Source organism: Burkholderia sp. LAS2 (assembly GCF_018417615.1).
In the GTDB taxonomy this organism is placed as follows: Bacteria; Pseudomonadota; Gammaproteobacteria; order Burkholderiales; family Burkholderiaceae; genus Burkholderia; species Burkholderia sola.
Map to the genome: position 1 here is coordinate 282522 of NZ_CP071052.1, position 56722 is coordinate 339243.

The 56722-nt window shown below is 66.5% G+C and carries 53 protein-coding genes and 2 pseudogenes (2 of these 55 only partly in view); 18 read left to right on the top strand and 37 right to left on the bottom strand.

Annotated elements, in window-relative coordinates:
- The 21 genes and pseudogenes from tssF to flgB all read right to left on the bottom strand — a co-directional run.
- A protein-coding gene (tssF, locus tag JYG37_RS01310) for a type VI secretion system baseplate subunit TssF (RefSeq protein ID WP_213345816.1) crosses the window boundary here: on the bottom strand, positions 1-511 show its beginning. The gene continues 1367 nt to the left of window position 1, outside the view; 511 of the gene's 1878 nt are visible here — the first part of the coding sequence; it begins with the start codon at positions 509-511; its stop codon lies off the left edge, out of view.
- A 4-nt stretch (positions 512-515) separates the two neighbouring features.
- Positions 516-797, bottom strand: a pseudogene (locus JYG37_RS01315) (hypothetical protein); the annotation flags it as partial.
- A 69-nt stretch (positions 798-866) separates the two neighbouring features.
- The gene (locus JYG37_RS01320) at positions 867-1127 is read right to left on the bottom strand and encodes a PAAR domain-containing protein (RefSeq protein ID WP_050014342.1); all 261 of its coding nucleotides are present in this window, start codon (positions 1125-1127) and stop codon (positions 867-869) included.
- 69 nt (positions 1128-1196) lie between these two features.
- Entirely contained in the window at positions 1197-1670 is a 474-nt protein-coding gene (locus JYG37_RS01325) for a hypothetical protein (protein WP_124631170.1), read from the bottom strand.
- 27 nt (positions 1671-1697) lie between these two features.
- Positions 1698-2786, bottom strand: coding sequence for a DUF6708 domain-containing protein (locus tag JYG37_RS01330; protein WP_124631169.1), 1089 nt, complete (start codon positions 2784-2786; stop codon positions 1698-1700).
- Between the two features lie 3 nt (positions 2787-2789).
- The gene (locus JYG37_RS01335; protein WP_124631168.1) at positions 2790-5354 is read right to left on the bottom strand and encodes a T6SS effector BTH_I2691 family protein; all 2565 of its coding nucleotides are present in this window, start codon (positions 5352-5354) and stop codon (positions 2790-2792) included.
- A complete protein-coding gene (locus tag JYG37_RS01340; protein ID WP_080334283.1) occupies positions 5351-6121 on the bottom strand; it encodes a DUF4123 domain-containing protein in 771 nt (256 codons plus the stop codon). The genes JYG37_RS01335 and JYG37_RS01340 overlap by 4 nt, the downstream gene beginning before the upstream one ends.
- Positions 6122-6131: 10 nt before the next feature.
- Entirely contained in the window at positions 6132-8603 is a 2472-nt protein-coding gene (locus JYG37_RS01345) for a type VI secretion system Vgr family protein (protein WP_213345817.1), read from the bottom strand.
- 430 nt (positions 8604-9033) lie between these two features.
- Positions 9034-10341 carry a solute carrier family 23 protein gene (locus tag JYG37_RS01350; RefSeq protein WP_050014271.1) on the bottom strand — a complete coding sequence of 436 codons (1308 nt, stop codon included), beginning with the start codon at positions 10339-10341 and terminating at the stop codon, positions 9034-9036.
- Positions 10342-10612: 271 nt separating this feature from the next.
- Positions 10613-11854 (bottom strand): flagellar hook-associated protein FlgL, encoded by a 1242-nt coding sequence (flgL, locus tag JYG37_RS01355; RefSeq protein WP_213345818.1) that lies wholly within the window; start codon positions 11852-11854, stop codon positions 10613-10615.
- Positions 11855-11876: 22 nt separating this feature from the next.
- Positions 11877-13877 (bottom strand): flagellar hook-associated protein FlgK, encoded by a 2001-nt coding sequence (gene flgK / locus JYG37_RS01360; protein ID WP_050014269.1) that lies wholly within the window; start codon positions 13875-13877, stop codon positions 11877-11879.
- 183 nt (positions 13878-14060) lie between these two features.
- Positions 14061-14816, bottom strand: a complete 756-nt coding sequence (locus JYG37_RS01365; protein WP_050014268.1) for a flagellar brake protein — start codon at positions 14814-14816, stop codon at positions 14061-14063.
- Between the two features lie 221 nt (positions 14817-15037).
- Positions 15038-16024, bottom strand: coding sequence for a flagellar assembly peptidoglycan hydrolase FlgJ (gene flgJ, locus JYG37_RS01370; protein ID WP_213345819.1), 987 nt, complete (start codon positions 16022-16024; stop codon positions 15038-15040).
- The gene (locus JYG37_RS01375) at positions 16025-17200 is read right to left on the bottom strand and encodes a flagellar basal body P-ring protein FlgI (protein ID WP_050014341.1); all 1176 of its coding nucleotides are present in this window, start codon (positions 17198-17200) and stop codon (positions 16025-16027) included.
- A gap of 5 nt (positions 17201-17205) precedes the next feature.
- Positions 17206-17895: a flagellar basal body L-ring protein FlgH gene (gene flgH, locus JYG37_RS01380; protein WP_050014266.1), complete on the bottom strand. Its 690-nt coding sequence runs from the start codon at positions 17893-17895 to the stop codon at positions 17206-17208.
- A gap of 21 nt (positions 17896-17916) precedes the next feature.
- The gene (gene flgG, locus JYG37_RS01385; protein ID WP_006477564.1) at positions 17917-18705 is read right to left on the bottom strand and encodes a flagellar basal-body rod protein FlgG; all 789 of its coding nucleotides are present in this window, start codon (positions 18703-18705) and stop codon (positions 17917-17919) included.
- Between the two features lie 34 nt (positions 18706-18739).
- A complete protein-coding gene (gene flgF, locus JYG37_RS01390) occupies positions 18740-19498 on the bottom strand; it encodes a flagellar basal-body rod protein FlgF (protein WP_050014265.1) in 759 nt (252 codons plus the stop codon).
- Between the two features lie 19 nt (positions 19499-19517).
- On the bottom strand, positions 19518-20759 hold the full coding sequence (gene flgE, locus JYG37_RS01395; protein WP_050014264.1) for a flagellar hook protein FlgE: 1242 nt from the start codon (positions 20757-20759) through the stop codon (positions 19518-19520).
- A gap of 27 nt (positions 20760-20786) precedes the next feature.
- Positions 20787-21533 (bottom strand): flagellar hook assembly protein FlgD, encoded by a 747-nt coding sequence (locus JYG37_RS01400; protein ID WP_050014263.1) that lies wholly within the window; start codon positions 21531-21533, stop codon positions 20787-20789.
- Between the two features lie 67 nt (positions 21534-21600).
- Positions 21601-22026, bottom strand: coding sequence for a flagellar basal body rod protein FlgC (gene flgC / locus JYG37_RS01405; protein ID WP_050014262.1), 426 nt, complete (start codon positions 22024-22026; stop codon positions 21601-21603).
- 55 nt (positions 22027-22081) lie between these two features.
- The gene (gene flgB, locus JYG37_RS01410; RefSeq protein WP_050014261.1) at positions 22082-22570 is read right to left on the bottom strand and encodes a flagellar basal body rod protein FlgB; all 489 of its coding nucleotides are present in this window, start codon (positions 22568-22570) and stop codon (positions 22082-22084) included.
- Positions 22571-22774: 204 nt separating this feature from the next.
- On the opposite strand from flgB, the gene flgA reads away from it, so the two are divergent.
- The 3 genes from flgA (at position 22775) to JYG37_RS01425 (ending at position 24979) form a co-directional block, all read left to right on the top strand.
- Positions 22775-24013 carry a flagellar basal body P-ring formation chaperone FlgA gene (gene flgA / locus JYG37_RS01415; RefSeq protein WP_124653120.1) on the top strand — a complete coding sequence of 413 codons (1239 nt, stop codon included), beginning with the start codon at positions 22775-22777 and terminating at the stop codon, positions 24011-24013.
- Positions 24014-24130: 117 nt separating this feature from the next.
- Positions 24131-24460 (top strand): flagellar biosynthesis anti-sigma factor FlgM, encoded by a 330-nt coding sequence (gene flgM, locus JYG37_RS01420; protein WP_050014260.1) that lies wholly within the window; start codon positions 24131-24133, stop codon positions 24458-24460.
- Between the two features lie 78 nt (positions 24461-24538).
- On the top strand, positions 24539-24979 hold the full coding sequence (locus JYG37_RS01425; RefSeq protein WP_213345820.1) for a flagella synthesis protein FlgN: 441 nt from the start codon (positions 24539-24541) through the stop codon (positions 24977-24979).
- A gap of 57 nt (positions 24980-25036) precedes the next feature.
- On the opposite strand, the gene JYG37_RS01430 is transcribed toward JYG37_RS01425, so the two are convergent.
- Positions 25037-26887 carry a M24 family metallopeptidase gene (locus tag JYG37_RS01430; RefSeq protein ID WP_213345821.1) on the bottom strand — a complete coding sequence of 617 codons (1851 nt, stop codon included), beginning with the start codon at positions 26885-26887 and terminating at the stop codon, positions 25037-25039.
- 373 nt (positions 26888-27260) lie between these two features.
- Between JYG37_RS01430 and JYG37_RS01435 the strand changes: the two genes are divergently transcribed.
- Complete coding sequence (locus JYG37_RS01435; protein ID WP_089488900.1) at positions 27261-28040, top strand: helix-turn-helix domain-containing protein; 780 nt, start codon at positions 27261-27263, stop codon at positions 28038-28040.
- Between the two features lie 64 nt (positions 28041-28104).
- Here the strand turns inward: JYG37_RS01435 and JYG37_RS01440 are convergent, their stop codons facing one another.
- The 4 genes from JYG37_RS01440 to JYG37_RS01455 form a co-directional block, all read right to left on the bottom strand.
- The gene (locus JYG37_RS01440) at positions 28105-29346 is read right to left on the bottom strand and encodes a multifunctional CCA addition/repair protein (protein ID WP_204383464.1); all 1242 of its coding nucleotides are present in this window, start codon (positions 29344-29346) and stop codon (positions 28105-28107) included.
- Positions 29343-29990 (bottom strand): glutathione S-transferase family protein, encoded by a 648-nt coding sequence (locus JYG37_RS01445; RefSeq protein WP_124680327.1) that lies wholly within the window; start codon positions 29988-29990, stop codon positions 29343-29345. Before JYG37_RS01445 ends, JYG37_RS01440 begins: the two co-directional genes overlap by 4 nt.
- 64 nt (positions 29991-30054) lie before the next feature.
- Positions 30055-31014, bottom strand: a complete 960-nt coding sequence (locus JYG37_RS01450) for a complex I NDUFA9 subunit family protein (protein WP_050014254.1) — start codon at positions 31012-31014, stop codon at positions 30055-30057.
- 58 nt (positions 31015-31072) lie between these two features.
- Positions 31073-33025 (bottom strand): lytic transglycosylase domain-containing protein, encoded by a 1953-nt coding sequence (locus JYG37_RS01455; RefSeq protein WP_213345822.1) that lies wholly within the window; start codon positions 33023-33025, stop codon positions 31073-31075.
- Positions 33026-33033: 8 nt separating this feature from the next.
- Here JYG37_RS01455 and JYG37_RS01460 point away from each other — a divergent pair, with 8 nt between their 5' ends.
- Positions 33034-33642 (top strand): 5-formyltetrahydrofolate cyclo-ligase, encoded by a 609-nt coding sequence (locus tag JYG37_RS01460; protein ID WP_050014252.1) that lies wholly within the window; start codon positions 33034-33036, stop codon positions 33640-33642.
- A gap of 73 nt (positions 33643-33715) precedes the next feature.
- Here the strand turns inward: JYG37_RS01460 and JYG37_RS01465 are convergent, their stop codons facing one another.
- A complete protein-coding gene (locus tag JYG37_RS01465) occupies positions 33716-34228 on the bottom strand; it encodes a winged helix DNA-binding protein (protein ID WP_044847863.1) in 513 nt (170 codons plus the stop codon).
- A 149-nt stretch (positions 34229-34377) separates the two neighbouring features.
- Here JYG37_RS01465 and pxpB point away from each other — a divergent pair, with 149 nt between their 5' ends.
- Genes pxpB through pxpA form a run of 3 tightly spaced genes read left to right on the top strand, consistent with a single transcriptional unit; the run spans position 34378 to position 36918 of the window.
- Positions 34378-35034, top strand: a complete 657-nt coding sequence (pxpB, locus tag JYG37_RS01470) for a 5-oxoprolinase subunit PxpB (protein WP_050014251.1) — start codon at positions 34378-34380, stop codon at positions 35032-35034.
- Entirely contained in the window at positions 35031-36098 is a 1068-nt protein-coding gene (locus JYG37_RS01475; RefSeq protein WP_050014250.1) for a 5-oxoprolinase subunit C family protein, read from the top strand. Before pxpB ends, JYG37_RS01475 begins: the two co-directional genes overlap by 4 nt.
- 55 nt (positions 36099-36153) lie before the next feature.
- Positions 36154-36918: a 5-oxoprolinase subunit PxpA gene (gene pxpA / locus JYG37_RS01480; protein ID WP_050014249.1), complete on the top strand. Its 765-nt coding sequence runs from the start codon at positions 36154-36156 to the stop codon at positions 36916-36918.
- 577 nt (positions 36919-37495) lie between these two features.
- Here pxpA and JYG37_RS01485 read toward each other — a convergent pair.
- The 7 genes from JYG37_RS01485 to JYG37_RS01515 form a co-directional block, all read right to left on the bottom strand.
- A complete protein-coding gene (locus JYG37_RS01485; protein ID WP_050014248.1) occupies positions 37496-38641 on the bottom strand; it encodes a TraB/GumN family protein in 1146 nt (381 codons plus the stop codon).
- Positions 38634-39647, bottom strand: coding sequence for a peptide ABC transporter ATP-binding protein (locus JYG37_RS01490; protein WP_050014247.1), 1014 nt, complete (start codon positions 39645-39647; stop codon positions 38634-38636). Before JYG37_RS01490 ends, JYG37_RS01485 begins: the two co-directional genes overlap by 8 nt.
- Positions 39644-40642, bottom strand: coding sequence for an ABC transporter ATP-binding protein (locus JYG37_RS01495; RefSeq protein ID WP_050014246.1), 999 nt, complete (start codon positions 40640-40642; stop codon positions 39644-39646). The genes JYG37_RS01490 and JYG37_RS01495 overlap by 4 nt, the downstream gene beginning before the upstream one ends.
- A 1-nt stretch (position 40643) precedes the next feature.
- On the bottom strand, positions 40644-41561 hold the full coding sequence (locus JYG37_RS01500; protein WP_006489141.1) for an ABC transporter permease subunit: 918 nt from the start codon (positions 41559-41561) through the stop codon (positions 40644-40646).
- A 4-nt stretch (positions 41562-41565) separates the two neighbouring features.
- Positions 41566-42576, bottom strand: coding sequence for an ABC transporter permease subunit (locus tag JYG37_RS01505; RefSeq protein ID WP_050014245.1), 1011 nt, complete (start codon positions 42574-42576; stop codon positions 41566-41568).
- Positions 42577-42694: 118 nt separating this feature from the next.
- Positions 42695-44323, bottom strand: a complete 1629-nt coding sequence (locus JYG37_RS01510; RefSeq protein WP_050014244.1) for an ABC transporter substrate-binding protein — start codon at positions 44321-44323, stop codon at positions 42695-42697.
- A 320-nt stretch (positions 44324-44643) separates the two neighbouring features.
- Positions 44644-45951 (bottom strand): MFS transporter, encoded by a 1308-nt coding sequence (locus JYG37_RS01515; RefSeq protein ID WP_050014243.1) that lies wholly within the window; start codon positions 45949-45951, stop codon positions 44644-44646.
- Between the two features lie 344 nt (positions 45952-46295).
- On the opposite strand from JYG37_RS01515, the gene JYG37_RS01520 reads away from it, so the two are divergent.
- From JYG37_RS01520 to JYG37_RS01535, 3 genes and pseudogenes are all read left to right on the top strand, one after another.
- Complete coding sequence (locus tag JYG37_RS01520) at positions 46296-46523, top strand: hypothetical protein (protein WP_213345823.1); 228 nt, start codon at positions 46296-46298, stop codon at positions 46521-46523.
- Positions 46524-46720: 197 nt separating this feature from the next.
- Positions 46721-47544, top strand: a pseudogene (locus JYG37_RS01530) (DUF6402 family protein).
- A complete protein-coding gene (locus JYG37_RS01535) occupies positions 47541-48056 on the top strand; it encodes a hypothetical protein (protein WP_050014241.1) in 516 nt (171 codons plus the stop codon). Before JYG37_RS01530 ends, JYG37_RS01535 begins: the two are co-directional and overlap by 4 nt.
- A gap of 215 nt (positions 48057-48271) precedes the next feature.
- On the opposite strand, the gene JYG37_RS01540 is transcribed toward JYG37_RS01535, so the two are convergent.
- The 3 genes from JYG37_RS01540 to JYG37_RS01550 form a co-directional block, all read right to left on the bottom strand.
- A complete protein-coding gene (locus JYG37_RS01540; protein WP_213345825.1) occupies positions 48272-48583 on the bottom strand; it encodes a high-potential iron-sulfur protein in 312 nt (103 codons plus the stop codon).
- A gap of 168 nt (positions 48584-48751) precedes the next feature.
- Positions 48752-49861, bottom strand: a complete 1110-nt coding sequence (locus JYG37_RS01545) for an NAD(P)/FAD-dependent oxidoreductase (RefSeq protein WP_050014239.1) — start codon at positions 49859-49861, stop codon at positions 48752-48754.
- A 178-nt stretch (positions 49862-50039) separates the two neighbouring features.
- Positions 50040-51020, bottom strand: coding sequence for an AAA family ATPase (locus JYG37_RS01550; protein WP_213345826.1), 981 nt, complete (start codon positions 51018-51020; stop codon positions 50040-50042).
- A 238-nt stretch (positions 51021-51258) separates the two neighbouring features.
- On the opposite strand from JYG37_RS01550, the gene JYG37_RS01555 reads away from it, so the two are divergent.
- From JYG37_RS01555 to bcaP, 7 genes are all read left to right on the top strand, one after another.
- Positions 51259-51987, top strand: a complete 729-nt coding sequence (locus JYG37_RS01555; protein WP_050014339.1) for a nitroreductase — start codon at positions 51259-51261, stop codon at positions 51985-51987.
- A gap of 147 nt (positions 51988-52134) precedes the next feature.
- Positions 52135-52623: a hypothetical protein gene (locus tag JYG37_RS01560; protein WP_050014237.1), complete on the top strand. Its 489-nt coding sequence runs from the start codon at positions 52135-52137 to the stop codon at positions 52621-52623.
- Between the two features lie 5 nt (positions 52624-52628).
- On the top strand, positions 52629-53444 hold the full coding sequence (locus tag JYG37_RS01565) for an endonuclease/exonuclease/phosphatase family protein (RefSeq protein WP_089488901.1): 816 nt from the start codon (positions 52629-52631) through the stop codon (positions 53442-53444).
- A 306-nt stretch (positions 53445-53750) separates the two neighbouring features.
- A complete protein-coding gene (locus JYG37_RS01570) occupies positions 53751-54521 on the top strand; it encodes a ferredoxin--NADP reductase (RefSeq protein ID WP_050014236.1) in 771 nt (256 codons plus the stop codon).
- 450 nt (positions 54522-54971) lie between these two features.
- Entirely contained in the window at positions 54972-55787 is an 816-nt protein-coding gene (gene rqpS / locus JYG37_RS01575; protein WP_124638319.1) for a quorum system sensor histidine kinase RqpS, read from the top strand.
- Between the two features lie 7 nt (positions 55788-55794).
- Positions 55795-56451: a response regulator transcription factor RqpR gene (gene rqpR, locus JYG37_RS01580; protein ID WP_124638320.1), complete on the top strand. Its 657-nt coding sequence runs from the start codon at positions 55795-55797 to the stop codon at positions 56449-56451.
- Between the two features lie 241 nt (positions 56452-56692).
- A protein-coding gene (bcaP, locus tag JYG37_RS01585; RefSeq protein WP_050014233.1) for a branched-chain amino acid transporter BcaP crosses the window boundary here: on the top strand, positions 56693-56722 show its 5' portion. The gene runs 1377 nt beyond the window's last position; 30 of the gene's 1407 nt are visible here — the first part of the coding sequence; it begins with the start codon at positions 56693-56695; its stop codon lies off the right edge, out of view.

The following is a 56722-nucleotide window of genomic DNA, read 5'->3' on the forward strand; positions in this document are numbered from 1 at the left end:
CGGCAGCCGACGCGAAGCTGATCGACAGCACGCCGGTTGCGTCTGTCGGCAATCTCACGGCCGACGGCGCCAGCAGCGCCGGGGCATACCGCGCGGACCGGATTTGCAATGGCGAGAGGGTCACGTCGTAGGCCGACCGGAACCGTATCGGGGCGGTGCGCGCATTCAACGCCATGCCTCGCGGCACGATGATCGGCTCCGTCAGTTGACCGACGATCGTCCGTGGTTCGACCGAGGCAATCGCGCACGACGGTATGGTGCGCAGATAGTGGGGGTGGACGACCTCGAGCAGCGCCTCGGTGAACTCGGGATAGTCGTCGGCCAGCTTCGAATCGAGGTGTGCGGCCAGAAACGAAAAGGTTTGAATCAGACGGGCCACATGCGGATCGTCGCTTCGGCCGCTCTGGATGCCGAGCCGAGCCGCGATCTTTGGATAGCGGATCGCGAAATCGCCGAGTGCCCGCGCGAACAACCCGAGTTCATATTCGTAATGCGACAGCAGGTGATCCATTCAGCTACAGCCCTAGTCGGTCGGAACGCACGAGTGTCGGGCCGACGAAGATAAGTTTGCGCAATCCTCCTTGTGGGCCGTATGGCTGCATCCGGATCATTTCATGCTGCGGTCCGTACGACGGGAGAGATTCGGCCGCCTCGGCGTCGAGAATCGCCGGGCCGACGACGTGTCGGTCATAGAGATGTTCGATTTCCGCTAGCCGTTCCGCCCGCGTGCGCTTGCCAGGCTCCGGGAAGTGGCGTGGCCGGTTCAAATAAAGCCAATGATGCACAACCTGCGCGTCGGGCGACGATTCGCCGATCAATGCCGTTTCCTTCATCGGATCTACCGAACCGCCCATACGCGATGACCTCTATTCAAGCGACGAAATCAGTCGCGCTCCGCACTCCGTCGGATCATCGTGAAAGGCTACCGGCGTACCGTGATGGTTGCGCGTACTGTTTTGGGGAATGATCCTGAACTGCCCGCCGCACTTCGGACATTCGGTCAGGTGCCCTTCGAGCGCGACGGGAATGCCCTGCGCTTTCAGATCGTCACTCGCGGTGATCACGTGGCCTCCGTGCGTCGTCTTGTCATTCAGGCGGATCACGCCACGTCCGTTTTCATCCTTCATCATCCTTTCCGCATCGTTTGCATTGTCATGCCGTTGAACAAGCAAGACCTGATCGGTCCCGCATCCAGGTCAACCGTCGCTCTTCGGAGCGACTCCGCTAAAAGTTTTCGGATGCCGAGCATTGGCGCAAATTCGATTCCATCCGGAGAATTCGAACGCGGTCGCGTACCTGCCTCCATTGTCCTCATCACGAATTCCGTAATTCAGCTCAGGCTTCTCCAGGCTGAGCGGGCCATAGTCGGCAAGTGACGGATCATCCGAACGGGTCACATAGATAAAACGCGCGCGAACCAGCTGGCCGGCCCGATTTTTGTAGGTGACGTATCCGCAAATGAACGTGCGCGTGTAGTTCGGCGTCGAACTTATCCCGTGCAAATCAAGCGTGTTTTCGTATAAATCAAAAAAATCGATGTCTTGGGCATCGACCAATGCTGATTTGACCGCTTTTTCCGCAGCATCGTATTTCGCAGATGCACTTGACGAGCATCCAGCGAACAACACAAGTGCCGTGGTTAGCGCCGCTACGATGTGCCTTTCAATCATGCCGGAAATCCTCTTCGTCAAGCACCGTTAGCTTCGCACTGCCGAGTTTGCCATGTTGGCAGCAGGATTCTCGAGCCAAGCTGCCGCGTACATTCCGCCGTCGGGTTCACCCCTCCAGTCTTCGACCCGCGCTTTCGACCCATTCGGATACTCGCCGCGCTGCTGGGCCAACACGGTGTCTCCCCATCCGACAGGCGTCCCTGAGCGCGGTTCCGCGTAAAGATCATCGGGCGCGATCGCGGAGATTTGCTCGATGGCGGCAGGCCAGACAGGATCGCGACAGGTCGCATTCGCAATGATTCGCATGACGGTAAAGATCAGAATCAGCGGCATCATCAGCAAACGAATGAAGACCGGCGCGCGCATCCCGAAGCTATACAGAGAAAACAGGAACGACTCGCGTGGCGTCTCGCGCTGCGTGTGAAACAGCATCGGTTTGGGCAAACCGTTCGGCCCGCCGTTCATGTACGCGCACCAGTAGTTCCACTGCGCGAGTGCCATTTCAACCTGCTGCTTGCCGGTCCATTCCCGACCTATCGAGAACACGCGAGTGACATTGCCGTGGTCGTCGACCGTATAGTGCCGAATGTGGAAAATCGTGCCGAAGGACGTGTCTTCGCGGTGCAGACAAAAGATCGAATCTTCCGTCCACGGTGCTTCCCAAACGATGTCACCTTCGCTGGGTTTCGCGAAAAAGCGTCGTGCGCGAATCGCAAAAAGCTTGCGAGCTTCGCGATGGAAACGGATCGGGCGATAGCGGAGACCAAAGAACAGGCCTCGCCCGAGTTTCCAGACCATGAAACCAAAGCCTAGAGAAATGCATAGCGCAAAAACGTCGCCCAGTGAATCGGCTGCGTATGGGTAGCGAACATGAGTGAGCCAATAGACATATGGCCCGATCCCTATACACATGAAGGCGAACACTACGCCAGTGACAAACCACTGTTTTTCGAGAAAGGAAGGCTCGATCACATCCATAAAGATCGAGTTAATGCTGAAAGTCGCCCCGAAGTCCTGAACGTCTGGACCAACGGCTCGATTGATCGGCAAGCGATGTGCGAGATCCCACTCCGGTACCGGCTTGCCAATGCACTTCTTCATGACGCGTTCGTCCATATGTCAGGCTCCCGCCGCCGAGCTAAATGCCTTGAGTTCCGCCTCAAGCGAGTCGTAGTGCTCCCCCTTGCTGAATTTGCAACGGGAGACCCAATCCTTGAGGGCTGACGCCTTGAAAATTGCGATCGCAATCGCTATCAGAATCGACAAAATCAGGGCCGGCCAGAAAAGGGGCCAACTGAAAAGTGCGGCGACAGCTACGTACGCGCCAAGACTTCCACTTCCGATATAGAGCCATCCCAATTTTTTTTCGCGATTTTGGAAAGCCTCAGGCGCATTCTTGAATATGTCAAACCCGGCCAAGAAGAGGCCTGCGATCGCGCCGAGTCCACGCCCAAACTTCACGCCAACCTCAGCGCCGTCCTTGGATACGCCCCACGCCTGCATCAGATACGCTGACAACGGATGAGCGGGCGTTTTCACTACGGTCTCCGACGAGTATTCGATGAGGGATCCGATGATCGCAACAACAGCACCAGCGCCCTTCATAGTGGTTTCGGTTTCATTGAACTGATCTCGATCCTTCCAATCCAGGGCAGCAAACGTGAGCGTCGCCATCTGAAAGATTACAGTCGCGACGCCCAAGTTGAACTCGGTCGACGAATTGAGCCACTTCTTTGCTGAGTCCACTCCTGGGACTTTAACGGCCTTGATCGCACTGGCCTCGAGCTTCCCGTCCCGAACCAGAGCGTCGACGTCCATCTCGTAGGCGACGACATTCGGATCACTCGGTGGCGCCGTCCTCAGGACCTGTTTCCCGACCTGGGTCGCCGAGGCGCGCTGTTCCGTCCGGTTTCCGTCCAATTTGACGTCCAACTCCCGGGCTTGCTGCAACGCCCAGTCGCGAATGGCAAGTTTGCTGACTTGTGACGGTTTGAGTCGAACTCCGGACTGTATCGCCAAACGAATAGTCACGAAGCCGAGCGCGGCACCGCGCGTGGTCTTCGTGAGTACGCCGACGATCTGATTGGCGGTCGTCACGATGAGTCGATCGCGCAGACTGGCCGCGTTGCCCAGATTTTCGATCTTCTTGAACGCTTCCTTGTAGAGATTCAGGAAGTTCTCGTATTGGATATCAGAACCGTGCACCTGTGCGTCCGCCGCTTTTATCAGCGTGTCCTGATTGAACATCAGGGCGCGCACGTACAGATTGCGGATGTTCGAAGCCTGACCGTTCAGCCAGTCATCGAGCACTTTCTTGCAGGCTTCGGTGCCGACAGCGGCACCAATGGCCTGTGCGCAGGACTCACTGTATGCGTAGCCGCTCCGAAGGTCCTGCGAATCGTGAACGCCAGCCATCCATTCGGCGAGCAATTGCGACTTGAGCCATTCCGCATGCGCTTGCACAAGCGGCTGCCACTTCGGCTTGAACGCTTCGAGCGCTTGCTGATACTCCTGTGGGAAGCGTTTCAACGCCTCTTCATCGAGCACGCTGGTTCGCTTCCCATCGGGACCGACCTTGAACGCTGCGTCCTCCCACGCCTCGTTCGCCGCCTCTTCCTGCGTCGCGGGAACGTCCCCCGTCTTTCGGTCTTCCTCCTTCATCGCCTGCTCAAGACTTCCCGTCCTAATCCACGAGCGCATGACGTGAAAAAAACCGACCGCATCCGGCGCGACGGGAGCGCCGACCTTCATATTGACGGCATTGGCATCGGCGATGGTCTTCGAAGTTCCATAGGTCAGTCCAGTAACGGCCTTCGCATTCGCTCGAATTCCCGCTTCAGCACGTTGGAGCAGTTGCGCCGATGTCCACTTCCAATACATCTGTTCGTCGAAACCATTGTTCAGGTTGGGAACCGTCAGTTCCGCGAGATCGTTAGCGACGCCGACAGGGTCGTTGACCGCGACCACAAAGCCTTTCTTGTTCGGAGATTCAGCCATTGCATCACCGATTCGTTTGGCGACGTTGCGCTGACGTAGTCGGATCTCGTCCTTGGGTGTGCGGTTGCTAAAGCCGAACGCTGCCTTCATCGCCTGAGCATCCATCGCAAAATGCGCGATCTTGCTCTGCGTGGCTTGAAATTCGCCCGTATCGGTGGCGCCCCCGGCCAGCATCGCGGGAACGTTGATGCACTGCATATGCTGCTTGCGCCAAGCGTCTTCATTGATTTTGTTGTGTACGAGGTCCTTGGTCCACCGCACGTTCGACCAGCCAATCCAGAGATTGCTCGCCTCGTCACTTCCAGGCGTATGCTGAACACTGACACATCGCCCCAGCGACTCGAAGTCCGTTTCGGCACGTGCGATACAACTTTGAGTGAGTGCGCTTTTGGAGTCGCCCGGAGGTGGCGTCGTGTCGGGTGGGAAATACCAAAGACTGCCATCATCCAGAACCATGTAAGCGCTGAGCCGTTTGCGCTTCTCGTCGTAGGTGTATAGATAGCCTTGACGCAGCGCGCGTAACGTGAATTTGGCGGAGGCAACTGCTTGAGGTGCCCGACCGTCAATTTTGAAATTACCGGACAGCGCTGGGGCTTTCGCTGCGCCACGCGGACAAGCGATTGCGTACCGTACGGGATAGATCAGCAGCGATTGGCGATCGCACAGCGGGCAACCTTTGGTCGTCATGGTTTTGATCCTCGAGTTTCAGAGTCAAGTGCAATATCGAGTCGCAAGTGTTGCAATGCATACTCGACAAGCGCATCGACATCCATAGCGTGGCCGCTCAGAATCGCCTCACTGAACACCCTGTCCAGTGCGATGGGGAATTGCGCGGCGTGCTCGACAGACATGGTGGGTAGCCGGCGTAGCACCCGATCTGCGGCTTCACTGCAATTGATGCGCGGCCATTGCTCGCGACGCGGCCAGCCGGACGGTTGATCGGTGTCCGCTGTGTCGGCGCCGGAACGCGTAACGCACCAGCGATGTCCGGCCCACGCGAACTGCCACGCCTGAATCGGGCCAAACAATGCCCGTTGCTGAGACGAATCGAGCACCGCGTGTGTCAGGCTCAGCACACGTGGATCGTAGTAACGCCAGAACGTGGGGTTACCGTCTGCGCCCGGACCGACCAGATAGCGTGCAACGTGTTCGCATATCGCGTCGGCGGGCGCATCGCTGCTGAGCCATGCGCACACCACAGGCGGGCGTTCAATATGTGTTTCTGCTACCCAGCACGCGGTTGCCAGCGCACGCGCTTCGTCGTCCAGCGCGGAGATATCGACGAGTTGGGGCATCAATTCCTCACGGTGTGCCAGCGCGCGCGGAGTACACGGCTGCATATCCAGTGCCAGCAGCTCAGGTGCATGAACTAGTGTCGTCGGTTCCACCAACAGGAAACCGTGTGTGAGCGGCCCCGAGAAGTTAGGGGCTGCTTGCAGGGGAGCAATAGTCATATGCCTTCGCTCATGTCAGTGCGACCGATGCCTGGCCAGCCTGGGCTGCGCCACTGGCAACCTGTTCACACAGATCATTGCCAGGGAAGTTGGCCGGCACGCTCTGCGGCCCCACCGTATCGTGACTGCCCGCATGGATCTTGTTTTCACCGGGCGTATAGCCCACGATGCCTTTCGCGCTGACTTCGAGCTGGCTGTTGCCGGCCGTCAAGCGAATGCCCTGCTTGGCGGTAATGTTGATCCAGTCCGTCGTGCTGATGATCGACAAGACCTTCTTTGCCAGCAGCTCCAACTCGTCGTTTTCCGCATGCGCCTGCACCTTGCCGCTCGCGGCGATCAGCTTCATCCCCATCTTGTGCACGAACAGCGAGAACTTGTCCGATACGCTGGCGAAGAACGATTTCCCCGTCGCGACCGACATGCTTTCGCCGGCCGTCACGGCTACGTGCTGGCCGCCCGTGACGTGCGCGGTCGCGGGCGTCGTCACGGCGATGCCAGCCGCGCCGGCCAGCAGCAAGTGCGCTTCGTTGAGTTCCGGGAAGTCGCCCTTGTCGCTGTTGCCCGTCGCCCCCGCGCCCTGGATACCCTCCACCTGCGATTTCAGCACATCGGCGATCGGTGTCTGGTCCGCTCCGTTGTCCTGCGCCTGATAGTGCTGCGCAAGCTTGCCAAGCTGCCCGTGTAACGTTTGTGCTTTGGTCAGTCGCGATGCGGGTTCGCTAACGTCCGAGAGGTGCCCCTGCGCAGCAGGACGCACCTCGGTGCTGATTACCATGCCCTTGCCGGAGCGAATCGCGCCGACCTCATCCGTACGCAGCTCGAAGCCCTCGCCCCGAGCATCCTTGCGCCCCTGCCAGTCCTCGATCCGGGTGATCTTGCCGAGCGAGAGTTGGCTCGCCGCATGGTCGGACCGAAGTTGCGCCTGAATGGCGTTCGCCGTGTCATCGAAGATCAGTTGATTGCTTCGGCCGGACGACGCGTTGCCATCCGCGCCGATCAGTTCCCGGCTGCGAATCCCCATCAGTGGATGCTCGTCCGGCAGCTTCCACGACGGCACGTTGCGCGCGTTCATCACGCGGCCCGTGATGATCGGGTGGTCCGGATTTCCATCGAGCCATTGCACGATCACTTCGGAACCGATACGGGGCAGCGCCGCCATCCCTTGGCCGCCGCCGGCCCAGCCGCTCGCGACCCGCACCCATGTCGAATACTTGCCGTCGCGATCCCAATGGAATTGAACCAGCACGCGGCCGTGTTCGTCGGTGTGGATGCTCGTGCCGGACTGGCCGACGACGGTTGCCGTCTGTGGCGCAAGGATCTTCGTGTCGATGCTGTTGTAGCCGCGCCCCGGCCGCCACGGCGTCGCCTTGGGGACACACGTGAACTCGTTGCGGTATTCCGCCAGCACGCCCGTGTCCTGCAAATAGTTGTTGGTCACCACGTGCCGAACCGAGACGATCAGGTATTCGTCGTCGCTCGGGTCGCGGCTCAGCGCCGAACCGTAACGGTCGGTCAGCTGGAACCAGCGCCCCGGCTGCACGAAGCGATTGTTGCCCTTCGCGTCGAAGCGCTTGATCGTCGCCTCGATTTCCTCCATTCGGCGATTCGCGATCTGATACCCATGCTCCATGTTCCGGTAGCCGTACGCGCCTGCGTACTCGTTCCATTCGAGCTGCGGCAGCGCGGCATCGGGACTCAACAGACTCGTTTGAACGTGGGTCGGCGTCGGCGTCTTGAAGTCGAAGCGGGACAGTTCCGCGTGCGTCGATGTCGTCTGCTGGAACGGGGACCAGCTCCGGATGCTGTTCGACTCTTCCGCCCCCTCGCCATTGTGGAAGCGGATTTCGTGAATCTTGCCGTCGATCGCGGGCGCGGGACGCGTCGGGTCGGAAACGGTCAGTTTGTGCGACGTGGCCGTGTGCTCGTACCAGTACAGGTAGCCCGCATGCTCCCAGCGCCGATGAACGTAATTGTGGTCGTCTTCATCGAACTGGCAGGCCATCGTCATGCGCGGATCGTCTTCGCCGACGTGCCACGCCCATTCCGGCAACACGCCGTAGTCCTGAAAAACCGTCGCTGTCTGGTCGTGCAGGTTCTGGTCGAGAAACAAACGATTGTGCTGGCTGTACTTCAGGTAGCGCAGCCACGGGCCTGCGTGCGCCTCATAGAATACCCAGCCGCCATCCGTGCGAACGTGCCGGAACGCGAAAATATGGCCGTTGAAATATCGCAGGCTTCCGTCGCCGCGCGCCAGACTGATCGTAATGCGCTTGCCGATGAAATCTTTCGGTGCAAGATGATCGTTATCCGACAGGATTTCGATCTTGTACGCGAAATCCTTCGATAACGCTTCAACCGCCTCGAATGCGTTCGGCAGCAGGATTCCGTAAGGCGCGTTATCGTCCGGAAAGCTGATTTGCACTTGCCGGTTGTATTGCGGGCCCAGCGCAAGGTCTCTCAGGGCCTGTGCCGTGTTCTGCATTGTTCTCGTCCCTCGGTCTGCGCGCGACGTGCCGGTGGGCTGCTCGTATGCCCCGGAATACTCCGGCAAAGGGGGACGAATGATGAGAGCATCGCGCCCATGCCGCGATAAGCTCAGACGTATACCACAAAGCCCCGCGACGACACACGGGAAGAAGTGTCAGGAATATTGAACGAATGCTAACGTGTCGTGCGGAGCGAGCGCCGTATCAGCGCCGACCAGCGTCTCCATCGAGACCAGGGCCGGCTCTTGAGATCCAACACCGTTACAGAATGTGAAGCCAGAAACAGACGCCCAACAAAATGGCTGATTCCAGTATTTTCCGCCCGATCTGACATCGCTTGGAACGTCTCGGACGAACACCTGCGGTCCCGATGTTTTTGTACCGTCAACCCGCGCTGCCGGGCGGCATTGCACCGCCCGCTCCCGCTCACACCACCGGCCCCGGTTCCTTCTCCTTGCGCAGGATCGCGTACAGGATGATCGCGCCGAACGTCGCGGTGCCGATCCCGCCGAGCCCGAAGCCGCCGATCTTCAGCGAGAAGTCGCCGGCGCCGAGCACGAGCGTGACGGCCGCGACGATCAGGTTGCGGTTGTCGGAGAAGTCGACCTTGTTGACGACCCAGATCCGCGCGCCCGTCACCGCGATCAGCCCGAACACGACGATCGACACGCCGCCGAGCACGGGGCCGGGAATCGTCTGGATCACCGCGCCGAACTTCGGCGAGAAGCCCAGCCCGATCGCGATCAGCGCCGCGACCGCGAACACCAGCGTCGAATAGATCCGCGTGACGGCCATCACGCCGATGTTCTCCGCGTAGGTCGTCACGCCCGTGCCGCCGACGCTGCCCGATACGATCGTCGCGAGCCCGTCGCCGATGAACGCGCGGCCGACGTAGCGGTCGAGATTGGTGCCCGTCATCGCGCTGACGGCCTTGATGTGGCCGAGGTTCTCCGCGACCAGGATCACCGCGATCGGCGCGAGCATCAGCATCGCGTGCGGATCGAACACCGGCGCGCGGAAGCTCGGCACGCCGAACCACGCGGCCTGCGCGACGATCGCGAAATCGATCGGCTTGCCGAGGCCCATGCCGTTGGTCGCGATCGCGTAGATCACGTACGCGATCACGAGCCCGACGAGGATCAAGAGGCGCTGCATCATCCCGCGCGCGAATACCGCGACGCCGCCGACGCACAGCACCGTGACGAGCGCCATCACCGACTCGAAGGTCGAGCCGGACACGCCCTTGACCGCGATCGGCGCGAGGTTCAGCCCGATCACCGCGACCACCGCGCCGGTGACGACGGGCGGCATCAGCGTCTCGATCCAGCGCGTGCCGATCGCCTGCACCAGCGCGCCGAGCGCGACGTACACGACGCCGCACGCGACGATCCCGCCGAGCGCGACCGGAATGTTCGGGTTCGGGCCGCTGCCGCCGTAGCCCGTCACCGCGATCACGAGGCCGATGAACGCGAAGCTCGAGCCGAGATAGCTCGGCACGCGCCCGCCGACCAGCACGAAGAACAGCAGCGTGCCGATGCCCGACATGAAGATGCACAGGTTCGGATCGAAGCCCATCAGCAACGGCGCGAGCACGGTCGAACCGAACATCGCGACGACGTGCTGCACGCCCATCGCGACCATCTGCGGCCACGCGAGGCGCTCGTCGGGGCCGACCACGCGCGAGGCCGCGCCGGTCGATTGGACCCGCCAGCGCGGGAAGTAGGAATCGGACATGGGGAAAGCGCTCCTGTCGGTCGTCGGTCGCCGGCTGCGAAGGATGCGCCGGTCTGGAATCTGGCGCGAGTTTACGGAGCGGAAATGGGGCTGGCAAGCGAACCGGCGGGCGGAGCCGGCCAAACGAGAACGCGGCAGGCCGCGCGAGAGAGCCGGTGCGCGACCGCGCGGCCCCGGCGAAGCGCCCGTCCGCGCACGATGCGCGGCTGGCAGCGGCAAGCACCGGCCGCGAAGTAAGCGTGCGCTCACATCGAAGCCGGCGCCGCGTGCATCACGGATTGATGTACTGGAACAGCGACAGGTTCTGCAGTTGCACGTACGCCTTCTGCGCGCCGGTCAGCGCGTTCTGCACCTGCAGGTACTGGCTGATCGTCGTGACCATGTTGGTGCTGGTCAGGTCCGTCAGGTTGCTGGTCGTCTGCAGCGACGCGGTCTGGGTGACGGCCTGCATCGCCTTCACTTCCTGCTCGCGGCCGCCGACGGATGCCTGGATCGTCGTCACGTTGCGCATCGTGTTGCCGACCTTGATCGACCCGGTCATCAGCGCGTTCTTCAGCGACACGGCCGCGACAGGGTTGCCGGTCACCGGCGTCTTCAGCGCCGCGATCATCGAGTCGAGCGTCGAGAAGATGTCGGCGCCGCCGCTCGCCTGCGGGCCGGGCGTCACGGCGAACGTATCGCCCGTGCTCGGCGTGCCCGATACGGCCACCGTCATCCCGCTGCCGAGCGCGATCGACGCACCCGACGTATAGGCCTGCGCGGGCGTCGTGGTCGGCGGCTTGGCCGAGTTGTCGGTCACCGTGTAGGTCGGCGCGGCGGGCGTGCCGCCGAACGTGATCGCGAAATGGTGATCGTTGGTCGCGGCGGACGGGTCCGTCACCGTCACCGCGCCGATCGCGCCGGTGCCGACGTTGCCGGCGCCGGCCGACGGAACCTGCGCGCTGCCGAGCGACGGCACGGACATGAACACCGCCGAACCGGTGTCGCCCTGCGACACGCTGCTCGCATCGGCGATCTGCACCTGGCGCGTGCCCGAGTCGCCGACGTAGCTGATGCTGCCGTTCGGGCTGGCCGTGAACGGCGCCGTCGAATTGTTCAGGCCGGCGAACAGGTAATTGCCGGCCCCGTCGTTCGAGTTCGCGAGCGTCACCAGCTGGTCGCGATAGCCTTGCAGCTGCGTCGCGAGCGCCGAGCGGTCGCTGTCGGCCAGCGAGCCGTCGCCGGCACGCACGATCAGCGTCTGCACGCCGGTCAGCACGCTGCTCACGCTCTGCAGCGCCTGGTCCTCGGCCTGCAGCGACGCGAGCGCGGTGGTCTGGTTGGTCGTGTACTGCGACAGCGTCGCCGACGTCATCGACAGCTGCACGGCCTGCGCCGCGCCGACCGGGTTGTCGGCCGGCGTCTGCAGGCTCGTGCCGCTCGAAATCTGCTGGTACAGCTGCGCGAGCTGCGCCTGCTGATCGTTCATCTGTGAAACGTTCAGCTGGAAGAACTGGGCGCTGGAAATTCGCATCGCTTCTATCCCTCGAATCGGGTCAGTTGAACAGGCCGAGCACGGTCTGGAACAGCGTCGCCGCCGTCTGGATCACTTTCGCGTTCGCCTGGTAAAGCTGCTGGTACTGCATCAGGTTCGCCGCTTCCTCGTTCTGGTTCACGCCCGACACCGACTGCTGCGCGGTCGTGATCTGGCCGACGAGCGAGGTCTGCGCGGCGCTCGACGACTTCAACTGGCTCGCCGTGTTGCCGATCGCGTTCACGTAGTTCGCATACGCGCCGGTCAGCGTCGTCGTGCCGCCGCCGAGCGCCTTCGCGGTGACGAGCTGCGACAACGCTTGTGCGTTGGAGCCGTCGCTCGTGCCGCCCGCGTACGGTCCGATCGTGAACGTGTCGCCATCCGACGGCGCGCCGGACAGCGTGACGGTCACGCCGTTCATCACGCCCGCCGGGGCCGGCTGCGTGGTGCTGTTGATCGTCAGCTTCGCGCCGGCCGTCGCGTTGTACGGCACGCTGTCGGTCGGGCTCGTGATCGTCACCGAGGTTGGCGGGGTGCCCGCGATCGTCACCGTGGTGCCGGCCGGGAAGCCCGACAGCGACTGCGACGCCGCGTCGTAGGTCAGCTTGGTCGGCGTCGTCGGCACCTGGTAGCCGGCGCTCACCGCGCCCTGCGTGATCTTTGCCGTGCCGATGTTGGTTTTCGATGCCGCAGCGACCACCGGCGACGCGGCCGCGATCGCCGAGCCGCTCGTGGTCGCGAGGCCGAAGCCGGTCAGCGCGCCGCGCGTCGGCAGCACGGTGAACTGGTCGCCGGCATTCATCGCGCCGGACGAGAACGAGAAGTTCAGCCCGCCGAGCGAGACCGGCATCGGACCCGCCTTCTGGTCGACCACCGACCCGCTCGCGCGGTCGGTCAGCGTGTAGTTCGTGCCGTCGTACGACAGCGTGTAGTCGCTCGTCGTCGGCTGCGACGCATTGGCGAACGACACGGACAGCGACGCGTTGCCGGTGTTGCCCTGATTCGAATAGACGGTCGGGTTCGTCACCGTGAACAGGTTGCCGCCCGGCTTGCCCGCCAGATCGACGCCGAGCGCGTTCTGCGCGTTGACCTGCGCGGCGAAGCTGGTCGCGAGCGCGCCGAGCTGCGCCTGGGCCGGGTCGAGCGTCTGACGGCGGAACGCGAGCAGGCCGCCGAGCGTGCCGCCCGACAGCGACGCATCCGGCAGCGCCTGGTTCGGCCCCTGCGGATTCGCGCCGGCGATGCCCTGCGACACGACGGTCAGCTCGCTCGGATCGGACGACGACGTGACGGTCGCAAGCTGGTAGCTCTTGTCGGCGACGACGAGCGGCTGGCCGCCCGCGAGGAATACGCTGTAGCCGCTGTCGTTGCGCACGACCTGCACGCCGGCGAGGCTCGACAGGTTCGACACCGCGAGGTCGCGCTGGTCCATCAGCTGGTTCGGCGGCTGCCCCTGGCTGCTCGCCGCCGAGATCTGCTGGTTCAGCTGCGCGATCTGCGCGGTGTACGTGTTGATCTGCGACACGGTGCTGGTGAGCTGCGTGTTCACGCTCTGGCGCAACGCGTCGTATTGCTGGCCCGCCGCCTTCAGCTGGTCGCCGAGAATCTGCGCGTTGCTGATCGCGGTCTGCCGCACCGACGGATCGGACGCATTGTTCGCGACGTTCTGCAGCCCCGTGAAATAGCTCGTGATCGCGGTCGAGATGCCGGCCGTCGGGCTGCCGACGTAGTTGTTCAGCTGGGCGACGAGCGAATACCACGTCGACAGCGCGCCGCCCTGCGACTGCGCACCGTTCAGCTGGTCGCTCAGGTACTGGCTGTACTGCCGTTGCACGGTGACGGTGTTCACGCCCTGCGGCAGGTAGCCGCTGCTGGTGTACTGCCCGCTCGCCTCGGCATAGACGGGGCGTTCGACCGAATAGCCGGGCGTCGCGGCGTTGCTGATGTTCTGGCCGGTCGTCGTGAGGCCCCAGAGCGCGGCATTCAGGCCGCTGACGCCGAGGTTCATGAGTGTGTTGGACATGCGCGATCCTGATGAGCCGGCCGCGCTGCGGCCGCCGGGTTGCGTGACTCCCGGTATAACGGCCGCGGATTGAAAAAATTGAGGAAAAAATGCACGCCCGACGCACGGGCGTGCGTCGCCGCTGGAAGCGCCCGGCGCAAGGCGCCGGCGGCGCTGCGCGGGCGGCCCGTGGGGGCCTGCGCGTCAGGCCCGCGCGAGCGAGCGGCGCTTCATTTCGAGCTGCGTGATCAGCCGCTGCAGCGTGTTCTCCGCGCTGCCCGGCAGCGACATGTAGCGAAAGCCGAGCTGGTAGCGCCGCGACCCGTTCGGCATCTGCGTCGAGCGCTGCGACACCAGTTGCAGGTCGAGCGACAGCTTGCCGTGGCCGGTCAGCTCGAGCTCGACGTCCGGCAGCAGCGTGCCGACCTCGAGCGCCTCGACGCGCTCGTCGGCCGTGCGCAGCCCCACGCCGCCGAGCGACAGGTTGTGCACCTCGAACAGGAAGCTTTCGCCGTCCGGCAGCTTGCCGCGGCACAGGAACGGATCGACGATCGGCGCGTCGACGCGGAAATATTCGCGGCGCTGGATGCACACCAGCACGTCGGGGAAATCGGCGACGAACGCGGGCAGCCCCTCGTAGCGCGTCTCGCGCGGCGTGCCCGTGGTGAATTCGACGCGCACGCCCTCCGGCGCGGCCGCGAACGTGCAGTGCGACGCGCCGAGGATGCCGGCGTTCTGCTCGGACAGCGCGCCCCAGTCGAACGTGAACGTCCGCTCGCCGACGTCGACCTCGAGCAGACGCGTGACGAGCTGGCCACCCGGATACTGGACGGTCAGGAAATCGCCGCGGTTCACCAGGTTGCGCAGCTGCACGCCGATTTCCAGCGGATTGCGGCGGGCATAGTCGGGCCCGGAGTGGCCTGCATCCAGGCTGGGGTCCGTCGACGTTTCGATATTCATGGCTAGCCGGTCTTTCTTGTCATGGGCGCCCGGGGCAACCGGTGCGCAATAAAACCGGGCCAGAACGGGGGCCCGGTCGCAGGTCTCTCACACTTAGCGGCAGTGCTGACCGAAAGTTTAGATCGAAACGGCGATTTATTTCTCGCAAACGTTGAAACCGCGCGCGGCAAGGTGCCGGGCGCGGTCCAAAAGGGGTGGCGAGCCGGGAGCGGGCGGGCCCGTCAGCCGATCTGCTGCATGATCGAGATCAGCTTCTTCGCGTAATTCGGGTCGGTGGCGTAGCCGGCCTTCTGCATCCCGTGCGCGAAGCCTTCGACGCTGCGGCTCGCGCTCAGCACGCCCGCATAGCGCGGATTGTTCTTCAGCAGGTTCGCGTAATCGGTCATCGCGTGCTCGTACGAGTCGTACGCACGGAACTTCGCGACCACGCGGCGCGGCGTGCCGTTCACGTATTCGGTGGTCAGCGCCGACACGGTGCGGCCGGTCCAGCCCTTGTTCGCCTTGATGCCGAACACGTTGTAGCTGGTCGAGCCGTCGGTCGCGCGGATCTCGCGCTTGCCCCAGCCCGATTCGAGCGCGGCCTGGCCGACGATGAAACGCGCCGGGATGCCGGTCGTCGCGCTGGCCGCCTGCGCGGGCGCCGCGAGCCGGTCGACGAACGCGTCCGCGTTCGGCACGCCGCTCGCGCCCTTGACCGGCGGCGTCAGCGCGCTGCCGGCCGAGTAGCCGCGCGCGCCGGCGAGCCCGCCGTTGTTCGCCGCGTTCGCATAGGCCTTCGCCATCGCGTTCATCGCGGCGAGGCTGCCTTCGTTGCCGGCCGTGCCGAGGCCGCCGGGTGCGCCCATGCCGCCCGCGCCGACGTCGGCCGCCGTGTCGCTGCCCGCGCTGGCGCCCGCATTGCGCAGCAGCTGCTTCATCAGCGCATCGGCGACGCCGATGCCGCGCGTCGACATCTGCTGCGCGAGCTGCTGGTCGAGCATCGACGTATACATCTTCGACGTATGCGAATCGAACAGGCCGCCGTCGGGCGACGCGTCGCGCATGCTCTTGAGCATCATCTGCGTGAACATCGCGTCGAACTGGCCGGCGACCGCCTTCGCGCCGGCCTGCGGCGACTGCTTCGCCTGCGCGCGCAGCGCGTCGAAACCCTGCACGTCGAGCGCGAAGCGCTGCGTGAGGTCGTTTGCGTTGGGGAGCGTGGCTGCCATTTAGATCACCTCCAGGTCGGCGCGCAGCGCGCCGGCCGCCTTCATCGCCTGCAGGATCGACATCAGGTCCGCGGGCGTCGCGCCGAGCGTGTTCAGCGCCTTCACGACGTCGGCGAGATTCGCGCCGGCCGTCACCATCTTCAGCGCGCCGTTGTCCTGCTTCAACTGGATCTGCGACTGCTGCGCGACCACCGTCTGCCCGTTCGAGAACGGCCCCGGCTGCGACACCACCGGCTGCGTGTTGACGACCACCGACAGGTTGCCGTGCGCGACCGCGCAGCTTTGCAGCGTGACCATCTGGTTCATCACGATCGAGCCGGTGCGCGCGTTCAGGATCACCTTCGCCGCGGCCTTGTCCGGGCTCACGTCGAGGTTCTGCAGGCGCGCCATGAACGCGACCTGCTGCGCGGAATCGGCCGGCGCCGCGAGCTGGATCGTGCGGCCGTCGAGCGCCGTCGCGGTGCCCGGGCCGAAGCTCGAGTTGACCGCGGACACGATCCGCTGCGCGGTGCCGTAATCCATGTCGTTCAGCTGCAGCTGCAGTACGCCGTTCATCTGCGCGACCGCGTTCGGCACCGCGCGCTCGACGATCGCGCCGCCGACGATCCGGCCGGCCGCGAGCTGATTCACCTGCACGCGGCTGCCGTTCGCGCTGGCGCCCGCGCCGCCGACCGCCATGTTGCCCTGCGCGAGCGCGTACACCTGCCCGTCCGCGCCCTTCAGCGGCGTGAGCAGCAGCGTGCCGCCGCGCAGGCTCTTCGCGTTGCCGAGCGACGACACGGTCACGTCGAGCGCTTCGCCGGGCCGTGCGAACGGCGGCAGCGTGGCGGTCACCATCACGGCCGCGACGTTCTTCAGCTGCATGTTGTTCAGCGACGACGGGCCGCCGTTGGCCGAACCGTTGTTGATCGAGATGCCGAGGTTCGCGAGCATGTTCGCGAGCGTCTGCGTCGTAAACGGCGTCTGCATCGTCTGGTCGCCCGTGCCGTCGAGGCCGACGACGAGGCCATAGCCGATCAGCGGGTTGTCGCGCACGCCCTGGATCTGCGCGAGATCCTTCAGGCGTTCCGCGTGCGCGGGCGCGGCGCCGAGCACGCACGCGGCCAGCACGACGGCGGCACACCGCGCGACGGCGCGTGCACGCAGCGACAGGCGGTGGAAAAGGGGGAGCTGCATCGTCATCACCACGGCGCGATGTTGAGGAAGAAGCGCTGCAGCCAGCCCATCGTCTCGGCTTCGTTGATATAGCCCTTCGACGAGTATTCGATCTTCGCGTCGGCGACCTGCGTCGAGTAGACGGAGTTCGCGCCCGAGATCGTGTTCGGGTTGACGACCCCCGAGAAGCGCACGAATTCGTTGCCCTGGTTGATCAGCATCTGCTTCTCGCCGCTGACCACGAGGTTGCCGTTCGGCAGCACGCTGGTGACGGTCACCGTGATCGTGCCGTTGAACGTGTTCGCCGCGCTCGCGCCGCCAGTGGCCGCGAACTTGTTCGCGCCGGCCGCCGACAGGTTCGCCTTCGCGAACAGCCCGCCGAGGAACGCGGCCGTCGGCACGCTGAAGTCGGTGTTGCCCTGCCGGTTGGTGTTCGCGCCCGACGACTTGGTCGCGTTGATGTTCTCCGCGATCATGATCGTCAGGATGTCGCCGATGTTGCGCGGGCGCTGATCCTCGAACAGCGGCCGCCCCGCGTAGCCGGGGTTGTAGATCGAGCCGGGCGCCTGCATCGACATCGGCATCGGCGGCTGCGCCGTCATCGGCTGCTGGATGATCGGATCGCGCGGAATCTGCGCGCAACCGGCGAGCGCCGCCACCGCGACCGCGCACGCGGCGCGGACGGTGGCTGACGAGGGGAGGCGAACCTGCTTCATGGCTGCGACGGGACGTTCCGGTTAGCTCTTCATCTGCGTGACGGTCTGCAGCATCTGGTCGGACGTCGTCACGGCCTTGCTGTTGATCTCGTAGGCACGCTGCGTCTGGATCATGTTGACGAGTTCCTGCACGACGTTCACGTTCGACGCCTCGACGTAGCCCTGGTTGAGCACGCCCGCGCCGTTCAGCCCCGGCTGCGACACGTTCGGCGCGCCCGACGACGTCGTTTCCGCGAACAGGTTCTCGCCCTTCGCCTCGAGGCCGGTCGGATTGATGAAGGTCGCGATCTGCAGCGAACCGATCTGTACCGCGTTGCTGGAACCCGGCTGCGTGACCGACACGACGCCGTCCTTGCCGATCGTCAGCGACTGCGCGTTCTGCGGCACGGTGATCGCCGGCAGGACCTGGTAGCCGCTCGACGTGACGAGCTGGCCCTGCGCGTTGGTCTGGAACGAGCCGTCGCGCGTGTACGCGTTGGTGCCGTCCGGCATCAGCACCTGGAAGAAGCCCGCGCCGTTGATCGCGACGTCCTTCGAGTTGCCGGTCTGCGTGAGGCCGCCCTGCGTGTACAGGCGCTCGGTCGCGACCTGCTGCACGCCGGTGCCGAGCTGCAGGCCCGACGGCAGTTCGGTCTGCTGCGTCGAGTTCGCGCCGGGCTGGCGGATGGTCTGGTACAGCAGATCCTCGAACACCGCGCGCGACGCCTTGAAGCCGTTCGTGCTGGTGTTCGCGAGGTTGTTCGAAATCACGTCCATCTGCGCCTGCTGCGCATTCATGCCGGTCGCGGCGATGTAGAGCGAACGATTCACTTGGTCAGTCTCCTGCGTAGGCTGGCGCGGGCGCTCAGCTGAAATTGAGCAGCTGGTTCGCCGTCTGCTCGTTCTGGTCGGCCGTCTGGATCAGCTTCGACTGAAGCTGGAACGCGCGCGCGTTGTCGATCATCGCGACCATCGCGGTCACCGGGTTCACGTTGCTGCCTTCGATCGAATTCGGCGTGACGACCACGTTCGGGTCGGCGTCGGCCGGATTGCCGTCGGCGGTGCGGAACAACCCGTCGTTGCCGCGCGTGAGCGTGGCCGGATCGGGATTGACGAGCTTCATCTGGTCGACGATCGCAACCGCCGTCGGCGGGTCGCCCGGCATCAGCGCGGACACCGTGCCGTCCTTGCCGATCGTCACTTCCGCGTTCGGCGGCACCGAGATCGGGCCGCCGTTGCCGACCACCGGCAGGTTGCTCGCGTTGACGAGCTGGCCGTTCTCGTCGACGTGCAGGTTGCCGGCGCGCGTGTACGCCTCGCCGCCGTCGGCCGTCTGCACCGACAGCCAGCCCGCGCCCTGCACCGCGACGTCGAGCGGATTGCCGGTGCGCGTGATCGGACCCGGCGCGTAATCGGCGCCGGGCGTGGAAGCGAGCACGTAGGTGCGCGTCGTCGTCGGGTCGATGTTGCTGCCGTCGCCGAAATTCATCGGCACCGCGCGATACGTCGCGAGCTGCGCGCGAAAACCCGTCGTCGACGCGTTCGCGAGGTTGTTCGCGACGATCGCCTGCTGGTCGAGCGACTGCGACGCGCCCGTCATCGCCGTATAGATCAGTCGGTCCATGGCTGCCGGTTATCCGCGCTTACAGGTTGATGAGCGTCTGGTCGACGGTCTGCTGCGTCTTGATCGTCTGCGCGTTCGCCTGGTAGTTGCGCTGCGCGGTGATCAGGTTGACGAGCTGCGAGGTCAGGTCGACGTTCGAGTTCTCGAGCGCGCTGCCCTGCAGCGTGCCGTGGTTCGTGCTGCCCGGCGCCGACACCTGCGGCACGCCCGACGCCGACGATTCGGCGTACTGGTTGCCGCCGAGGTTCACCAGCCCGTTCGGGTTGTTGAAGTTCGCGAGCGCGATCAGGCCAAGCACGGCGGTCTGGCCGTTCGAGTAGTTGCCGGTCAGCTTGCCGTCGCTGCCGATCGAGTAGGTGGTGAGCCTGCCGCTCGCGTAGCCGTCCTGCGCGAGATTGTTCACGCCGTCCTTGCCGCCGTACTGCGTCGTGCCGGTCAGGTCCAGCGTCAGCGCCTGCGGCGTCGCCGAGCCGTCGGTGTTCGGCACGGTGAACTGGAACTGGCCGAGCGACGCGGTCGGCGCGGCCGGCGTGCCGGTCGTCGTGCTCTTGATCGCGCCCGACGTATCGAACGTGATCGTGCCGAGATCGGTCGTCGCGCCGCCCTGGACGCCCGCGTACGCTTCCCACGTGCCGGCCGCCGACTTCACGAAGTACATGTTGACCGCCTGCGAGCCGCCGAGCGAGTCGTACACCTGGATCGCGGTCGAGTAGTTGTACGTCGTGTTGTCGGTCGCGCTGAACGGCGTCTTGGTCGGCACCGTGTCCTGCGAGTTCAGGTTGAACTGGCCGGTGATCTTGGTCGTCGCGGTCGGCGCGATGTTGTTGGTCGGCGCCTGCAGCGGCACGGTCTGCGCGGTGTTGATCACGCCGCCCGCGTTGGCCGCGTAGCCCATCAGGTTACGGCCCTGCGCGTCGACGATGAAGCCGTTCTTGTCGCGCTGGAACGTGCCGTCGCGCGAGTACGTCGTCACGCCGTTGTTCGACATCTGGAAGAAGCCGTTGCCGTTGATCGCGACGTCGAGCGACGAGTTCGTCGTATTGATCGTGCCCTGCCCGAAGTTCTGCTGCACCGAGTTCAGCGACGTGCCGATGCCGATCTGCGTGTTGACCGACGTCGCGACCGAGTTCGCGTACATGTCGGCGAACTGCGCGGTGCTCGACTTGAAGCCGACCGTGTTCGCGTTCGCGATGTTGTTGCCGATCACGTCCAGCGCGTTCGATGCGCCGGCGAGGCCGCTCAGACCCTGTTGATAACCCATTTCGCTCTCCGTGACGAGAAAACTCGATCAGTTGGTGGTGGTGTCGCCGGTCGAGGACGACTTCGTGTTCGGGAAGATCGACGCAACCTGGGTGAGCCCCACCGTCGTGCCGTTCGACAGCACGAGCCCCGCCGTGCCGTCCGCCTGCTTGATCACGCTCTGCACCGTCGCGGCCGCGAGCACGGTCGGCGCATACGTCTTGCCGTCGCTGCCCGTGTACTGCGCGCTCACGGTGTAGACGCCGTCGGGCAGCGCGTTGCCGGCCGCGTCCGTCGGCGTCCAGTTGAACGGCACGGTGCCGGCCGACTGCTTGCCCGCGTTGATCGTGTTGACGACGGCGCCCGTCTTGTCCTTCACGGTGATCGTCAGGTTCGACACGTCGCTCGCGAGCGACACGCCGAACGGCGACGCCGCGCCGCTCTTCACGCCGACGCTGTTGCCCGGCGCGAGCACGTTGGTGCCGATCAGCAGCGCGGCCTGCGTCTGCTGGCCGGCCGCGAGCTGCGTCGACAGCGACGTGAGCGACGTGTTCAGCTGCGCGATGCCGCTCACCGTGTTGATCTGCGCGAGCTGCGACGTCATCTGCGAGCTGTCCACCGGGCTGGTCGGATCCTGGTTCTGCAGCTGCGTGACGAGCAGCTTCAGGAACGTCGCCTGCAGGTCGCTCGCCGACGTGCCGTTGGTCGACGACACGTTGTTGGTGTTCATCGTGTCGGTCGGCAGCGTCGACACGTTGGTGCCGTTGCCGCCGATCGTCGTGTTGGAGGAAGTCATCCTGGGTGGCCTTCTGTCGGAACTGTCGGTCCGGGTCTCGGTAGGAAAAGGTCGGGCGGCGCGCGGCTTACGAGCCGATCGTCAGCGTCTTGAGCATCAGCGTCTTCGCGGTGTTCAGCGTCTCGACGTTGGCCTGGTACGAGCGCGACGCCGAGATCATGTTCACCATCTCCTGCACCGGGTCGACGTTCGGCATCTGCACGTAGCCGTTCGCGTCGGCGGACGGGTTCGCCGGGTCGTAGGTCGATTTCATCGGCGACGGGTCGTCCATCACCTTGGTCACGCGCACGCCGCCCACCCCCTGGCCGGACGCGCTGCGCGCGCCGCCGATCGGATCGGTCGCGAACACGACCTGCTTGGCCTTGTACGGCTTGCCGTCGGGGCCGGTCGCGCTGTCGGCATTCGCGAGGTTCGACGCGGTCACGTTCAGGCGCTGCGATTGCGCGGACAGCGCCGAACCGGCGACGCCGAAGATGTTCATCAACGAAGGCATGGAGGCTCCTTGTGCTGGGTGCCGGATTCGGAAGCGGCCGGCGCTTACGAGTTCGTTACGAGTTCGTCGTGATCGCGGCGAGCATCGCCTTGATCTGCTGGGTCATCACGGTCATCCCGGTTTCGTAGTGCAGCGCGTTGTTCGCGAACTGCACACGCTCGACGTCGAGATCGACCGTGTTGCCGTCGAGCGACGGCTGCAGCGGCATCCGGTATTGCGCGCGGCCGTAGTCGTCCGACGGGCCGCCGGTCGGGATCAGCTTCGCGGTGCCGGCCATGTGGCCCGCCGCCGTCGACACCATCGACATGCCGCTCGTCACGCCGGCCGGCTGCGCCATCGGCAGTTGCGCGGCGTTGCTGGGCGCGAGCCCGCCGCCCGTCTGCTTCAGCGAGCGCGCGAGCGTCGACGCGAAATCGACGTCGCGGGCCTGGTAGCCGGGCGTGTCGGCGTTCGCGATGTTCGACGACAGCAGTTCCTGCCGATAGGCGCGCACGTCGAGCGCCTGTCGGCCGAACGCGAATTCCGCATCGAGTTTGTCCAGCATGTGTGCGTCTCTCCGTATGAAGCGCTGCACGCCCCTCGCACCGGATGGCGACCCGAGAGGCTTTTTTCCATGACAGCGATGGTAGGCGCGGGACGCAACCGGCAATCGGGCGAATAACGCGGCAAAGGCCCCCTCTATTCATCGTTTGCGCGACGCCCCGGCTCCCTAGAATGCGAAGCGGATCAACGGATCGGAGGCATGGCGATGACGGGCGGCGCACTTCGCGGCAGGAACGGGCGGCTCACGCACGCCCGGCGTGCGTTCGCGCTCGCCGCGGCGCTGTGGATCGCCGCGCCCGCCGTGCACGCCGATGACGGGATGATCGTGATTCCCGGGCGCGGCGAGACGGCCGAAACCGCGCTCGCGCACGCCAATGCAGCGAGCGGCGGGCAGTTCGGCGGGAATGCGGGGATCGCTTCGGCGTCGGCTTCGGGCGGACGGCGCGCGGCTGGCGCGGCGAGCGCCGCGACCGGAGACGGCTACGCGGCGCAACCGGCCGGCCAGATGGTCGTGACGAGCGTTCCGCCGCCGGCCGCCGCACCGGCGCCCACGCCGCTTCCCGTCTACGCAGCCGCCCGCGCGAACGCCGGGTACGGCACGACGCCGCGCACGGCGGATCCCGCCGCCATCGCGACGGTCGTCGCCGGCACGGCCGAGTCTGCATCGGCTTTCGCGCGGCCGGCGCCGCAATCGGCAGCTTCGGCGCGCCTCGCGGCAGCCCGTGCCGCGTCGGCCGCAGCGGCGCCCCGCACCGCGGCCGCTTCCGCCAACCCGGCCCCGGCTCCGGCCGCCGCTACGGCCCAGCCCGCGACGCCGCCCGGCCAGCAAGACCCCGAAACGATCCGGCGCGCGGCGCTCGCGTTCCTGCAGCAGCAGATCGCCGGCCTGCCCGGCAAGACCACCGCGACGGTCACGACCGCCTTTCCGCGCGGGCTCGCCGCATGCACGACGCTCGAGCCGTTCTTGCCGACCGGCGCGCGCCTGTGGGGCCGCACGACGGTCGGCGTGCGCTGCGCGGGCGAGCGGCCGTGGACCGTCTACCTGCAGGCGAAGGTCGCCGTGCAGGCCACCTATTACGTCGCCGCGCGGCAGATCGCGCCCGGCGAGCCGCTCTCCGCGGCCGACCTGGTCGCGCGCGACGGCGACCTGACGGTGCTGCCGCTCGCGGTGATCACCGATCCCGCGCAGGCCGTCGGCGCGACCGCGCTCGCGCGCATCTCGGCCGGGCTACCGCTGCGGCAGGACATGCTGAAGAGCGCGGCGTCGGTGTCGGCCGGCCAGACGGTGCGGGTCGTCGCGGCCGGCCCCGGCTTCACGATTTCGGCCGAGGGCAGCGTGCTCGCGAATGCGGCGCCGGGCCAGTCGGTACGCGTGCGGATGGCGGCCGGGCAGATCGTCACGGCGATCGTCAAGGACGCCGGCACCGTCGAAATTCCGCTGTAGGGATGGATCTGCCGCAAAAATGTAAAGAATTGTTTATTCGGGGCATTTCGGGCTCGCGATGCTAAAGTTCGGGCCGACCCGGCCGTTATCTGGGTCAAACCGTACAGGAAACCCATCGTGAAGATCGATTCCACTCCGAAACCGAGCCCCCTCGCGCCGACCGGCACCGGCGCGGCCCGTGCGCCGTCCGGCACGGCCCAGTCGTCCGCACAGGCAGCCGATGCAGGATCGAGCGGCAGCGACACGAACGTCAACCTGTCGGGTCTGTCCGGCCAGCTGCGTTCGGTATCCGCGTCGGGCGACGCCGATATCGACACGGGTCTGGTCCAGTCGATCAAGGACGCGCTGAACGACGGCACGCTGACGATCGACGCGAACAAGATTGCCGACGGCGTATTGAACACCGCCCGCGAACTGCTGCAGCAGCAGCGCCCGCAGGGCAGCTAAGCCCCGGCCTCGTGGCCGGGTCACCCGGTTTGCCGGCGCGCGCGACACCGCACGCACCGGCGTGACGAGCATGACGCGATGAGAGAAGAGCTGCTGGCCACGGTCAACGACGAACACGCGACGATCGAGGCGTTCGCGTCCCTGCTCGTCTACGAGGAAAAGGCGCTGACGACGGCCGAGCCGCTCGCGATGCTGCCCGGCATCGTCGAGAAGAAAAGCGAACTGATCGACCGGCTCGCGCAGCTCGAACGCACGCGCGACACGCAGCTTTCCGCGCTCGGCTTTCCGGCCGGCAAGAAAGGCATGGACCAGGCGGCCGAGCGCGATGCGCGCCTCGCGGGCCGCTGGCAACTGCTGCAACAGGCCGCCGAACGCGCGCGCCAGGCCAATGCGAACAACGGGATGCTGATCCGGATCCGGATGGACTACAACGAGCGCGCGCTCGCGGTGCTGCGCTCGGCGCCCGCGCCGTCCGGCGTGTACGGCCCCGACGGACGCGTGTCGGCGCTCGCGCGCTGACCGGCCGACGTCGCGCCGCGCGGCCGCCCTGCAGCCGCGCCTGTCCCCTTCCCTTCGTTACAACAGCGGACACGCGGTGACCTGCGTGCCGCGTTCCACGCACAACCGCTCGTAGTCGCGCAGGTACGCACGCTCGGCGTCGTCCAGCAGATCCAGATCGATCAGGTCCCAGTCGTAGCCGACCGTCACGATGTTCTCGAACGTCACCGTGCCGGGCTGCGCGTCGTCCGGCCGCACGATCACGATGTTCTCGATCCGCACGCCGCCCTTGCCCGGCAAATAGATGCCCGGCTCGACCGAAATCACCGCATTCGGCACCAGCCCGTACCGCGCGCCCGGCGCGAACCGCACGCCGCCCTCGTGCACGTGAATCCCGACGCCGTGCCCGGTGCCGTGGCCAAAATCATGGCCGTGATCGCGACACACCTGCCGCACCAGCGCATCGACGTCGCCGCCCGTCGCGCTCGCCGGAAAGCGCGTGACGAGCCCCTTGATGCAGGCCTTCAGCGCGACCGTGTAGATCTCGCGCTGCCACGGCTGCGCGACCGTGTCCGGCCGCGTGCGACGCAGCACGACGCGCGTGCAGTCCGTCGCGAAGCCGGCTTCGTAGTACGCGCCGCTGTCGAGCAGCACGAGTTCGCCTTCGGTCAGCTCGACGTCGGCGCTCGCCGCCGTGTAATGCGCGAACGCGCTGTTCGCGCCGTTCGCCGCGATCGACGGAAACGACAGCGCGACCGCCGAACGGGCGCCGTATGCGTCGTTGATCGTGCGCGCGAGGTCGTACTCGGTGTGGCGCACGCCCGGCTCGCCGGTCTTTGCCCAGCGCATCGTCTCGGCGATCGCCGCGGCGCTGCGCGCGAACGCGTCGCGGAACTGGTCGAGCACCGCCGGCGTCTTGCTCGCCCGCATCGCCTCGACCGGGTTGAAATCGGCATGCCGCGCGTGCGGCCACACGCGGTTCACCGCGTCGACGAGCGCGCAGTTCACCGATTCGAAGCCGTAGCACACGTGCTCGACCGCGAACTGCGCGAGAAAGCGCTCGAGCGCCGCGACGTCGCGCCGGATCACGTGCAGCGCCGGATACGAATCGAGCGCGACCTCGCAGCGGTCGCAGCCTTCCGGCAAGAACAACGCCACCTGAGCGTCGATCGCGAACAGGAAGCCGAGGTGCGACGACGCATTCGGGATGTGATAGCCGCGGCTGTTCAGCAGATACGCGAGATCGTCCGACGCGCAGGTGAAGAACGCGGTCTTGCCGTCGGCCGCGCCGGTATGCGCGGCGAGCCGGCGGTTCAGCGTGTCGAGGTTCTGCGCGACGCTCAGGCCGGTCATCGTGGCGGGAATCTCGAAGATCGGCCGCTCGACGTTCCAGCCCGGCAGCGCGATCGCCTGGTCGATTTCGCGATCGGCGAGGCTCGTCCAGTCGAGCGTCGCGGCCTGCGTCTGCTCGAACAACCGGTTGCGCTGCGCGACGCTGATCCGCCGCGCGTCGTAGCCGACCCGCGCGAGCCGGCTCGCGTGCGCGACCAGCCAGTCGGCCATCGCCTGCCAGATCGTCACGTCGATGCCGAGCTTCTCGACGCGCACGCGCGCCGGATCGCACTGCTCGTCGGCCTGGAAGTGATAGCGGCCGTCGACGAACAGCACGAACGGCGGCACGCCAAGCGCCTGCGCGGTCGCCGCGCTCAGGAAAATCCCGCAGCCGGCCGAGCCGTCGAAGCCCGACACCGCGTAGCGCGGGTTGTTGCTGCGCGGCAGGTACTCGGTCACGTACTCGTCCTGCGACGTGATCACCACCGCGTCGAGTCGCGCGGCATCGAGCAGGCGCGACAGGCCGGCCTGGGTCTCGGCGACGGACGCGTCGTACGGGGGAAGGCCGGAGAAGCTGTATTTCAGTCGGTCGATCATCGGATGCCCGTTATTCATTGTTGTCCGCGGCTAGCGGCGCGTCGCGGCAGCGCTGCTGCCTGACACGACACGTCGCCGCGGCGCAGGTCGCGCACGGCGCGACGCGCGGCCGGACCGCGCCGCGGTTCCAGCGGCCGCTCTCGGCAAATTTTCGTCTCACTTAACTTTGTTTGATGCGCGACAGAATCTAGAGCAGGCCGAAATCGAGGTCAAGCCAAAATTTTCGTAGGACTAAAATCGGCGCACGGCCTGCGGATCCCGGCACAGCGCCAATTCACCCGGCGATGCTGCGCGGTACAATGCGCCGGCCTCCGCCCCGGCGAGCGCACCGCCGCCGTGCCCGCGCCCCGACTCGTTGCCACGAAAGAGATTCATGGATTCAGACCTCATGCGTATCGGCCAGCGCATTCGCCGCCTGCGCCGGGAAGCGAAGAAGACGCTGCTGGAAGTCGCGACCGAAGCGAAACTGTCGGTCGGGTTCCTGTCGCAGGTCGAGCGTCATCTGACGGGCATCTCGCTGTCGTCGCTCGTCAACGTCGCGAAGGCGCTGGGCGTGCCGCTCGGCACGCTGATCGAGCAGCCTCGCCAGCCGCAGCCCGATTCGCACGAGGGCAGCCGCAAGCCGTACGCGCTCGACGCCGCGTCGCAATGGTACGAACGGCTGTCGACCACGTTCGACGGCAGCCAGATCAACGCGCTGAAAGTGCAGATGATGGAAGGCTACCGGTCGGAATGGGTCGCGCACGGCGGCGACGAATTCGTGTACGTGCTGGCCGGCCGCGTCTGCTACACGGTCGGCAGGAAGAATTACCCGCTGGGGCCCGGCGACTCGCTGCACTTCGACGCGCGCAAGCGGCATCGCGTGGCCAATGTCGGCGACGGGCCGGTCGAGCTGATCACCGTCAGCACGCTGCCGCTGTTCGACGACAGTTCGGCGGAATTCGCGTCCGCGACGACGGAAATCCGGCAGTCGAAGCCCGCCGAGCCGCGCGTGAGCCGCCGTGCGCCGACGCCCAGACGGGATGTTCGCGACGCCGCCGCGGCGCGGCCGTCCAAGGTTGACGCAGCCGACAAGAAGGGTTCGGCGAAGCCGCGCGCCGCCGCCGGCAAACGCCCGGCGGCCGCGACGCCGGCGCGCAGGAAGAAACCGTAACGGCCGACGGGCGCACATGCCGCGCGCCCGGTTCCGCGCCGATTACTCGCCGACTATTCGTCGACTACTCGCCGATCGCGAGCGCCTGCGCGACGGCCTGGATCCGCGCGCGATGCACGGCTTCCTTGATCTTCTCCGTGTCGCTGCCGATGCCACGCGCGATCGCGCCGGCATCGACGCTGCGCGCGGCCGCGAGCGCGACGCGCAGCCGCTCGGCCTGCGGATACGGCTGCGCATCGAGCCCGAGCCGGCCGCGCGCGTCCGATTCGCACGCCTGCAGCAACTCGGCGAAGCGCGCCGGCTTGCGCAGCGCGTCACTGCGCTCGAAGAGCCGCACCAGCGCGGCCGCGCCCATCTCCATCACGCGATGCAGGTTGCCGTGCTCGCGCGCGACCACCAGCGCGAGATCGCGGCATTCGTTCGGCACGCGCAGCCGCTCGCACAACGGCTTGAGCAGCTCGACGCTGCGGCTTTCGTGGCCGACGTGGCGCGGCAGCACGTCCGCGGGCGTCGTGCCCTTGCCGAGATCGTGCGTGAGCGCCGCGAAGCGCACCGCCAGCGAATAGCCCTGCTTCGCCGCGTAGTCGACGACCATCATCACGTGCACGCCGGTATCGACTTCCGGGTGGTAATCGGCGCGCTGCGGCACGCCCCACAGCGCGTCGACCTCCGGCAGGATGCGCGCGAGCGCGCCGCAGTCGCGCAGTACCGCGAACATCCGCGACGGCTTCGCCTCCATCAGCCCGCGCGCGATTTCCTGCCACACGCGCTCGGGCACGAGCGCGTCGACCTCGCCCGCGTCGACCATCCGCCGCATCAGCGCGAGCGTTTCGTCGGCGACCGTGAAATCCGCGAACCGTGCGGCGAAGCGCGCGATGCGCAGGATCCGCACCGGATCCTCGACGAACGCGTCGCTCACGTGCCGGAACACGCGCGCGCGCAGGTCGGCCTGCCCGTCGAACGGATCGATCACCGGGCCGACCAGCGCGCCTTCCGGGCTCACCTCGCGCGCCATCGCGTTGATCGTCAGGTCGCGCCGCGCGAGATCCTCGTCGAGCGTCACATCCGGCGCGTAGTGGAACCGGAAGCCGTGATAGCCGGCCGCCGTCTTGCGCTCGGTGCGCGCGAGCGCGTATTCCTCCTGCGTCCGCGGATGCAGGAACACCGGGAAATCCTTGCCGACCGGCCGGAAGCCCTGCGCGGTCATCTGCTCGGGCGTCGCGCCGACCACCACGTAGTCGCGATCCTGCACCGGCACGCCGAGCAATTCGTCGCGGATCGCTCCGCCTACTGCGTAGATGTTCATGGCTGCGGTTCGTATTCGGCGATCACGTTGGTTTCGCGGCGCGCGGCATCGATCCACCGCTGCACCGCCGGCAGCGCCGTCACGCGCGCCGCATAGCCGGCCGCCTCCGGCGACAGCGCCGGCGCATACGTGTTGAAGCGCATCACGACGGGCGCATACATCGCATCGGCGACGCCGAATTCGCCGAACAGGAACGGCCCGCCCGACGCCTCGATGCATTCGCTCCACAGCGCGTCGATGCGCGCGACGTCGGCGAGCGCGTCGGGCGTCGCGCCGCGCCCCGGCATCGACGCGCGGATGCTCATGCCCATCTGCGTGCGCAGCGCCATGAAGCCCGAATGCATCTCGGCGGACACGCAGCGCGCATGCGCACGCGCGAGCGGGTCGGCCGGCCACATCGGGAATTGCGGATAGCGCTCGGCGAGCGTCTCGGCGATCGCGAGCGAATCCCAGATCGCCGCGCCGTGATCGTCGACCAGACACGGCACCTTGCCGGTCGGCGAGTATTCGCGGATGCGCGCGGCCGTGTCGTCGCGGCGCAGTTCGACCACGATCTCGTCGAACGGGATGCCGAAATGCGCGAGCAGCAGCCACGGCCGCATCGACCACGACGAGTAGTTCTTGTCTCCAATGACGAGCTTCATGACGGGGTTCCGAAAAATGCGAAACAGGAAACGAAAGGCGCCGACCGGCGGCGCCCCGCGGGTATTAGCGACGCGAGCGGAACCAGTCGAACCGCGAGCGCGTCGGCGCTTCGCCGAGATACGCGGGCGCAATGCTTTCGAGACTCGCGGGCGAGAGCCCGAGTTCCGGCGCGAGCGGCCCCGACAGCACGTTCGGCACCGACATCGTCGCGAGATTGTCGCGCGTGAGCACCGGCTCCCCCGGCAGGCATTCGAACACGCTCGCCTGCAGCCGCGCAAGCGCGTCGGGCAGCCGCACGATGCGTGCCTGCCGACCGACCAGCGTGCCGCAGTAGCGCACCAGTTGCTCGAGCGTGTAGACGGTCGGGCCGCCGAGTTCGTAGGTCTTGCCGTGCGCACCCGCGAGATCGAGCGTGTTGACGAACGCGCGCACGACGTCGCCGACGAACACCGGCTGGAAACGCGCGTCGGGCATCGCGAGCGGCAGCACGGGGACCGTGCGCTGCAGTTTCGCGAACGTATTGAGGAAGGCGTCGCCCGGGCCGAACACGACCGACGGCCGGAAGATCGTCAGCGCGAGCGAATCGGTGGCCGCGACCGCATGCAGCGCGGCTTCGCCGTCGCCCTTCGAGCGCTGGTACATGCTCGCGCCGTGCGAATCGGCGCCGAGCGCGCTCATGTGCAGCAGGCGCTGCACGCCGACCTCGGTGCAGGCGGTCGCCAGCGCGGCCGGCAGCGCGACGTGCGCGCGCTCGAAGCCGGGCCCGTACGGCGTGCCGCGGCCGCCGTGCAGCACGCCGATCAGGTTGATCGCCGCGTGCGCGCCGGCGACGAAGCGCGCGAGCGTGCGCGTGTCGAGCGCATCGAGTTCGACGATGTCGACCGGCAGCATCTGCAGGTGGCGCGCGTGGTCGCGCCGCCGCGTGCCGATCCGTACGTGCTTGCCGGCGTCGATCAGCGCATTGACGAGCCGGCTGCCGATGAAGCCGGTGCCGCCCAGCAGCGCGACGGTCTGGCGATCCATTGTTCGAGTCCTAAAAAGAACACTGCCGCGTCTCGCGCGGCAGTGTGAAGATTGCGTATCAGGGCGAGATCATGCCTAGACGTCTCTTCAACGACTGCGGTTTGCCCTCGAAGAGCGCCGCGTAGTAGACGGTGTTCGACAGCACGTTCTTCACGTAGTCGCGCGTCTCGTTGAACGGAATCGTCTCCGCGAAGATCGCGCCTTCGACCGGCTGCGTCAACACCTGGCGCCACTGGCGCGGCCGCCCCGGGCCCGCGTTGTAGCCGGCCGTGGCGAGCACCGGCGAGCTGTCGAAGTTGTTGTAGATGTCCGCGAGATACCAGGTGCCGAGCTGGATGTTGGTGTCGATATCGTGCATCTGCGCACGCGAGATCGTGCCCATGCCGAGCTTCTTCGCGACCATCTGGGCCGTCGCCGGCATCAGCTGCATCAGGCCGCCCGCGCCCACCGACGAACGCGCGCTGATGATGAAGCGCGATTCCTGGCGGATCAGCCCGTACGCCCATTCGACGTCGAGTCCCGTCGATTGCGCGTAGCGCTCGACGGTCGTGCGGTACGGCGACGGATAGCGCAGCGTGAAATCGTGCTCGGCTTTCGTGCGGTCGGCCGTGTTGACCGTGCGGTCGAGCAGTTCGACGCGCTTGCCGTATTCGGCGGCCGCGAGCAGCTGGCGATCGGTCATCCCGCGCAGCGGCCAGTTCCATTCGCGATTGCCTTCGAGGCGCAGGTTCAGCGCGTAGAAGCGTTGCGCGAGCGCGAAGCCCGGAATCTTGCCCATCGCGTCGACCTCGGCGTCGCTCACCTTCGTGCGCGGCGGAATCGTCGTGCGCTGGCCGAGCTCTTCGCCGGCCAACTGCCCGTAGAAGTTGAACTGGCCGGCGACCTGCTCGAATTCCTGGTTCGCCTGCAGCGTGTCGCCGCTCTGCTTGAGCGCGCGCGCATGCCAGTAGATCCACGCCGGGTCGTTGCGCAGCGACGGCGGCATTTGCTCGATCGACCAGCGCACCATCGGCCAGTTGCCGGCGAGCAGCGCGGCGCGCGTGCGCCATTCGTAGCCGGGGTTCGACAGCGGCGCGTTCGCCGATTTCGCATACCAGACCGACGCCATCGGCGAGCGCTTGATCGCGCCCTGGTAGCCGATCGCGCCCCACGCGATCGCCTGCTCCTGCTTGGTCAGCGACGGCGCGACCGTCGTCAGCATCCCGGCGGCGGCGTCCGGATCGTTGCGCGCCATGCGGCTGAGCGCGATCAGCGCGATCTGATGCGATGCGGCGTCAGCCCCGACGCCGCGCGCGAGGTACAGCGGCGGCGCGCTCGTCGCCTGGTCGAAGCCGACGGGGCGCGGGCCGAGCGCGTCGACGATCTTGCCGCCGAGCGTCGTGTAGTTCTGCTCGTACGCGAGGCGCGCCTGCTGCCACACGTCGTCGCTCGTGAACTGCTGGTTGACGGTGAGCGCGGTGATCAGGTCGACGCACGCATCGCCGTAGTTCTTCGGCTCGACGAGCAGCGCGCGCGCCGCGTCGGCGACGTTCTCGTTGCGCGCCGCGCGCGACTCGAGCGCGTAGCACTTGACCTGCGTGTCGTCGTCGAGCACGAAGCGCTTGTACTGGTCGTCGAAATTGCGCCAGTCGTGGCGCGCGCCGAGCACGAGCAGGTAGTCGTTGCGCAGGCGATCGGCGATCGCCTGGCCGTCGTAGCGCTGCAGGAACGACTGCACGGGCGCGTCCGGCGCATCGACGCGCGCGCGGCCCGTCGAATCGAACAACTGCGGCTTGATCTGGAAATACTCGACGTAGGACGGCACCGGATAGTTCGGGATCATCGACGCGAGCTGCGCGGCCTTCGCGGCGTCGTTGCGGCGTGCGGCTTCGCGAAGCTGCACGAAGATCTGGTCGTCCCCGGCGAGCGTGTCGTCGTTCGGTGCGGCGCATGCGGCCGTGCCGGCGACGAGCGCGGCGGCCGAAAGCGCGAGCGCGACCGCGCGATATACTCGGAAAAGGCTGTTCGACATCGTTTTGAATGGAGCACGAAGTGACCGAAAGCATAGCACGCAACCCTGTGCCGAACCCGAAGGTTGCGCTGCGCAAAACGCTGTCCGGCGCCCGTCGCGACGCCGCGTCGCAACCCGCCGCGAACGCCGCGCTCGATGCGCGGCTGCGCACGCTGCTCGACCGTCTGGCGCCGCGCACGGTCGGGTTCTACTGGCCGCTGCCGAGCGAATTCGATGCGCGCGACGCGGTGCTCGCATGGTGCGCGGCGGGGCCCGGCCGGTGCGCCGCGCTGCCGGTGATCGGCGAGCGTCACACGCCGCTCGCGTTCCACGCGTGGGACGCGCACACGCCGATGCGCGAAGGCCATCACCGGATTCCCGAACCGGCGTCGGGAATCGTCGTCGTGCCCGATCTTTTGCTGATTCCGTGCGTGGGATTCGATCCGCAGCGCTACCGGCTCGGCTACGGCGGCGGCTACTACGATCGCACGCTCGCCGCCTGGCCGGGCGACACGCTGCCCGTGACGGTCGGCATCGCGTACGAAGCGTGCCGCGTCGATGCGCTGCCGGCCGAGGCGCACGATCTCGCGCTGCGCTGGATCGTCACCGACGGTGCGCTTTACCCGGCCGCCGGATGATGGCGCGCGCGGCGCCGCGATCGTCGCGGCTTGCCGTGAGCGCGTCGCGGCGACCGACCGTTTCCGCGCTCGGTTACAGCGACGCCGCCGCGCGCGCGGCCGTGTCGTAGAGGCCCGACGCGTGGCGCAGCAACTGCGCCGCGTCTCCGATCTGCTCGTTGGTGAGGCCGCTGTCCTTCAGCGTCTCGATCAGGCAATGCTCGCGCACCTCGCGGTACTTCAGGCACAGCTCGCGGCCCGCGTCGGTCGCAAAGAAGAACACTTCCTTGCCGCTCTTCTCGCTTTTCACATAGCCGCGGGCGATCAGTTTTTTCAGCGCATAGGTCGCGACGTGCGTATCCTCGATATTGAGCACGAAGCAGATGTCGGCGAGCTTCTTCTTGCGTTCGCGATGGCTGACGTGATGCAGCAGCGAGACCTCGACCGCCGTCATGTCCTTCGCGCCCGCCGCCGACATGCAGCGCACCATCCAGCGGTTGAACGCGTTGCCGGCCATGATGAGCCCGTATTCGAGTTCCGACAGCTCCGCGCTCGAATCGGAAACGAGGTGTTCGGATGACACGATCTTGGTCGCAGGACGCTTCATGGAAAGGCGGCGCAAGCCGGATGACAGGATGTGCCCGAGTGTACGCCAGAAGCCCCGGCCTACGAGCTAGGCGAAAACGCTTATTGAGAAGTTGTCGATATTTTATTGACAATGTGCGCTAACATTGCCGTCCGAACCGTGCCAGTCCGATGACGCCACCCCGCATTTATCCGCTCGGCGATGCCGCCCTCGTCTGCGAGGTGCCGCCGCCCGCCACGCTCGATTGCCAGCGCCGCGTCTGGGCCGTGGCCGCGGCCGCGCGCGCGTGGCCCGACGTGATCGACGTCGTCCCCGGCATGAACAACCTGACCATCGTGTTCGACCCGCTCGCCGCGACGGCCGACTCGCTCACGCCCGCGCTGCGCGACGCGTGGGAGACGGCCGACGTCGAGCACGCGGACGGCCGCGAGGTCGAGATCCCGGTCGAGTACGGCGGGGCCGCCGGCCCCGACCTGGCCGCCGTCGCCGCGCACACGGGGCTGTCGGCCGACGAGGTCGTCGCACGCCACGCGGCCGGCGCCTACGTCGTGTTCTTCGTCGGATTCCAGCCGGGCTTCGCGTATCTGGGCGGCCTCGACGCGTCGCTGCATACGCCGCGCCGCGCGGCGCCGCGCCTCGAGGTGCCGGCCGGCTCGGTCGGCATCGGCGGCGCGCAGACGGGCATCTACCCGGCCACGTCGCCCGGCGGCTGGCAGCTGATCGGCCACACGTCGCAGCGGCTGTTCGATCCGGCGCGGCCGCAGCCGACGCTGCTGCTGCCCGGCGACCGCGTACGCTTCACCATTGCGGGAGTCGACGCACGATGACCCAGAGCAACGCACCGGGCACCGTCGAGGTCGTGCGGGCCGGCCCGCTGTCGACCGTGCAGGATCTCGGGCGCCGCGGCACGCGCCATCTCGGCGTCGCGCAAGGCGGCGCGCTCGACGGCCTCGCGCTCGAAGTCGGCAACCGGCTCGTCGGCAACCGCCCCGACGCGGCGGCCGTCGAAATCACGATCGGCCCCGCCACGTTCCGCTTCACGCGCGCCACGCGCATCGCGATCACCGGCACCGAGTTCGGCGCGACGCTCGACGGCAAGCCCGTGTATTCGTGGTGGAGCCTGCCGGTCGACGCCGGCCAGACGCTCGTGCTGCCGGCCGCGAAACGCGGGATGCGCGGCTACCTGTGCATCGCGGGCGGCATCGACGTGCTGCCGATGCTCGGCTCGCGCAGCACCGATCTCGCGTCGCGCTTCGGCGGCCTCGGCGGTCGCACGCTGCGCGACGGCGACCGGCTGCCGGTCGGCGCGCCGCCGGCCGGCGCCGGCTGCCTCGCGGCCGACGCGCCCGAATTCGGCGTGAAGGCGCCGGCGTGGTGCGCGTTCGTGCGCGTCGACGAGCCGCCGCGCCGTCATCGCCCCGCGCATGCGCCGTGGGCGATGCCCGTGCGCGTGCTGCCGGGCCCGGACTACGCGTCGTTCGCGGCCGATTCGCAGCAGGCGTTCTGGGACGAGGAATGGCTCGTCACCGCGAACAGCAACCGGATGGGCTATCGCCTCGCCGGCGCCGAGCTGGTGCGCGAGCGGCCGGCCGAGCTGCTGTCGCACGCGGTGCTGCCGGGCACGATCCAGGTGCCGCCGAACGGCCAGCCGATCGTGCTGATGCACGACGCGCAGACCACCGGCGGGTACCCGAAGATCGGCACGGTGATCCGCGCCGACCTGTGGAAGCTCGCGCAGGCGCGGCTCAACCTGCCGATCCGCTTCGTGCGCACGACGCCCGACGCCGCGCGCGCCGCCCTCGTCGCGGAACGGGCGTACCTGCGCCAGATCGACGTCGCGATCGAGATGCGCGAGGAAGCGCGCCGCCGCGCGCAATCGCGCGCGGCGTGACAATGGCGGAAGCGGTAACGAAAGACGCGCCACGCAACCAGTGGACGAGGAACATATGGAAATCGATCTGAATGCCGATCTCGGCGAAGGATGCGGATCGGACGAGGCGCTGCTCGACCTCGTCACGTCGGCGAACATCGCATGCGGCTGGCATGCAGGCGGCGCGAATGCGATGCGCGACTGCGTGCGCTGGGCCGTGCAGAAAGGCGTGTCGATCGGCGCGCACCCGAGCTTTCACGATCCGGAGAATTTCGGCCGCAAGGAAATGCAGCTGCCGGCCGGCGACATCTATGCGGGCGTGCTGTACCAGCTCGGCGCGCTGTCGGCGATCGCGCAGGCCGAGGGCGGGCGCATCGCGCACGTGAAACCGCACGGCGCGCTGTACAACCAGGCCGCGCGCGACCCGCTGATCGCCGACGCGGTGGTGTCCGCGATCCACGACTTCGATCCGTCGCTCGCGGTGTTCGGGCTCGCGAACAGCGTATTCGTCGCGGCCGCGCGGCATGCGGGGCTCGCCGCGGTGGAGGAAGTGTTCGCCGATCGGGGCTACCGCGCGGACGGCTCGCTGGTGCCGCGCAGCCAGCCCGGTGCGTTGATCGACGATGAGGATGCGGTGCTCGCGCGCACGCTCGACATGGTGCGCAACCGGCAGGTGCGCGCGCTGAGCGGCGAATGGGTGCCGCTCAATGCGCAGACCGTCTGCCTGCATGGCGACGGGCCGCATGCGCTGGCGTTCGCGAAGCGGATCCGCGCGGCGCTCGAGGCCGCCGGCGTCGACGTGGTGGCGCCCGGAGCGGTGCAGGCCGACGAAGGCGCGTAACTGCCCGTTCGACGCACTCGACGCATTCGCGACGTTGCCCGCTCACCGCACGTTTTCATCGCACCAAAGAAAAAAGCGCCCTCGTGGCGCTTTTACGTTGATGCAATCGCTGCGGCTTCGCCGTCTGTCGATTCATCCCCCGAAACCGTCTTTCGACGGTGACCGGAAAAATATTCCGGATTAAAAAACGTCCGCCGCCGCCCGATCACTGCCTTCCCCGGTCAGACGACGGAACGTCGCTTATGTGCAAGTCGACCTGCATGCCTATGTTGTTCGACGACGATTGGCCCCGCCGTGCATGCAGACTCTCCGCGGCCGGCACGTGCTTCACGTGCCGGCGACGCTCACCCCGCGCTTTATTTCTGCTACCCCGTAGAACTTATCTATTCTTTTCATTTTTTCAACTTGTGGGATGAAGAATAGATATCGGCCGATCGGGATGTCAATCGTTTTAAACGCTATTTTCCGATGATTCGAGGGTTTTCCTTATCGACCGACGCCCCGCGCGCAAGCGCCTCGCGCGGGGCGCGCGACGTCGATCAAACAGGGGAAGATCGGTGCGGACAGCCGGGCGCGATCAGTTCGCGTCGACCCGGTATCCTTGCTGGCGCAACAATTCGAGCACGCCGCGCGAGCCGCCCAGATGCAGCGCGCCGATCGCGACGAACAACGGCCGGTTCGGCGCGGCGATTGCCGTCATCCGTGCAACGAAGCGCCGGTTGCGCTCGTACACGATCTTGTTGTCGAGCGACGCCGACAACGCCTTCGAACGCGCGAGCCGCTCGCTCTTCGCGACGGCCCACGCGGCGATCGCATCGGCGTCGCCAATTCGCCACAGTCGATGCAGCGCCTTGATGTCGTCAGCGTTCTGCGCGGGCGTCTGCACCATGTCCTGCGCGAGCATCTCGCGCTGCTCGGCGAGCGTCAGCCCGGTGAATGCGCGCATCTGTTCGGCGAGCGTCTCGAGCCCGATCACGCGGCCGCCCTTGCGCTTCAGGAACACGTTCTGCAGTTGCGCCTCGGTGCCGTATTCGGTCTGCAGGCCGGCCGACAGCGAATCGTAGGTCTCGACGACGAGCGCCGCGAGCCACGGCCGCATCTTGCGGATCTCGGCGAGCGCGGCCGGGTTGCCGCGCAGGCGCGCCGCGAGCCGCTGCCACAGCGGCTCGGGCAGCAGGCGCTGCAGGCATGGGTAGCGGCACACGCCGTACTTCGACACGTCGTCCTGCGATTCGAGCAGATCGTCGGGCGACAGCTCGAGCGCGAGCGTCGGCGACGCGGCGAGCGCCGCGAGGATCTGCGGCCGGAACGGCTGCGCGCTCGGGTAATCGGACGGGTCGCCCGTGTGCAGTGTGCCGAGCACGTAGAGCGTGACCTTGCCGCGGGTCGCGACGTAGAACGGCATGCGCGCCGGCTGCACGCGCACGGTGCCGCGCGACACCGTGCCATCGGACACGGCCGGCGCATGGAAGCCCGGCAGGCTCATGCCGGGCCGCGGCACCTGCGACGGATGAATCGGCGAGGTTGCCGGCGCACGCCCTTCGGCGCGCGCCGGTTCGACGGGGACCATGACGCTGGCCGCCACGCACGCGCCGGCCAGCGCCGCGCCCGTGACGGTACGCACGCTCCAGCGCCGCGCATCGCGGTACGCACGCATCGCGCGCGCGCCGCCTGCTCCCGCACGGCGCACGCCGGACACGCGCGCCGCCAACGCTTCAGGCATTCTCCTCCCCGACCTCCTCGGCGCGATGGCAGGCCACGCGCCGGCCGTCGACTTCGCGCAATGGCGGCTCCTCGACGCGGCACCGCTCGATCGCGTACGGGCAGCGCTGGTGAAACGAGCAACCCGACGGCGGATTGAGCGGCGACGGCAACTCGCCCTGCAGCTTGATCTGCACGCGGCGATCTTCCTCGAAGATCGCCGGCGTCGCCGACATCAGCGCCCGCGTGTACGGATGACGCGGCCGTGCGTAGATCGTCGCCTTGTCGCCGAGCTCGGCGACGCTGCCGAAGTACATCACCATCACGTCGTCCGCGACATGCTCGACCACCGACAGGTTGTGCGAGATGAACACGTAGCTCGTCTTGAACTGCTCTTGCAGATCCATGAACAGGTTCAGGATCTGCGCCTGGATCGACACGTCGAGCGCGGACACCGGCTCGTCGGCGACGACGATGCGCGGATCGAGGATCATCGCGCGCGCGATCGCGACCCGCTGGCGCTGGCCGCCCGAGAACATGTGCGGATAGCGTTTCGCGTGCTCGGGCCGCAGGCCGACCGTGCGCATGATCTGCGCGATGCGCGCGGCGCGCTCGGCGGCCGTCAGGTTCGCGTTGATCTCGAGCGGCTCCGCGAGCGTCTGCTCGACGGTCTTGCGCGGATTCAGCGACGCGAACGGGTTCTGGAACACCATCTGCACGCGGCGGCGCAGGTCGGCGACCGTCTCGCGGTTCGCGCCGGCGACGTTCTTGCCGTCGATCACGAGGCTGCCGGCGGTGGGCGTCTCGATCATCGTCAGCTGGCGCGCGAGCGTCGACTTCCCGCAGCCCGACTCGCCGACGACGGCGAGCGTCTTGCCGCGCTTCAGCGAGAACGACACGCCGTTCAGCGCCTTCACCGTGCCCTGCCCGAACATCCCGCGCTTCACCGTGTAGTGTTTCGCGAGGCCATCGGCCACCAGGACGTCCTCGTCGTGCGACGCGTGGCGCGTATCTTGGACTGCGTTCATCGTGCGCCTCCCGTCACGTCGAGGTTGGAAAGATTGAGCGGCTTGATGCAGCGCGCGCGCATCGCATCGTTGCCCGACACCAGCGCGTCGAGCGCCGGCCGCGCCTTGCGGCAATCGTCGACGACGTACTTGCAGCGCGGCGCGAACAGGCACCCGGACGGGCGATCATCGCGGCCCGGCACCATGCCCGGCAATGCGGCAAGGCGACGCGCCCCCTGATTGTGCTCGGGAATCGCCGCGAGCAGCGCTTCGGTGTACGGATGATGCGGCGCGCGGAAGATGTCGGGCACGCGGTTGGTCTCGATGATCTCGCCCGCGTACATCACCGCGACGCGATGCGCGACCTCCGACACCACGGCCAGATCGTGCGAGATCAGCACGAGCGCCATCCCGCGCTCCTTCTGCAGCTTCACGAGCAGATCCATGATCTGCGCCTGGATCGTCACGTCGAGCGCGGTGGTCGGCTCGTCGGCGATCAGCAGCTTCGGGTTGCACGCGACGGCCATCGCGATCATCACGCGCTGGTTCATCCCGCCCGACATCTGGTGCGGAAACGATGCGATGCGATTCTTCGCATCGGGAATGCCGACCTGGTCGAGCAGCTCCAGCGCGCGCCGGTGCAGCGCGTCGCCGCGCAGCCCTTCGTGCAGCTTCAGCACTTCCTTGATCTGGTAGCCGACCGTGTAGCTCGGGTTCAGGCTCGTCAGCGCGTCCTGGAACACCATCGCGATGTCCTTGCCGACGATCTTGCGGCGCGCCTTCGGCGATGCCTTCAAGAGATCGACGCCGTTGAACGTGACCTCGTCGGCCGTCACCTTGCCGGGCGCGTCGATCAGGCCCATCAGCGCCATCATCGTCACGCTCTTGCCCGAGCCCGATTCGCCGACGACGCCCACCACCTCGCCCGGCGCGACCGACAGGTTGATCCGGTCGACCGCGGGCAGGCCGTTGAAGTTCACCGCGAGATTGCGGATGGTCAGAAGATTGTGGCTCATATCAGGCCATCCGTTTCAGTTTGGGATCGAGTGCGTCGCGCAGCCCGTCGCCGAGCAGGTTGATCGCGAGCACCGAAATCAGGATCGACAGGCCGGGCATCGTCACGATCCACCACGCGTTGTCGATGTAGTCGCGCGCGGACGCGAGCATCGCGCCCCACTCGGCGGTCGGCGGTTGCACGCCGAGGCCGAGGAAGCCGAGCGCGGCCGCGTCGAGAATCGCCGACGAGAAGCCGAGCGTCGCCTGCACGATCAGCGGCGCCGTGCAGTTCGGCAGCACCTGCGAGAACATCAGCCGCAGCGTGCCGGCGCCGGCCACGCGCGACGCGGTCACGTACTCTTTCTGCAGCTCGCCGAGCGCCGACGCGCGCGTGAGGCGCACGTAGGCCGGCAGCGCGACGATCGCGATCGCGAACATCGTGTTGGTGAGGCCCGGGCCGATGATCGCGACGACCGCGACCGCGAGCAGCAGCGACGGCAGCGCGAGCAGCACGTCCATGATGCGCATCACCGGCGTGTCGGCCCACTTCTGGAAGAACGCGGCGACGAGCCCGAGCACGATGCCGGGGATCAGCGCGAGCACGACCGATACGAAGCCGATCCAGAACGACATCCGCGCGCCGAACATCAGCCGCGAAAGGATGTCGCGGCCCGCTTCGTCGGTGCCGAGGATGAATTGCCAGTTGCCGCCGGCGAGCCACGCGGGCGGAATCTTCACGTAGTCGCGGTATTGCTCGACCGGGCTGTGCGGCGCGATCAGCGGCGCGAGCAAGGCGACTGCGATCAGCACGATCACGACGATGCCCGCGCCGACGGCGCCGCGGTTGCGCGAGAAGTTGGCCCAGAACTCGCGCAGCGCGAGCGCACGGCCGCCGGCCGGCGCGGATTCGGTCGGCAGGGTATTTTGCAGATTGCTCATGGAATTACCTCGTGTGGCGGATGCGCGGATTCAGCACGCCGTACAGCAGGTCGACGACCAGGTTCACGACGATCACGAGCGTCGCGATCAACAGGATGCCGCCCTGGACGACCGGATAGTCGCGGCGGCCGATCGCATCGATCAGCCACTTGCCGACGCCGGGCCACGAAAAGAGCGTCTCGGTCAGCACGGCGCCAGCAAGCAGCGTGCCGATCTGCAGGCCGATCACGGTGACGACCGGGATCAGCGCATTGCGCAGCGCATGCACGACGACCACGCGCACGGGCGACAGCCCTTTCGCGCGGGCGGTGCGGATGTAGTCCTCGCGCAGCACTTCGAGCATCGACGAGCGCGTCATCCGCGCGATCACCGCAAGCGGGATCGTGCCGAGCACGATCGCGGGCAGGATCAGGTGGCTGACCGCCGACTTGAACGAACCTTCGTCCGGCGCGAGCAGCGCGTCGATCAGCATGAAGCCGGTCGGGTGCGGGAAATCGTATTCGACCGCGATGCGCCCCGACACGGGCGTCCAGCCGAGATACGACGAGAACACCATGATGAGGATCAGCCCCCACCAGAAGATCGGCATCGAATAGCCGGTGAGCGCGGTGCCCATCACGCCGTGGTCGACGACCGAGCCGCGCCGCAGCGCGGCGATCACGCCGGCCGGCAGCCCGACCGCGAGCGCGAACACGAGCGCACACAGCGACAGTTCGACGGTCGCCGGGAAGCGCGCGAAGAACTCGCCCGCGACGCTCGTGTTGGTGATGATCGACATGCCGAGGTCGCCATGCAGCGCCCGGCCGATGTAGTGGATGTACTGCAGGGGCAGCGGCTGGTCGAGCCCGAGGCGTTTCATCGCCTCTGCGTGCATCGCGGGATCGACGCCGCGCTCGCCCATCATCACTTCGATGGGGTCGCCCGGTATCAGGTGAATCAGCGCAAACGCCAGGATGGTGATGCCGATGAAAGTCGGGATCACCATCCCCACGCGGCGCAACACGAATCTGAACATGATGCGTCTCGTATTTTCTTGTGGGAAATGTGCGACCGGCGACGAAGGGCTTTTGGCCCCTCGCCGCCGGATGATTTCAAGCCGGTTTTCTCAATGACGACAGCTTACGCCAGCCCGGTTACTTCACGCTGACACCGTCGAAACGCGCATAGCCGAGCGGTTCGATACGCATGTCGACCACGTTCTTGCGCACCGGCTGGTAAACGGTCGAGTTCGCGATCGGCGAGAACGGCAGCTGTTGCGCGAAGATCTGCTGCGCCTGCGTGTAGAGCTTCGTGCGCGCGTCCTGCCCCGTCGTCGTGCGGCCCTTCTGCACCAGTTCGTCGAACGGCTTGTAGCACCAGTGCGAGAAGTTGTTGCCCTTGATCGCCTCGCAGCCGAGCAGCGTGCCGAGCCAGTTGTCCGGGTCGCCGTTGTCGCCCGTCCAGCCGATCAGCATCGTATCCTGCTCGCCCGAGTGCGCGCGCTTGATGTACTCGCCCCATTCATACGTGACGATCTTCGCCTTCACGCCGATCTTCGCCCAGTCGGCCTGGATCATCTCGGCCATCAGGCGGGCGTTCGGGTTGTACGCGCGCTGCACCGGCATCGCCCACAGCGTGATCTCGAAACCGTTCGGGAAGCCTGCCTTCGCGAGCAGCGCCTTCGCCTTCGCGGTGTCATAGGCGGCCATCTTCAGGTTCTTGTCGTACGACCATTGGGTCGGCGGCATCGGCGCGGTCGCGGCCTGGCCGGCGCCCTGGTAGACGGACTCGAGGATCGCCTTCTTGTTGATCGCCATGTCGAGCGCCTGACGCACCTCGAGCTTGTCGACCGGCTTGTGCTCGACGTTGTACGCGAGGTAGCCGAGGTTGAAGCCGGCCTGCGACGGCATGTCGACGTTCGAATCGGCCTTCAGCGTCGCGATGTCGGCCGGGCGCGGATAGCTCATCACCTGGCATTCGTTGCGCTTGAGCTTCTGCACGCGCACGCCCGGATCCGGCGTGATCGAGAAGATCAGCTTCGACAGCTTCACTTCGCCCTTCTTCCAGTAATCAGGATTGCCGTCGAAGCGGATCGTCGCATCCTTCGTATAGCTGCGGAAGATGAACGGGCCCGTGCCGACCGGCTTCTGGTTGATGTCGGCGGCCTTGCCGGCCTTCATCAGCTGATCGCCGTATTCGGCCGACAGGATCGACGCGAATTCCATCGCCATGTTCTGGATGAACGGCGCGTTCGGCTCGGCCAGCGTGAACTTCACGGTGTACGGATCGACCTTCTCGATCTTCGTGATCAGCTTGTCGAGGCCCATGTCGGTGAAGTACGGGAACGACACCGGGTACGCCTTGCGGAACGCGTTGTTCGGGTCGAGCATGCGCTGGAACGAGAACAGCACGTCGTCCGCGTTGAATTCACGCGTCGGCTTGAAGAAGTCGGTCGTGTGGAACTTCACGCCGTGGCGCAGGTGGAACGTGTACACCTTGCCGTCGGACGACACGTCCCACTTCTCGGCGAGGCCGGGCTCGACCTTCGTGCCGCCGCGCTCGAATTCGACGAGGCGGTTGTAGACGGTGAACGTGGCGGCGGTGAAATCGACGCCGGTCGTAAATTGCGCGGAATCGAAACCCGCCGGGCTGCCTTCTGAGCAGTAGACGAGCGTTTTGTTCGGGATCTGTGCGAATGCAGAGCCCGCGACGCCGAGCGATGCCGCTGCCACGCCTGCCATGGCGGTAACACGCAGGGTGTGCAACAGACGGTTGTATTCCATGTTTCCTCCAGGTCTCCAGATCGGAACCGGTCCCGCCAGGGTCCGGCGTACGCGGATATTACTTGAGCTAACGATGCGGCAACAAGCTGGAGAAAAAACTCTTCTAGATGTCCGGCGGGTTTTTGCCGATTTTTAGTGGGGGTAAAAAATGCGACAACGCGCGCGAGCGACAATTTCGTTCATTTCGCGGCTTGTTTCGTTCGACGACTAAACAATTCGGGTGCGAACACGAAGGGGCGACGCACCGTTTCCCCGCGTTCTGCAGCACATCATTGCGTTTTACGAAACGATGCGATGACCGTCGTCAAATCGTCATGTCGTCACGCCGGCGCGTCGAGGTCGGCGTTGCGCGCGGGCACGAACGCGACCGCGACGATCGACAGCGCGATGCCCGCCATCACGTAATAGGTCGGCGCGAGCGGCGTGCCGGTCACCTTGATCAGCCACGTGACGATGAACTGGCCGAAGCCGCCGAACAGCATCACCGCGACGTTGTACGCGATCGACAGCCCGGTCGAGCGCACGTTGGCCGGGAACAGCTCGGCGATCATCGCGCCGAACGGCCCGTAGTAGCCCGCGAGCGTCACCGACAGCACGGCCTGCACCGCGATCAGCCGCCCGATGCTCGGCGCCGCGTCGAGCCACGCGAACAGCGGATACATCAGCGCGAGCGTCAGCGCCAGCGACCACAGCGACAGCCCCTTGCGGCCGATGCGGTCCGACCACGCGCCGGCGATCGGCGACAGCACCATCAGCAGCAGGTTGCCGACGATCACCGCGTAGAACGATTCCGCATAGGGCAGCTTCAGCTGCTTCACCGCGAAGGTCGGCAGATAGCTGATCAGCACGTAGATCGTCACGGTGAGCGCGATCACCGAGCCGAGCCCGCACAGCACCTCGCGCGGGTGGCGCGTGAACACTTCGCCGAGCGTCGCGCGGCGCGCGCTCTGCTGCGCATGCAGGAATGCTTCGGAATCCGCGAGATGACGGCGGATGTAGAAACCGATCGGGCCGATCACGAGCCCGAGGACGAACGGCACGCGCCAGCCCCAGCTGCGCAGCGCGTCGTGCGACAGCCCGCGCGTGACGGCCGCGCCGACGAGCGCGCCGATCAGCAGCGCGCCCGCCTGGCTCGCCATCTGCCAGCTGCCGTAGAAACCGCGTTTCGAGAACGGCGCCGCTTCGATCAGCAGGGCCGTCGCGCTGCCGAATTCGCCGCCCGCGGAAAAGCCCTGCAGCAGGCGGCCGAGCACGATCAGCAGCGGGCCGCCGATGCCGATCGCCGCATAGGGCGGCGCGATCGCGAGCAGGAAAATGCCGGCCGTCATCAGCAGGATCACCAGCGACAGCGCGGCCTTGCGGCCCGCACGGTCCGCGTACAGCCCGAACACGATGCCGCCGATCGGGCGCATGAAGAACGCGACGCCGAACGTCGCGGTGGTGAGCAGCAGCGACGAGTATTCGCTCGAGGTGGGGAAGAACAGCTCGGCGATCACGACCGTCATGAAGCCGAACACCGTGAAGTCGTACCACTCGAGCGCATTGCCGATCACGGCGGCCACGACGGCGCGCCGGTTCAGCGCACGCTCGGGCCGGGTCAATTTCGTTGAATTCGCAATCGTCGCCATGCGTGCCTCGTCCTCATGAATTCGCCGTGTCGGGCGGTTCGGCGCGCGGGATGCCGCGGCGCGCTGGTGTGCAGCGAGTGTAGAAAGCGACGGAACCGTTTTCAAGCAATAAAAAACGCCCGCCACCGAACGACAGCGAGCGTGTTGCGGTTTTCGCCGCATTGCGGCATCGCACGATCGAGCGGACATGCTCCGTCGAGAACACGCCAGCCGTGCAACGGATCCCACCCATTCGCGTGGTGTCAGTCGTGCGCGGAGACAACGCTTTCGTCCTTGTCTGATTTCCCGCGCCATTCCTTTCCATTAACTTTCGCCCGATGCGATTCCACGCGCCGGATCACACGATGTTCGACATGTATCGGAACGTTGGCCGGTCACAACAATTTTGCTCGGGCACCATCATGGATAACGACAAAATTCCTTATTACAAGGCTAACAGGCTGCTATGGAAATGGGCTCGATGCGAAGGCATCGAAGGCTGCGAAATCGCCCACGACGCCAAGCTATCGATGAACAAGGCGCCACCGCCGTTGCCCGCTGCTCCCAAGCCCCCCAGCCCGTCAAGCGCCTGACTCGCGCAGATCGCGTGGACAACACACTGAACGCCCTCGTGGCCGCTGCCGAGGCCCTGGGGCGATTCAAAAAATGGCTTGATACGCCGCAAGAACCGGCACGCTCCGCGCCTGCGCCACCTGCAGAGCACGAAAAGGACCCGACGATCGCGCCACTGGACATCCAGGAAATCCCCGGGGCAATGCGGAGACTGTTCATGCCGGTATCGGCGAGGTTGATGGAGCGATGGTTTGCCGGAGCGTTGAACTATTCGCCGACCGACAGGGACGAGGCACTATGCATCAATCAGGAGGGCCAACCCTATCCCCCCGACATGTACGACATGAAATCCGTCAAGCTCGAATGGGTTCTCAAATACCCTCACGGGCGCAATACAACGCGCTACAACAACGTGAACGGCTCACTACGCCACGGGCTGTCGAATCACTTCGCCGGTGCTTGTCCCGTGTCAGTATGACCGATACGACGATCGACGCGCTGGCGCTTTGCAATGGAAACCTGGCGGAATTGCACAAACGCTTCCAGTTTCAGTTCGCCGGCGTTGAAAGTACGTTTGGCCAAAAGCTCGACGAATTCATCCTCCAACGGCTGACCAACAGCGGATTACCGGATGATCTGACGGGGGCGCTGGGGTCGTTCAACATCTATGCGGCCGTCGCCTATGCCGAATTCGACCGCGACGCGCGTCACGCAACGATCACGTCGATCTATCTTTACGTACGCGACAACTATACGTTTTCCGACCGGACCGGCGAACAGTCGCAATATCTCGGACACTGGAACCACAAGCGCGTCGTCCTCGTGCTGGCGACCGGTGCAGCCGGAATTGCCGGCATTCGCTGGCTGGACTATCCCGTCGTCGCCGAAGGCAAGCGGTCCCGGGGCAACATCTACTATCCGGTCAGAAACAAGTCGTTTCGCGAGTGGCAGCTACGGCACCGGCGCGGCGGTGACTTCGTCATCTTCTCGGACTATCGCTGCGTAACCCTCCCCGAACCCATCGAGATCGAGTTTTCATGAGTGCCGCCGCAGAATCCATTGGTATCGGTACGCTTGTTCTGATATTCGCGAGCGTTTCCATCGTGATTGCATCGATCGCAATGATTCGCGCGCTACGCTTCATCTGGTCGGGTCAAGCCGGCCAAACGCAGCGAGCCAGCCGAATGGTCTTCGCATCGGTCCGGCGCGTCGTCATCACACTCGCGGTCCTCATGGTGCTTGGCATGGCGTGGCGATACTGGCTTGACGCACGATTGCGAGGCGCCTGCAGTCCCCGCGATCAAGTGACCGAGTACGCGCCTGACGGCCGCTACGTCGCGCAATACTGCTACTTCCGAGACACGATCATTCTGAGGCTGTACAGCAACGACGTCACGCGGCTGCTTGCCGAGCGAACCTACCGGGATACCTCCGGGACGTTGGTCAGCCTGACCTGGACAAAGGACGCATTGATCTATCCCAAGGGCGACAACCTCGAGACGATCGGGCTTCCGCCTTCCCTTTACGATCGACTCGCCGCACAGCTTCCGTAAGACATGCGTGACACGTCGAAGCGATAGCCGATCCAGCCACATCCCGTATTGCTGGGCAGAACGCCTCCGAAGCAGTATCGAAGTGCCTTGCGCTGCGTAACCGCGTCCCGCACGCGGGAACCGTTTTCAAGCAATAAAAAACGCCCGCCATCGTTGGAAGGCGAGCGTGTTGCGGTTTTCGCCGCATTGCGGCATCGCACGATGCCGCACGGGCCTCAACCCATCTTCGAGAACGCGCTGCACCAGCCCTTCGCCGACACCTGCTTGCCGGGGAACGCGCCGCACGGGCCCGACGCCGAGCCCTTCTTGCCTTGATACAGCATGCAGGCCGCGCAATCCTGGCCCGCCGCGTATTTCGGGTACTTCGTCTTGTCGACCTTCGTGGCATCGGCCTTGTAGCCGAGCGCCACCGCGGTCGGATCGGTTTCCGACAGCATCGGCGCATCGGCCAGCGCTTCGCGCGACAGCGCCAGCGCGGACACGGCGCCGACGCTCGTAATCAGGAAACTCCGACGGGATGTTTTCATGGGGGACTCGCTCCAACGTTATCGGTTTGAAAGCCGTTCTGGCGACGGCGTCCAACAGAATAACCGCCAAGCGAATAAATGTGCGCGCCGAAATGCCGGAGATAAGGGATTTCACACGGGCTTCACACGGGCTTCCCGCGGCCGGCCCGCGCGGAGGCGGGCCGTGCGTCACGCGCGCGACACCATGTCGCCGACGCGCTGCGCGAGCGCGAGCGACGCGGTGAGCCCCGGCGACTCGATGCCGAACAGGTTCACGAGCCCGCGCACGCCGTGTTGAGCGGCGCCCTGCACGATGAAGTCGGCCGGCGGCTCGCCGGGCCCGGCGACCTTCGGCCGGATGCCCGCGTACGCCGGCTGCAGCGCGTCGTCGGGCAGGCCCGGCCAGAATGCGCGGATCGACGCGTAGAACGCACCCGCGCGCGCCGGATCGACTTCGTAGCGCAGCGCATCGCACCACTCGACGTCCGGGCCGAAGCGCGCCTGCCCGCCGAGATCGAACGTCAGGTGCACGCCGAGCCCCGCACGATCGGGCATCGGGTAGATCAGGTGCGAGAACGGCGCACGGCCCGACAGGCTGAAATAATTGCCGCGCGCGAGATAGAGCGGCGGCACCCAGCGCGGATCGAGGCCGCGCGTGCGGTGCGCGAGCGCCTGCGCGCCGAGCCCCGCGCTGTTGATCACGCACGACGCGTCGATCTCGGTCGGCGCGGCGCCGCCGGTACGCACGCTGAAGCGCCCGCCGCGCAGCACGTCGATCGACTCGACCGGAGATTGCAGCGCGCACACGGCGCCGTCGCGCTCCGCATCGCCGAGCAGCGCGAGCATCAGCTGGTGGCTGTCGACGATGCCGGTCGACGGCGAGAACAGCGCCTCCACGCATTCGAGCGCGGGCTCGAGCGTCTGCGCCTCGGCGCGCGTGAGCGGCAGCAGGTCGAGCACGCCGTTTTCGGCCGCGCGCGCGCCGATCGCCTTCAACTGCTTCACCTGCGCGGCGCTCGTCGCGACGATCAGCTTGCCCGTGCGCCGGTGCGGCACGTGATGCGTGTCGCAGAATTCGTACAGCAGGTCGCGCCCGTGCACGCACGACGTCGCCTTCAGCGACCCGCGCGGATAGTAGAGCCCCGCGTGAATCACCTCGCTGTTGCGCGAACTCGTGCCCGTGCCGATCGCGTCGGCCGCCTCGAGCACGATCGTTTCACGTCCGCGCGCGGCCAGCTCGCGCGCAATCGCCAGACCGACGACACCCGCGCCGATCACGACACAATCCGTCTGCTCCATGGCTTTTCGCGCTGCTCGCGCGTCGAAGGGAGAGAAGAGAATTGTACGTCCCGGTTCGCCCGCTTGCCGAACACGTGCGCATCGCGTCGCGACGATACGGATGGTGGTGTGGACAACGATGTGGCCGGGCGCACAACGCACGCCCCGCGCACACCGCAGCCGGGCGCGCGGGACGGCGTCAGAAGCCGATCGGCCGGCGCTTCGCCGCGCCTTCGTCCGCGCGGATGTCGGTCGGCCCGATCACGTCGCGGCCGGCGAGCCGCGCCGCGCCGAACGGCTGCAGCAGCGCGCGGCGCATCGTGCGCGGCGGCGTCGCGGCCAGCACGTCGAGCGCATCGTCGCCGAGCGTCTCCGGGAAGCGCCGCCCCCACGCATGCGACGTGCGGATCTCGTCGTAGATCGTCTGCGCGATCCGGCGCGCGCCGGCCGCATCGGGCGCCGCGATCTCGTACACGTTCATCCGGTTGAGCAACGGCTCCGGAATCGCCTGCGCGTCGTTCGCGGTCGCGATCCAGATCACGTTGCCCGCATTGATCGGCACTTCCGCGAATTCGTCGACGAACGCGCGCGCGGTGTCGTGCTCGAGCAACGCATACAGCGCGCCGAGCGGATCGTATTGCGCATCGCTGCCGGCCTTGTCGATCTCGTCGACCGCGATCACCGGGTTCGCGTAGCTGCCGTTCACGAGCGCGTCGAACACCTTGCCCGGCTTCGCGTTCTTCCATTGCGACGACGCGCCCGACAGGATCCAGCCGGCCGTCAGCGAACTCATCGGCACGTAGTGGTACGCGGTGCCGAGCAACTGCGCGAGCGCCTTCGCGAAATGCGTCTTGCCGATCCCGGGCGGCCCGAGCAGCAGGATCGGCATCAGTTCGAGCCGATCCTCCGTTTCGAGACACAGCGCGATCTGCTTGCGCACGTCGTCGAGCGGCTCGCCGAAATTCGGCAGCGCTTCGCCGAGCGCGTCGAACGACGGCATCCGGTTCGGCTTCACGCAGAAGCGCAGATTCCCCGTCTTGAGCATCCGCTCGTAGGTCGAGCGCAGTGCGTCGCTCGCGCTCTCGTTCAGGTCGCTCAGCGCCGTCTCGACCTGCTCGAGGTCGTACACCGTGCTGAAGGACGCCACCGCCAGTTCCTGTTTCACCATCGCCGTCGTCATACCCACCTCGCTGCACTTGCCGTCACACACTCATCAGACCCTTACGATTTTCAGTGTAACGATCCCGCATCGCCGTGCAAGCAAGCAGCCGGGGGCGTCTGCTGCTAACAGCGCGCGCCCGCTGCACGGCCGCGCGCCGCGGCGTATGATCGAACGTTCACGACCCTCGCGGCGGGCGCGCCGCTCGCACACTGCCCCGCACTTCGCCTGACGCCGCGCCGCCCGAAGGTGTATGCCGATGCCCGTCCCCGCTGCTTCCCCGCGCGTCGATGCCGACGCGATCCGTTCCGTCGATGCCGTCGACGCCGCGCTCAAGTCGCGCCGCGCGGTCCGCGCGTTCCTGCCGACGCCTGTGCCGCGCGACACGATCGAGGCGATCCTCGAAGCCGCGAGCCGCGCGCCGTCGGGCACCAACATCCAGCCGTGGCGCGTGTACGTCGCGACGGGCGCCACGCGCGACGCGCTCGCCGCCGCGCTCACCGCCGCCTACGACGACCCCGCGCGCGACGAGAAATACGTCGCCGAATACGACTACTACCCGCGCGAATGGGTGTCGCCGTATATCGACCGGCGCCGCAAGGTCGGCTGGGACCTGTACGGCCTGTTGAACATCCGCCGCGACGAGAAGGCGCGCATGCATGCGCAGCACGCGCGCAATTTCCGTTTCTTCGATGCGCCGGTCGCGCTGTTCTTCACACTGGACCGGGTCATGACGCACGGCGCATGGCTGGACTGCGGGATGTTCCTGCAAGGCGTGATGACGGCCGCGCGTGCCCGCGGCCTCGATACGTGCCCGCAGGCGGCGTTCGTGCCGTTTCACCGGATCGTCGCCGAACACCTCGACATTCCTGCGAACGAGCAGTTCGTCTGCGGGATGTCGCTCGGCCATGCGGACCCGGACGCGATCGAGAACCGGCTCGTCACCGAGCGCGCGAGCGTCGCCGAGTTCACGCGCTTTTTCGCTTGAAAATGCATGACGCGGCCCTACCTGCCGAGCAGGACCGCATCGTGCTGCGAACCTGGCGCGGCACGTCCCGTCACATCGCGACCGAAATCGATCGGGCGTAAGATGTGCGTCCGTTCCCCGCTTTTCCCGAGTTTCCGGAGACGTTTCATGCTGAAACACGGCCTGGCCGTCCTGCTTGCGAGCGTCGTGCTCGCCGCCCATGCGCAGAGCCCCGCGCCGGCCGTCGTCGCATGGGAAATCCAGGTGGTGCGCGACGGTCAGACGATCGACACGTTCCAGCAAAACACCACCGTGGGCCAGTCCCGCACCGATACCCATCGCTATCCGTCGTCCGTGCCGGTCGGCTGCGGCAATGCCGCGCGCGTCGTGCCGACCGAGCGCGCGCGCTCGGTGACGGTCGCGCCGCTCGCCGTCGACGTCAGCGCGAACACCGTGTCGCTCGGGCTCGACGTGCAGGAAACGCTCGACGACGAAAACGCGACGCGTAGCGATCCGTGCGTGCCGGCGTCGCCGCGGCAAATCGTCGCGAGCCACCCCGGCCTGGCGGTCGGCGGCGACGCCTGGACCGACTGGACGCTCGTCGAGCAGCATCCGCATCTCGTGTACCGCGTGCGCGCGCACGTCGCGAAGGACTGAACGTCATGTCCGCCGACGCCCTCTCCTTGCCGTTCGCCGAGCCCCACGCCGCGCCCGACGAAATCACCGCCGTCAGCTGGAACCTGCACAAAGGGCGCTCGCCGCTCGGCTTCACCGCGTGGAACGCGATGCGCGACTGGATGCAGTCGACCCACGCCGACGTGTATTTCCTGCAGGAAGCGATGGCGCGCCGCATGCCGCGCCCGATGCTCGCACCGGGCTTCGGCGCGCCGATGGACGACACGGTCGACGACGTGTGGCATTGCCAGGCCACCGAGATCGCGCAGGCGCTCGACTGGCAGATCGCACTCGGGCCGAACGTGTTCAAGCCGTCGTGGCGGCACGGCAACGCGATCCTGTCGCCGCATCCGCTCGACCTCGGCGGCCGCTGGGACATCTCCGCGCACCGCTTCGAGCGGCGCGGGCTGCTGGTCGCGCGCGCGACGCTCGCGGGCGCGCGGCCGGTGACGCTGCTGTGCGCGCACCTCGCGCTCACGCGCGCCGCGCGGCTGCGCCAGATGCACTGGATCGCGCACTGGATCGAGCGCAACGCGGGCGACGGCCCGCTGATGCTCGCCGGCGACTTCAACGACTGGCGCAACGATTCGGTCGCGCTGTTCGGCGAGATCGGGCTGTCCGAGGTCGCGACGCTGCTCGGCGAATCGGGCCGCACGTTCCCCGCGTTCTCGCCGGCGCTCGCGCTCGACAAGATGTTCGTGCGCGGCCTGACGCCGCTCGAATGGCGCGCGCCGTCCGGCGAGGCCGCGTGGCTGTCGGACCACCTGCCGTACATTGCGCGCCTGCGCCTCGATCCGCAGTAACGCGCGCGGCCGGCGGCGCCCCGGTCACGGCGCCGCCGGCACGCGCCGCATGCGCCGCGAATCACGCGGCCGACCAGCGAAAGCATGTTGAAAGGATATGTTGCGCCAAATCCGCGCAGCCGCGGGGGTCAAGCCCGCGATCCGCGTCGACAGGGTAAAATAACCAGTTCCTCAAACGTCTGTCATCGAGAAGGCGCGTGTCCGACGCGCCAGCCGGCCGATCCGCGATCGGGCCGTCGCACTCGGTTTTTGCCCATTTTTTGGGCCCGTTACACGCGTTCGCCACGCGCGTCCGTTTTCAAAGCCATGAGCAAATACGACACCGCCACCGTCCAATCCGTCCATCACTGGACCGACACGCTTTTCAGCTTCACCTGCACCCGTGAGGCGAGCCTGCGCTTCAACAACGGCGAATTCACGATGGTCGGCCTCGAAGTCGACGGCAAGCCGCTCGCGCGCGCCTACTCGATCGTCAGCCCGAACTACGAAGAGCATCTCGAATTCTTCAGCATCAAGGTGCAGGACGGCCCGCTGACGTCGCGCCTGCAACACCTGAAGGTGGGCGACACGGTGCTGATCGGCAAGAAGCCCACGGGCACGCTGGTCGCCGACAACCTGCTGCCGGGCAAGACGCTGTGGATGCTGTCGACGGGCACGGGCCTCGCGCCGTTCATGTCGATCATCCGCGATCCGGACATCTACGACCGCTTCGACAAGGTGATCCTGACCCACACGTGCCGCCTGAAGGGCGAGCTCGCGTACATGGACTACATCAAGCACGACCTGCCGGGCCACGAGTACCTGGGCGACATCATCAAGGAAAAGCTCGTCTACTACCCGACGGTCACGCGCGAAGCGTTCGACAACGAGGGCCGGATCACCGACCTGATCGCGACGGGCAAGCTGTTCACGGATCTCGGCGTGCCGGCGTTCTCGCCGGAAAACGACCGCGTGATGCTGTGCGGCAGCACCGCGATGCTGAAGGACACGACCGAGCTGCTGAAGCAGGCCGGCCTCGTCGAAGGCAAGAACAGCGCACCGGGTCATTACGTGATCGAGCGCGCGTTCGTGGACTGATCGATCCCCTTCGGGCCTGTTCCCGCCAATAACGGGAACAGGCCCTCATTGCGCGTCATCAAGAACCGGAGCGAAAGCGCCGGTTTTTTTTCGTCCGCACTTGGCGAATTCGTAACAAACTGGGACCATTCCATCTCAAATAGTTACATTTGGATACGTCATCCCCGGGTGCTCGGGTGTCAGTGTTTTTCCTACAACACCTTCATTCCGATTATTCACATTTACCCTTAAATGTCCGCCTGACATGACCTTTTCAGAAATTTTGAGATATTATTCGGCGCGCGTGGTTGCCGTTTGGATGAGCTTGAAAGGGTCGGATGCAAGTGTTACAAGACGTAACTTTTGTTACTTCGGCATGGGGCGATTCTCCGGCGGCGACCGTCATCGAAACGGCAGCCAGCCCACGCAGCCAGCCGGTGTCTGAACCGCTTTCTGACAGCAGGGAGAGTCATGGATACGTCGCTTAACGCGCCCTCGGGCGCCCACGCCCCGTTCCCGTCGCGGCAGCGCATGCCTGGCCGCGCTGCTGCTCCGTCGACGGCCGACGCCGCGTCGAAACGCGACGCGTCCGCCGCACGGATCGCGGCACTTTCCGCCCAGCTTCTCGCCGCCGACGAAGCGGCCCGCCGCCATCTGGCCGGCGAGCTGCACGACGGGCTCGGCGCCGAATTGACCGCCGCCCGCTTCGCGCTCGCAAACGTTCAAACGTGGCTGCCGGCCGATGCGCCGGAAGGCTGCTTGCGCGCGCTGGCGCTGGCGCAGCAGGCGCTCGACGCCGCGACCGACGCGAATCGCCGGCTCATCGACGAGCGCGACACGCCGGCGCTGGACGCCGGCATGGTCGGCGCGCTGGCGTCGTGGATCGACACCCATGCGGCCCGCACGGGCCTGCGCACGAGCTTCGTGTGCGCGGCCGACGCCCGCCTGACGCAGCTCGCCGGCGCAAGCGCGCTCGCGGTGTTCCGCGTCGCGCAGGAAGCGTTGTCGAACGTCGCGAAACATGCCCGCGCGACGTCGGTCGACGTCCGGATCGCCACCGACGGCACGCACCTGTCGCTCAGTGTCGCCGACGATGGGACCGGTTTCGCCCAGCGCCGCCGCAGCGGCTACGGCCTGGCCGGCATGCGCGCCCGGTGCGAGGCGTTCGGCGGCAGCTTCGAGGCGGCCACGCCGGCCACCGGCCGCGGCACGCGCGTCACCGCACGCTTCGCGTGGGATTCGCTGCTCGCGGTGCCGGTCGCGGCACGCCGCACGTCGCTTTCGTGAGGTCGCGATGAGCCTGAACATCCTGCTCGTGGACGATCACGCGATCGTCCGGCAAGGGATCCGCCAGTTGCTGATCGACCGCGGCATCGCGCGCGACGTGACCGAGGCCGAGACCGGCGGCGACGCGATGGCCGCCGTCGACAAGCAGGAATTCGACGTGATCCTGCTCGACATCTCGCTGCCCGACGCGAACGGCATCGAGGTGCTCAAGCGCCTCAAGCGCAAGCTCACGCGTGCACCGGTGCTGATGTTCTCGATGTACCGCGAGGACCAGTACGCGGTACGCGCGCTGAAGGCCGGCGCGGCTGGCTACCTGTCGAAGACGGTCAACGCCGCGCAGATGATCGGCGCGATCCAGCAGGTCGCGGCCGGCCGCAAGTACGTGAGCCCCGCGATGGCCGAGGCGCTCGCCGAATACGTGTCGTTCGAGAACGAACCGCTGCCGCACGAGAAGCTGTCCGATCGCGAATACCAGACGCTCTGCATGCTCGCGTCCGGCAAGCGGCTCACCGATATCGCGAACACGCTGTCGCTGTCGGTGAAGACGGTCAGCGTGTACCGGTCGCGGCTGCTCGAGAAGATGCGGCTGTCGAACAACGCGGAACTCACGTTCTACGTGATGAGCAATCGGCTCGTCGACATGGCGCCCACGGCCGGCGCCTGATCGCCCGGCCAGCCCCGCATTCGTCCGATCCGGCGACGCGGCGAACGCCGCGCCGCGCCGCGCTCGATCGCGCCCGCTTCGCCTCCGTTTCACCCCGTGTCGCGCGCAAACGCTTGTTTTTTCGGACGATTCCGCGACGCGCCGCTGCACCGCAACGGGGCTTGCACGCCAAATCGGCTAAAATTATCGGTTTTCACTCAGTCGGCGCGCCGTGCCCGCGCGTGCTGGCGATTCATCCGCAATGTCTCTCTTCCGCAAGAAAAACGTCGAT

Excerpts from the sequence above, each read along its gene's own strand:
- JYG37_RS01320 (WP_050014342.1), bottom strand. The coding sequence starts at position 1,127 with ATGAAGGATGAAAACGGACGTGGCGTGATCCGCCTGAATGACAAGACG.
- JYG37_RS01325 (WP_124631170.1), bottom strand. The coding sequence starts at position 1,670 with ATGATTGAAAGGCACATCGTAGCGGCGCTAACCACGGCACTTGTGTTG.
- JYG37_RS01330 (WP_124631169.1), bottom strand. The coding sequence starts at position 2,786 with ATGGACGAACGCGTCATGAAGAAGTGCATTGGCAAGCCGGTACCGGAG.
- JYG37_RS01335 (WP_124631168.1), bottom strand. The coding sequence starts at position 5,354 with ATGACGACCAAAGGTTGCCCGCTGTGCGATCGCCAATCGCTGCTGATC.
- JYG37_RS01340 (WP_080334283.1), bottom strand. The coding sequence starts at position 6,121 with ATGACTATTGCTCCCCTGCAAGCAGCCCCTAACTTCTCGGGGCCGCTC.
- JYG37_RS01345 (WP_213345817.1), bottom strand. The coding sequence starts at position 8,603 with ATGCAGAACACGGCACAGGCCCTGAGAGACCTTGCGCTGGGCCCGCAA.
- JYG37_RS01350 (WP_050014271.1), bottom strand. The coding sequence starts at position 10,341 with ATGTCCGATTCCTACTTCCCGCGCTGGCGGGTCCAATCGACCGGCGCG.
- flgL (WP_213345818.1), bottom strand. The coding sequence starts at position 11,854 with ATGCGAATTTCCAGCGCCCAGTTCTTCCAGCTGAACGTTTCACAGATG.
- flgK (WP_050014269.1), bottom strand. The coding sequence starts at position 13,877 with ATGTCCAACACACTCATGAACCTCGGCGTCAGCGGCCTGAATGCCGCG.
- JYG37_RS01365 (WP_050014268.1), bottom strand. The coding sequence starts at position 14,816 with ATGAATATCGAAACGTCGACGGACCCCAGCCTGGATGCAGGCCACTCC.
- flgJ (WP_213345819.1), bottom strand. The coding sequence starts at position 16,024 with ATGGCAGCCACGCTCCCCAACGCAAACGACCTCACGCAGCGCTTCGCG.
- JYG37_RS01375 (WP_050014341.1), bottom strand. The coding sequence starts at position 17,200 with ATGCAGCTCCCCCTTTTCCACCGCCTGTCGCTGCGTGCACGCGCCGTC.
- flgH (WP_050014266.1), bottom strand. The coding sequence starts at position 17,895 with ATGAAGCAGGTTCGCCTCCCCTCGTCAGCCACCGTCCGCGCCGCGTGC.
- flgF (WP_050014265.1), bottom strand. The coding sequence starts at position 19,498 with ATGGACCGACTGATCTATACGGCGATGACGGGCGCGTCGCAGTCGCTC.
- flgE (WP_050014264.1), bottom strand. The coding sequence starts at position 20,759 with ATGGGTTATCAACAGGGTCTGAGCGGCCTCGCCGGCGCATCGAACGCG.
- JYG37_RS01400 (WP_050014263.1), bottom strand. The coding sequence starts at position 21,533 with ATGACTTCCTCCAACACGACGATCGGCGGCAACGGCACCAACGTGTCG.
- flgC (WP_050014262.1), bottom strand. The coding sequence starts at position 22,026 with ATGCCTTCGTTGATGAACATCTTCGGCGTCGCCGGTTCGGCGCTGTCC.
- flgB (WP_050014261.1), bottom strand. The coding sequence starts at position 22,570 with ATGCTGGACAAACTCGATGCGGAATTCGCGTTCGGCCGACAGGCGCTC.
- flgA (WP_124653120.1), top strand. The coding sequence starts at position 22,775 with ATGACGGGCGGCGCACTTCGCGGCAGGAACGGGCGGCTCACGCACGCC.
- JYG37_RS01425 (WP_213345820.1), top strand. The coding sequence starts at position 24,539 with ATGAGAGAAGAGCTGCTGGCCACGGTCAACGACGAACACGCGACGATC.
- JYG37_RS01430 (WP_213345821.1), bottom strand. The coding sequence starts at position 26,887 with ATGATCGACCGACTGAAATACAGCTTCTCCGGCCTTCCCCCGTACGAC.
- JYG37_RS01435 (WP_089488900.1), top strand. The coding sequence starts at position 27,261 with ATGGATTCAGACCTCATGCGTATCGGCCAGCGCATTCGCCGCCTGCGC.
- JYG37_RS01440 (WP_204383464.1), bottom strand. The coding sequence starts at position 29,346 with ATGAACATCTACGCAGTAGGCGGAGCGATCCGCGACGAATTGCTCGGC.
- JYG37_RS01445 (WP_124680327.1), bottom strand. The coding sequence starts at position 29,990 with ATGAAGCTCGTCATTGGAGACAAGAACTACTCGTCGTGGTCGATGCGG.
- JYG37_RS01450 (WP_050014254.1), bottom strand. The coding sequence starts at position 31,014 with ATGGATCGCCAGACCGTCGCGCTGCTGGGCGGCACCGGCTTCATCGGC.
- JYG37_RS01455 (WP_213345822.1), bottom strand. The coding sequence starts at position 33,025 with ATGTCGAACAGCCTTTTCCGAGTATATCGCGCGGTCGCGCTCGCGCTT.
- JYG37_RS01460 (WP_050014252.1), top strand. The coding sequence starts at position 33,034 with ATGGAGCACGAAGTGACCGAAAGCATAGCACGCAACCCTGTGCCGAAC.
- JYG37_RS01465 (WP_044847863.1), bottom strand. The coding sequence starts at position 34,228 with ATGAAGCGTCCTGCGACCAAGATCGTGTCATCCGAACACCTCGTTTCC.
- pxpB (WP_050014251.1), top strand. The coding sequence starts at position 34,378 with ATGACGCCACCCCGCATTTATCCGCTCGGCGATGCCGCCCTCGTCTGC.
- JYG37_RS01475 (WP_050014250.1), top strand. The coding sequence starts at position 35,031 with ATGACCCAGAGCAACGCACCGGGCACCGTCGAGGTCGTGCGGGCCGGC.
- pxpA (WP_050014249.1), top strand. The coding sequence starts at position 36,154 with ATGGAAATCGATCTGAATGCCGATCTCGGCGAAGGATGCGGATCGGAC.
- JYG37_RS01485 (WP_050014248.1), bottom strand. The coding sequence starts at position 38,641 with ATGCCTGAAGCGTTGGCGGCGCGCGTGTCCGGCGTGCGCCGTGCGGGA.
- JYG37_RS01490 (WP_050014247.1), bottom strand. The coding sequence starts at position 39,647 with ATGAACGCAGTCCAAGATACGCGCCACGCGTCGCACGACGAGGACGTC.
- JYG37_RS01495 (WP_050014246.1), bottom strand. The coding sequence starts at position 40,642 with ATGAGCCACAATCTTCTGACCATCCGCAATCTCGCGGTGAACTTCAAC.
- JYG37_RS01500 (WP_006489141.1), bottom strand. The coding sequence starts at position 41,561 with ATGAGCAATCTGCAAAATACCCTGCCGACCGAATCCGCGCCGGCCGGC.
- JYG37_RS01505 (WP_050014245.1), bottom strand. The coding sequence starts at position 42,576 with ATGTTCAGATTCGTGTTGCGCCGCGTGGGGATGGTGATCCCGACTTTC.
- JYG37_RS01510 (WP_050014244.1), bottom strand. The coding sequence starts at position 44,323 with ATGGAATACAACCGTCTGTTGCACACCCTGCGTGTTACCGCCATGGCA.
- JYG37_RS01515 (WP_050014243.1), bottom strand. The coding sequence starts at position 45,951 with ATGGCGACGATTGCGAATTCAACGAAATTGACCCGGCCCGAGCGTGCG.
- JYG37_RS01520 (WP_213345823.1), top strand. The coding sequence starts at position 46,296 with ATGTTCGACATGTATCGGAACGTTGGCCGGTCACAACAATTTTGCTCG.
- JYG37_RS01535 (WP_050014241.1), top strand. The coding sequence starts at position 47,541 with ATGAGTGCCGCCGCAGAATCCATTGGTATCGGTACGCTTGTTCTGATA.
- JYG37_RS01540 (WP_213345825.1), bottom strand. The coding sequence starts at position 48,583 with ATGAAAACATCCCGTCGGAGTTTCCTGATTACGAGCGTCGGCGCCGTG.
- JYG37_RS01545 (WP_050014239.1), bottom strand. The coding sequence starts at position 49,861 with ATGGAGCAGACGGATTGTGTCGTGATCGGCGCGGGTGTCGTCGGTCTG.
- JYG37_RS01550 (WP_213345826.1), bottom strand. The coding sequence starts at position 51,020 with ATGACGACGGCGATGGTGAAACAGGAACTGGCGGTGGCGTCCTTCAGC.
- JYG37_RS01555 (WP_050014339.1), top strand. The coding sequence starts at position 51,259 with ATGCCCGTCCCCGCTGCTTCCCCGCGCGTCGATGCCGACGCGATCCGT.
- JYG37_RS01560 (WP_050014237.1), top strand. The coding sequence starts at position 52,135 with ATGCTGAAACACGGCCTGGCCGTCCTGCTTGCGAGCGTCGTGCTCGCC.
- JYG37_RS01565 (WP_089488901.1), top strand. The coding sequence starts at position 52,629 with ATGTCCGCCGACGCCCTCTCCTTGCCGTTCGCCGAGCCCCACGCCGCG.
- JYG37_RS01570 (WP_050014236.1), top strand. The coding sequence starts at position 53,751 with ATGAGCAAATACGACACCGCCACCGTCCAATCCGTCCATCACTGGACC.
- rqpS (WP_124638319.1), top strand. The coding sequence starts at position 54,972 with ATGGATACGTCGCTTAACGCGCCCTCGGGCGCCCACGCCCCGTTCCCG.
- rqpR (WP_124638320.1), top strand. The coding sequence starts at position 55,795 with ATGAGCCTGAACATCCTGCTCGTGGACGATCACGCGATCGTCCGGCAA.